Here is a 57,671-nt window from a genome sequence, read left to right as displayed (position 1 = left end):
AAAGTGTCAGCTAATTCCACATCAGTTTGCCCGTAACAAACCGATGAAGGAACGTTAACTTTTGTATGTCGAATTACAGAAACTTGCATAGAATTAAAACGCCAAGATAAAACAAAACTTCGGTAACTTGTTGCACTGTTCCCAAGCAATCGCCCGTATATCCACCAATATATTTCTTGAAATACCAGCCCAAATAAACTTTTCCTATGTAACAAAGTGGTAAAATCAACAAGAATTTCCATTCGCCAAAAACAATAAAAGGCACAAGACAGAAAAGAAAACTAATGACAAGATTTTTTATCGGAAGTGCTTTGTTTGCCATAGGTTTCGATTTACTTTTGTCGATATCTGTTACATATTCGTGCGTATAAATCGTCATTCCAGAAAAAAAACGACTAACCGAATGTGCTGAAATCAAGCTGAAAATCATCAACCAAAAATTATTTTCGGCAATGTGTTGAAGAGATGAGAATTTCAATAACAACAATAAGATAACGCCAATTACACCATAAGCTCCAATTCTACTATCTTTCATAATTGTCAAGATTTTTTCTTTGCCATAACCACCTCCAAAACTATCGCAAACATCGGTGAAACCGTCTTCGTGAAAGGCGCCAGTCAACAAAACACTTGTAATCATTGTGATAATAATGGCGATATCAACAGGTAAAATAAATTGACAAATCGTATAAATCAATGCATTGAAAGCGCCAACTAATAAACCAATTGCTGCATAATATTTCTGTGATTGATTCATAATTTCGTTACTATATGGAATTTTGAACGGAATTGGAATTCGTGTAAAAAACATCAAAGCTGTTAAAAAATAAGTGACTTCTTTTTTTAGCATTCTACTTCAGTTTCTTTGTTACTTACGCCTGCAGATTCGAAACTAGCCATGTCATTGTAAAAATTTACCGCACTTTTGATAATTGGATAAGCTAATGCACAACCCGTTCCTTCGCCAACGCGTAAATTGATGTTCAGAATTGGTTCTTCGTTGAAATAATTCAATAAATATTGATGCCCAGATTCATCACTTTGATGACAGAAAATAGCGTTGTTTAGAATTTCTGGTTTCAATTTAGACGCAACCAAAATCGCAGCCGAAGCAATATACCCATCAATCATCAACAACATATTGTGTTCGTAAGCAGATAACATTGCAGCTGTCATTTGAGCAACTTCAAAACCGCCAAAAGTGGCTAAAATTTGTTTTGGATCATTAATTTTCCCATGTGTATTCTTCGCTTCATTTAGAATATTGATTTTATTCTGTAATTGCTCATCATTCAAACCAGTTCCACGACCAATACATTGTTCAAGAGGTAAATCAGTCAAATAATGTACAAGCATCGACGCAGAAGAAGTGTTCCCAATTCCCATTTCGCCAAAACCAATAATATTTGTTCCGTTTTGAGCGATTTCGTCCACAATTTTCTTCGAGTAATCAAAACATTGTCCCAATTGATCTAAGGTCATGGCAGGTTCGTACAAGAAATTTTTGGTTGATTTGGCTACTTTACAATTTTTCAAAACCGAATAATCCTCGAAATCATAATTCACACCAGCGTCAACAATGGTTAAATAAATCTTATTTTGATTACAAAAAACATTAATCGCCGCTCCATTATTTAGGAAATTGAAAACCATTTGAGGTGTAACTTCCGCTGGATACGCGCTAACACCAGATTGTGCAATTCCGTGATCGCTCGCGAAAACAATCAGATGTGGATTGATTAATTCTAACTGTTTTTTTTGTTGAACCAAACCAATTTTAAGCGCGATTTTTTCTAATAAACCTAAGGCTCCAAGCGGTTTTGTTTTAAGATCAATAATGTGTTGAATTTCTTCTTTTTGCATTTTATACTAAACTAAATTTTAATAAAAAAATGCTTTCGAAATCAAGTGCAATCAATTCAACAAATAATAAAATACATGTAGTTTTGATTGAGCTTCAATCGCGAAAGCATCATCTAAAAAGTGGTCTGGCTTATAGTTTTTCTCTACTTACAGTTGCGCGACAGCTCAAGATTTGCACTCGATTCCCTTTTGTGTTAGCAAGGTAAGAAAATAATCATAAAAGCAAAAAAACTATTTTTTAATAGCAATTATTCCTTGTATTGTTGGTTCTATTGAAATATCTCCCATAATAATTTCTTCCGCTACGAAATCTGCTACATTCAATTTTAGTTTTTTTGGTAGATTTTTGCTTGTATAATTTTTATTAATTTATATGTTTTTTTCGTTTGAAGCTAATCGAATATCAATTGGTAAACCTTTTAGTACATCGCATTTTATGGTGTATTCCTCACCAACTTTTAAAGTTTGTTCTATCAATTCACCATTAATCAATAATCGGAAAGTAGAAAACTCTTGAATTCTTGTGTTAGAACTTTTAGTAATAATTATTTTAAATTCAATCGATTCATTTTCTATAGAATTATTGATCGGTAATGGATTGTCATGGCAAGCTGTATTATGTTTTTGAGCTTTTGATGAAGTACTCATTAATCCAAAAGCAGAAAAAATCATGACATTAGAAATCGTTTTTTTGAAAAGATTTTGACCTAATTGGCTTGGATGAAAAATACCACAATGAACGTTTTTTTTCTGAAATTTATTTGAAATTTCGTCATTTGTGAGGTTAGAAAAGTCAGTAATTTTATGTTGACATTTCGCACAAAAATTATCATCTCGTAATTTTTCTTTGCATGGGGTTGGAATTGTGATTTTCATATTTTTTAAAGTTTAGATTTATAATAGAGATGATTTTATGAATAAAAAGGTTGGTTTGATTTTTAGAAATAATTGATTTCGAATATTTGGATTTATGTAATATCTTTAACCACCTCTACTTTCCTTTAAAATAGCTATTATTTAAATGGAAAATTATCCCATCCCAACGAACGAAAAGCAAAGATTGCAAGCGGTTTACGATTATAATTTACAAGCGCATGATAAAGACGAAGAATTAGAAGTTTTTGCAAATGCTGCGAGTTTGATTTGTAATGCGCCAATTGCGTTAGTTTCTGTTTTTGATGAAAACTATCAAGTGATTAAAGCAAATTGTGGAATCGAGGTAGATATTGTTCCGCGACAACAAACGATATGTCAATTTTCTTTGGTAGAAAATGAAATTTTGGTGATTGATGATGTGACGAAATTTGAACCTGCAAAAAATATTGCTGGTGTAAAAGCCGCAAATATTCAGTTCTATGCTGGTGTTCCATTGATTGATGACAATGGAAATGCGTTGGGAACATTGTGTGTAAACGACCATTATCCAAGAACGTTGGACGAAAAACAACGTAATTTATTGATTCAACTTGGGAAAAATATTACCAAATTATTGGTTAGTAAAAAGCGAAAAAAAGACGCTTCTTACTTTCAAAATATCTATAAAATATCTAATAATCTTATTGGAGTTGCCGATATTAATGGTGTTCTAAAATCTATAAATCCTTCTTTTAAAGAGGTTTTAGGAATAAAAGATGAAAAGACAATTATTGCAGAAAACTTTTTAGATTTTGTTTCGGAAAAAGATAAGAAGAAAGTTAATACGTATTTATCAAATCTTAAAAATAATACAGATTCAATCAATTTTAAATGTTTGATGTGTTCCCCTGAATCTCAAGAAGAGAAGTTAGTGGAATGGTATACAAAATCTAACTTAAAAATTGATAACGAAATCTTTTTCTTTGGTCGAGATATTACGCTTGAAAATTCGAAAAAAGTAGAATTAGAAAATAGCGAACGTAAGTTTAGAAATTTCTTCAATTCTTCGCTTGGTTTAATGACAATTCATGATTTGGATGGAAATATTTTGTCGATAAATAAGACAGGATTAGAATCTATGGGCTATTCAGAAAATGAGGCAAAAGATTTGAATCTGAAAAAAATAATTCCAAAATCTAATCAAAAAGAATATCAAACCTATATAGAGACGATTTTGAATAAAAAGCAAGATTCTGGTTTGATGAGCTTGATTAAGAAAGATGGTTCGTTAACATATTGGTTATACAGTAATATTTTGGACAAAGATAACGAAGGAAATCCTGTTGTAATGAGTACTGCTGTGGATATGACACAAAGGACTTTATTGGAAAGAGATCTTAATCGTGTTCGTCAGTTGCTAGATCATACGTACGAAGTAGCGAATGTAGGAGGTTGGAAATATGATTTAGTGAAGCAAAAATTAATTTGGGCTGATATAACGAAAAAAATCCATGAAGTTGAACCAGATTATGAACCAAATGTAGAAACTGCACTCAATTTTTATGAAGCAAAAAGTAGTTATCCAAAAATAAAGAAAGCCTTTAAAGATGCGGTAGAAAAAGGAATCGAATATGATATGGAGTTGCAGATTGTTACCCAAAAAGGAAAAACAATTTGGGTAAGATGTAAAGGAATTCCAGAATTCGTAAACGGAGAATGTGTTAGCGTTTTTGGAATTTTTCAGGATATTAATGAGAGAAAACGTTATACGTTAGAGTTGACAAGACAAAAAGCTATTTTCGAAACGTTTATTAATCATGTACCAGCTTCTGTTGCAATGTTTGATAGTGAAATGAATTATTTAACATTAAGTAATCAATGGTGTGATGAATTTGCAATAAAAAAGAAAAATGTTATTGGAAAATCTCATTACGAAATGTACAATGTTCCAGCAGAAAGGAAAGCGATTTATGAAGCTTGTTTGCAAGGCGAAAATTATTCGAATGAAGATACTATTTATCGCACACCAAAATATGATACGGATCAACACTATTCGTGGGCAATTCATCCTTGGTATATCAATAAAAAACAGATTGGTGGTCTGATTATGTTTTCGCAAAATATAACAGAATCTGTCAAGAAAAATAAAGAACTTAAAAAAGCCAAAAAGAATGCTGATATCGCTAGTAAAGCAAAGTCTGAGTTTTTAGCCAATATGAGTCACGAGATTCGAACGCCGTTAAATGGTGTGATTGGTTTCTCTGATTTATTGTTGAAAACGCCGCTTAATCCAACTCAAAAACAATATTTGAATTTTATTAATGATTCTGCAAACTCATTATTGTCAATAATAAATGACATTTTAGATTTCTCTAAAATTGAATCGGGTCGAATGGATGTTTCGATAGAAAAAAATAATCTGTTCGAGTTAGGAAATCAAGTAATCAATGTGATTCTTTATCAAGCCGAAAACAAAAAAATTGAATTGTTGTTGAATATAGATAATAATTTACCTCAATTTATTTGGATTGATGAAGCTCGATTGAAACAAGTACTAATTAATCTACTTGGAAACGCTGTGAAATTTACGGATAGTGGAGAAATAGAACTAAAAATTAGTCCAGTTGAACCAATTGTGAAAGGAGAAAAAGCAAAACTGAGATTCTCTGTTCGTGATACAGGAATTGGGATAAAACCAGAAAAACAAGCCAAGATTTTTGATGCATTTACACAAGAGGATAGTACTGTTAGTAAGCGTTTCGGAGGAACAGGTTTAGGTTTAACAATTTCGAATAAATTATTAAATTATTTCGGAAGTCATCTAGAATTGCAAAGCGAAATAGATAAAGGTTCTACATTTTTCTTTGATTTAGAAGTTGATTACGAATATAATATTGAGCAACAATTTGATCATTTGGACGAAATAAATCATGTGTTGATTGTAGATGATAATCAGAGTAATCAAATGATTTTGCAACATATGTTGAAGTTCAAAAATATAACATCTGATATTGCGAATAATGGAATGGAAGCGCTTCAGAAAGTTTTGAATGGCGATGTTTACGATGTTATTTTGATGGATTATCACATGCCAGTTTTGAATGGTTTAGAAACAATACAGAAAATAAAAGAGTATTTTATAACAAAGAACACAAAAACTCCTTTAGTATTATTGCATAGTTCTTCTGAGGATGAATATCTAATTCAGAAAGCAAAAGAATTGGGAATAACTTCGCGTTTATTGAAACCAATTAAGTCTGAAGAATTGTTTGATACGCTGCGTAAAACGATTATTGATTCGAAAGAAATTCAAACCATAGAAATTGAAAATCAAGAAGAAATTTCGCAAGATTTTTCGAAACAATTTCACATTTTAATTGCTGATGATAATTTAGTGAATATGGCTTTAAATCAGCAGATTATAAAAAATATTGCGCCAAATTCTATTTTATATACAGCTGCAAATGGTGTGGAAGCAGTGTCGATTTGTCAAGAAAATAAAGTCGATTTAATCTTGATGGATATTCAAATGCCAGAAATGAATGGTATTGAAGCAACTAAGGTTATTCGTTTATTAAACAATTTTCAAGAAACTCCGATTATAGCAGTGACAGCTGGAAATGTAAAAGGAGAAAAGGAAAAATGTCTTGATGCTGGATTGAATGACTTCTTAGCAAAACCAATTCGAGAAAAAGATATTTTTGATGTCCTAGAAAAATGGTTAGACTTTTCTCAATATGAAAAGATTGAAACCAATGATTTTGGAAATCATCTTGATCTTTCGATGATAAATAATTATACGAAAGAAGACGAATCGTTTAGAAAAACATTTATAGAAATAATTATTAATGAGTTAGAAAAATCTATACTAGAATTTGAAACTTATTCCAACAAACAAAATTTAGAAGGATTAAATCAATTAGGTCATAAAGTAAAAGGAACAGCAAAAACTGCTGGACTTACAATTTTGGCTGATTTAACCGAACAAATAGAAAAATCAACTTCAATCAATTACCTACAAGAAAACCAGCTGATTATTAAAGTAAAAACCGAAATAGAATTAGTTATTAACTATTTAAAAAATATTTAAAAACCAATATTATGCAGATTTTAATTGCCGAAGACGATGAATTGATTTTAAAAACAATTGAACACAAACTGAAAAAAGAAGGTTACAAAGTTGTTTTAACACGAAATGGAAAAGAAGCAATCAGTAAGATTGAGACTGAAGATATTGATTTGATTATTACCGATATTATGATGCCTTTTGCGTCTGGTTTGGAGATTATTAGTGCTGTTAGAAAAAGTAAGAATTCCGAAACACCAATGATTATTTTGTCTTCTTTAGGGCAAGAAGATGTGGTAGTGGAAGCATTTAATTTGGGGGCAAATGATTTTATGGTGAAACCATTTAGTCCTATTGAATTGTCTGTTCGCGTGAAGAAATTACTAAAATAAAAGCATGATTATCCTACAAATTATAACCTATACCGAGTTAATCGTAGGAATCTACGTTCTACTTATTTTACTTTTTTTGATAATTATTTATACGTTATTGACAAGTATAATTGAATATAAAATCATTACAAAGAAAAATAAGTGGAATGCTATTATTGATCAAGAAATTTATGAAACAATTTTGGATGATCAATCCAATTCGAATACTGATTTTACGGATTATTTGAAATCAAGTTCATTCAAACATTATTTTATCAAAAAATTACTAAAAGCGGAACAAAATTTTTCTGGAAATTCAAAAGAAAGTATTCAAAATTTATTTGACCATTATCAATTAAAAAAAATATCCTTACAGAAATTAAATAGTCAAAAAAATCATGAAATTGCTGAAGCAATACAAGAAGTTACGGCGATGAATCATGTTGAAACTTTACCGAAAATCAAAAGTATGTTACAACATAAAAATGATTTAGTTCGATCTGAAGCGCAATATGGTTTAGCAAAATTTTCTGGTTTCGAAGGATTATTTTTTTTAGACAATTTACAGGAACAATTGACGGATTGGCAACAATTGAAGTTGTTGGATGCAATTACAATTTTACCGAATAATGATGAGGTTTATGTCATAATTTCAAATTGGTTAAAATCACCTAATCAAAGTGTGAAAATTCTTGCAATGAAATTAATTCGCAAGTTTCAATTGTTGCAAATGCACGATTTGGTTGCAGATAATTTGCACGATTCTGATGAAAAAGTTGTGGAAGAAACAATTAAAACATTAGTCAGAATCGAAGACAATTCAACTTCAAAGCTATTGATTGAACAATATCAAACGTGTAACGAAAAGTTTCAAATTCAAATTTTAAAAGCCTTAGATAAAATTTCTAATCCAGAAAATAACACATTCTTAGAAACTCAAGCAAAGGAAAATCCTTCATTTTCTGTCAAAAAAGCAAGTGTAAAAGCGTTAAATAATTGTTGTTCAAAAACCGATTTACAAAAACTTGCACATCAATCAAACTCTCCTGAATTAAAACAAATTATTAATCAAATTATCCAAGAAAACTAATCATGAATTGGCTAGAAACGGCTTTCGATTTTTTTATTTACGGCTTCCTTTTTTACTCAGTCCTATTAATTTTAGTGTATGGATGGATAGGTTTTTACGCAAAAGGAGCGATAAAATCTTATATCCGAAAAAACAGTTTTACAGATTATTCGCTTATTGCAACATCGCCCAATGCGCCAACTTTTAGTCTTATTGCGCCCGCTTATAACGAAGGTGCAACGATTGTGGAGAACGTGCGTTCGTTGTTGTCGTTGTATTACAATCAACTCGAAATTATTATTGTAAATGATGGTTCCAAAGATGATTCGTTGCAACGATTAATTGAAGCGTATGATTTGATTAAAATTGATTATTTCGTTGAAGGAAATATCGAAACGAAACCAATTAATGCGATTTATAAAAGTACAAATCCTGTTTTCAAGAAATTAATTATTGTTGACAAAGTAAATGGAGGAAAATCGGATGCGTTAAATGTCGGAATTAATATAGCAACAAATGGTTATATTGTTTGCATTGATGTCGATTGTATTTTGGAACAAGATGCGATTCTGAAGCTAGCAAAACCGTTTATGGATGAAGCAAAAGCAAAAATAATTGCATGTGGAGGCGTAATTCGTTTGGCGAATAATTGTACCATTGTTGACGGAAAAATTGTCGATGTTAATTTGCCAAAAACTCGTTTAGGAAGAGCGCAAGCGTTAGAATACATTCGAGCATTTCTTTTAGGAAGAATGGCGTGGTCGCGCGCCAATGGTTTGATGCTGATTTCGGGTGCTTTTGGTGCTTTTGATCGTGAAATTGTACTTCAATGTGGTGGTTACGATCACGATACAGTTGGTGAAGATATGGAGCTTGTTGTGCGAATGCGACGTTATATGCACGAGCAAAAATTAGCCTATAAAGTGGTTAATATTCCAGATCCGCTTTGTTGGACAGAAGTGCCAGAAAGTAAAGAAATTTTAACCAAACAACGCAATCGTTGGATGCGTGGAACGATAGAAACCTTGTGGAAACATCGTATTTTATTTTTCAATCCTAAATATGGAAAACTTGGAATGATGAGTTATCCGTATTGGTTTTTCTTCGAATTTTTAGGACCGATTATCGAATATATTGGTTGGATCATTTTCGTAGTTTTATTCTTTTTAGGATTTATTAATTGGCATATTTTCTTTCCTTTAATGGCTTTTGTATTGCTTTATGGAATATTATATTCGATTTATGCCATTCTGATTGATTTGATGACGTATAATGTTTATCACAAAAAAGGCGATATTCCGAAATTATTTTTTACGGCGTTTATAGAGCCGTTTACATTTCATCCGTTTGTTGTGATGGCAGGCGTGAAAGGGGTGAAGGATTTCTTTTTGAAAAATAATTCGTGGGGAGAAATGACTCGACAAGGTTTTGGAGGAAATCAAGTGAAAGAATTATCTATTTGGCAAAAACTGAAACTTGGATTCATTAATTTAGTTCAACAAACTACGTTTATTTCACTGATATATTTTTTAATTTTTGGATTGTCATCAATTTTCGAATTTTTTCTTTACAAAGAGAATTTAACACCAGAAACAAATCAAACACTATTTTTTGATTTGTTTGTGCATAATATCGTTTTTGCTTTAGATAGTATTTTTGTGGTGAGTTTTATTTATTTTTTGTTGCAATTTTATTCGATAAGTTGGGCAAAAAAATGGATCGTTTTTGCGTATTCTTTTTTAATTATTTCAAATGTTTTATTGATTAAATATTTTCAAACAACGCTCAATTTATTAGGTTCAGATTTGTTTTCTTATACGTTCGAAGAATTGAAATTAATTATTGGTGCATCAGGCGTTGTAAATAGTATAAACATTCTTTTATCAATCGCTGCAATAGCTATCTTAACAACGATATTTATTTACAGTTATAGATTAAAAATCAATCAAAAAATTCTTCAATTACCATTAATAATTTTGAGTTTTTTATCGTTTATTATTCCAATTAATTTGTATTTGAAAAGTACTCAAAATGATGAGTTTTCATCTAATCTAATTTTGAGTAAGTCGTCTTACTTTTTTTCAAATTCGATTGAACAATATGCAGAAGATAAACTTTCAGAAATTGATTTTTTAAACTCAAATTCGAGTTCAAATAATGAAGATAATCGACATTATTTTGATAAAACTAATTACCCATTTTTGTATCAAGATGAGAACAAAAATTTCTTCGCGGATCAATTTAATCTAACAACAGAAAAACCGAATGTTGTTTTTATTGTAATAGAAGGTTTGGGACGAGCTTTTAGTAACGAAGGTGCATATTTAGGTTCTTTTACACCATATATCGATCAGCTTTCAAAAAAGAGTTTGTATTGGGAAAATGGATTAAGTACTACGGGAAGAACGTATGGTGTTTTACCTGGATTGACGGGTTCTTTGCCATTTGCTGAGAATGGTTTTATGGAGCAGAAAAACTTACCTCAACATTTCAATTTGTATAATTTGTTGAAAAGTAATGGTTATAAAACTGGTTATTTTTATGGTGGTGATGCTGATTTTGATTTTATGTCGAAATACTTGAATTATTCGGGTGTTGAAACAATTATTGATGAAAATGATTATGAAAGTAATTATGCTAAAATTCCGTCAAATAATGGATTTTCTTGGGGATTTGACGATCATTCAGTGTTCAAAAAATATTTAGCAACGCAGAAAGAAAATAATCAACCGTATTTTAATGTTTTGATGACGTTAGCGACGCATAGTCCTTTCTTAATAAACAATGTTGAGAAATATAATAGGCAGTTTGAAACTTTGATTAAATCCCGAAATTATGATGCGATAACTTTGACGACAGTAAAAAAGTATAAACAACAATTGGTTACTTTTTTGAGTGTTGATGAAGCAGTAAAAAACTTTTTCGAAGCTTATCAAAAACGTTCAGATTTTAATCAAACTATTTTTGTGATTACTGGAGATCATCGAATGCCTGAAGTTCCGATGGAAACAAAGATTGATCGTTTTCATGTTCCGATTATTGTCTATTCTCCTTTGTTAAAGACACCGAAAAAGATGTCAAACATTGTAACGCATTTTGATGTTGCACCGACTTTTGTGACATATTTTAGAGATTCGTATCAAATGAAATTACCGAATTATGTGACTTGGATGGGACAGAATTTAGAAAACGGTAAAGCAAATTATAGAAAACAAGGCGTTCCATTAATGCAAAATAAAAATATTTTGGATGATTATGTTTTCCAGAATTATCATTTATCGGGAGGGAAATTATATCGAATCGAAAAGAATTTAACAGAAGATGTTGAACAAAATTCGAAAATGGAAACAGAGTTGAAAAATCGATTGAAAAGCTTTAAAACAAAAAACCATTCTTTGAAAAATACTCAAAAAATGGTTCCTGATTCTATATTTAATCGTTATATCAATTAGAATTTTCGGCTGTACGAGACACTTACATCAAATTGATTTCCTTTTTGATTTGGACGATATTCTTGATTGTAATAATTTGCACCAATTGAAATTAAATTTAAATCATTGATTGAAAAATTATAATCTGCTCCAATTTTGAAGGACTTCAATTTGTAAGTTGTATCCTCTAAAAGATTGTTGTTAAAATCTTCTGGCGAAATACCTGTACCAATCGCTAAGCTTAAATAATTGTTTGCATCGCCCGTATAATAACGCGTTGTGAATGTATACGAATGCGAAATGTTGTTGTTACTTGGTGTCACAAATGCACGTAAATTGAACCAATAATTTTTATAATATTTTCCAATTGATCCTGTAAACATCCAAACATCATCCGAAAAATGAAGTTGACGATAACCTAACTCGGCTTCAAAACTTTTAGGTAAATTAGCGTAAAGAGAGGCTCCTGTGCGATATTTAGGGAAAATTCCGTCACTATCCGAATATCCACCGCCAACGTACATGTAAAATGTATTAGAAAGTCTTGGATAAGCTTCTACTTCATATTGAACACCGTTATCTTTAAATTTGTTTGCGTAATTTACTTTAAATACCAATGAACCTATCGAAGTTTGTCTTTTATAACTAACCGAAACTTGATGCCAATCATCTGCAAATTGCTTGTCAAAATGTGAGTAATTATAATTTACACCAATTGCATTTTTAGTATTATTGATTTCGATTCGATTTGCTAATTCACGTGCTTCCGTATTTTTAGGATTAATCGCTAATAATTCTTTGATTGTTTTTGAAGCTTCTTCATAAGCATTATTAGAATTAAGAACTTTAGCTTTCAATAACAATAATTCTTCATTTTTAGGATATTTAATTAATCCACGATCAATAATAGAAACGGCTTCTGTATAATTATCATTCCAATATTCAAGTGATGTGTAAGCTAAATAGAAATCGGTAGAGGGATCCATGTTTTTTTCAATATTCTGAAAAACTTTTCTCGCTTCTTCGGTTTCATCATTCCACGTATATATTCGTCCCAAAAAAACAGCGATATCTGTATATTCTGGCGATTGATCTAAAGCTTGTAATGCAAGTTTCTTGGCAGTTGTATAATCTTTTTCTTCGAAAGCTTTGTGACGCGCTTCTTGAAATAAATCATCCGAACTTTTCGATTCTTGGCTATACGAAAATAATGGTAAAAAGGTAAGAGTAAAGAGTGTTTTTCTTAGAAATGATTTTTGAATCATGTGGTAAAAACGTGCTTTATTATGAGGATAAAGATATAATTATTTGGAGCATAAAAAAAGCTCAAGAAAATAAATTCTTGAGCTTTGTTGTACCTCAGGCGGGACTTGAACCCGCACGTCCTAATGGACACAGGATTTTAAGTCCTGCGTGTCTACCAATTCCACCACCAAGGCATCCACTTCTAGGAAAGAAGTTGAGCGGGAAACGAGACTCGAACTCGCAACATTCAGCTTGGAAGGCTGACGCTCTACCAATTGAGCTATTCCCGCGTGCAAATTGTAAAAATCAAATTAAAAAGTACCTCAGGCGGGACTTGAACCCGCACGTCCTAATGGACACAGGATTTTAAGTCCTGCGTGTCTACCAATTCCACCACCAAGGCAAAATTTGATTTTTATGAATTTTTATATTTCAAAGAGCGGGAAACGGGGCTCGAACCCGCGACCTCAACCTTGGCAAGGTTGCGCTCTACCAGCTGAGCTATTCTCGCGATTGGAGTGCAAATATATAAAATCAATTTCTAATAATCCAAATCAAATTTGAATAAAATTTTAAAAATATATTTGCACTTATTTTAATTAGTTGATAGGCATTAACATATCAGCTACTTCTTTTATTTTATCTTTCATCTTTTTACGGTGAACGATCATATCAACGAAGCCTTTTTCTAATAAAAACTCAGAAGTTTGGAATCCTTCAGGTAAATCTCTACCAATAGTTTCTTTGATAACACGTGGTCCAGCGAAACCAATTAATGCTCCTGGCTCTGCCATGATAACGTCACCAATTGATCCGAAAGATGCTGTAATTCCTCCGAAAGATGGATTTGTTAAGATTGTAATGTAAGGAATGTTGTTGTCTGCTAATTGAATTAATTTAGCTTCTACTTTTGCTAATTGCATCAACGAAATTGCAGCTTCCATCATACGCGCACCACCAGATTGTGTAATGATAATGTAAGGTGTTTTGTGTTTGATAGAATAATCAATTGCACGAGCAATTTTTTCTCCCATTACAGATCCTAAAGAACCTCCAATAAATTTGAAATCCATACAAGAAATTGTAATGTCACGTCCATGAATTTTTCCTGTCGCATTGCGAATAGAATCTGTCATTCCCGTTTTCTTTTTAATTTCTTTCAAACGATCTTTATAAGGTTTTGTATCTGTCCAATTTAATGGGTCTTTACTTTCTACTTTTGTATCTAATTCTGTGAATTTACTATCATCAAACAAGATATCAAAGTATTCTTGAGAACCAATTTGTACGTGATGATCATCCTCTGGACTTACATACGCATTTGCTTTCAGTTCTTCAGTTTCAATAATTTTTCCTGATGGTGTTTTATACCATAAGCCTTTCTTAACGTCTTTTTTAGACTCTGTAGGCGTTGTAATATTTTTCTTGCTTCTAATAAACCAAGGCATATTCTCTGTTTTTATTTGGGTAAGAATAATCTTAGTGAAAAGATTATCCTAAAGTATTAACATTATTTAAATCGTGGAAAGCTTGGATTAATCTATCTTTGAAAGTAACTTCTCCAGCTCTTAACCACACGCGTGGATCATAATATTTTTTGTTAGGAGATTCTGGACCTTCTGGGTTTCCAATTTGTCCTTGTAAATAAGCTGCATTTTCGTCAAAATATTTACGAATTCCTTCCATAAATGCATATTGTAAATCTGTATCAATATTCATTTTGATAACTCCGTAGCTAATTGCCTCTCTAATTTCTTCTAAAGTAGAACCAGAACCTCCGTGGAATACGAAGTTAACAGCGTTGTCTACACCATATTTTTCGTTGATGTATTTTTGCGAGTTATCTAAAATTTTAGGAGTCAAGACAACATTTCCTGGTTTGTAAACACCGTGTACATTACCAAATGCTGCAGCAATCCAGAAATTATCAGAAATAGATTTTAAGTTTTCGTAAACGTAAGCAACTTCTTCTGGTTGAGTGTATAATAATGAATTATCAACATTAGAATTGTCAACACCATCTTCTTCACCACCTGTGATACCTAATTCCATCTCCAAAGTCATACCAACTTTAGACATTCTTTCTAAGTATCTTTTGCACGTTTCTACGTTTTCTTCTAAAGGCTCTTCAGATAAATCTAACATGTGAGAACTAAATAAAGTCTTTCCGAATTTATTAAAATGTTCTTCGTTAGCGTCCATAATTCCATCAATCCAAGGCAATAATTTTTTTGCACAATGGTCTGTATGTAAAATTACAGTAGCTCCGTAAGATTCAGCTAAAGTGTGAATATGTTTTGCTCCCGCAATAGCACCTTTGATAGCAGAAAGTTGATTTTCTCCTTTTAATCCTTTTCCGGCATTAAAAGCAGCACCTCCGTTAGAAAATTGAATAATAACTGGAGAGTTTACTTCAACTGCAGCTTCCATTGCAGCGTTAATAGTATCTGAACCGATGACATTACACGCTGGTAAAGCGTATTGATTTGCTTTTGCATCATTGATAATGTCTTGAACTAATGAACCGGTAGCAACACCGGCAGGAAATTTTCTGCTCATTATGTTAGTATTTTGTGAAACAAATATAGATGTTTTTTTAGAAAGGATAATTAATTCCGAAGTGGATTCTTGGTTTAAGCAAGTTAAAATTGTCAAATTGCCAGCGATCACCTAATTCATAAGAAGGGTCATAAATTTTGTAACCCAAATCAAATCTTACAATTGCAAACGTACCAATGTGATAACGGAAACCTAATCCAGAACCAATTCCGAATTCTCTGTAAAAATCTTTGAACTTAAATAATGTTTCTGGACGATTTTTATTAACACCCCAAATATTACCAGCATCAAGAAAATATGCACCTTCCAAACTTCCAAAAAGATTGAAGCGATATTCAGCATTGAATAATAATTTCATGCTTTCGAATTCTAAACTTTGATTTTTAGAATCGATACGTGGTTTACTTCCAGGCCCCAATGTCAACGGTGCCCATCCACGAACATCATTTGCTCCTCCAGCCGAATAACTTCTTACAAAGGGTGCAACATCTGAGTTTCCATATGGTTGAATGATTCCGAATAAGAAACGTCCCGCTACGCTAGAATTTGAATTTAATTTGAATTTTCGTCTAACATCTACATCAAATTTTACGAATTGTGAATAAGGAATTCCAAAGATCAAACCTGCTTGATTTCCTTCTCGATCTGGTTCTGCTTTATTAAAACCAAAAGCCTTGTCTAAACCTCTTAATACATTTCCAGCTAATTCAATTCTCGCTTGAATAAACCAAGGATTACTTTTTGGTCGAAATGAATTTTCTTGATTAAATGTAAATTGATAGATAAAAGAGTTGATTAACACATTTTGAGAAATATTGGCTTTTCTATATAACATATTCTCAAAATCAACATACAACTTTGCATCTTCTCCTGTTAATGAACTTTGGAATCCTTTGTCAGCCTCGATTGCGTCTGTTAACTCATCGTCCGTTACATAAATTGGTGCATTAGGATTATATGCGTAGTATAAATCTTTTATTTCGTTTTTTGTATTATTATCTTTTGTAAATACTTCATAATAGCGATCTTTTTTTCGATTACTAATAAATTCCGTATTAAATAAAGAGACTTTGTGTTGAAACTCCGAACTCGAAATATCCATATCAAAACCAAAACCATAAGTTGTTTTGTCTAAACCTACATTTTTCTGCGTACTTGCATTCATTCTAATAGCAGATTCGGCTGTAAAACGTTTTGGTAAAATATTATCAAGATTAATTGGAGTCAATAAATAAGGAAATTTCAACTTTGTTTCGATTGCGATTTCATAAGCATTTAAGAATGCTTTATTCATTGAAAAATCTTTGTTGACAGAGCCTAAAGTTCCTTTCAAAGTTGTTTCTAAATTTTCTCCTCCTCCAAATAAATTTCTCGAAGTTAAAGTCATCCCGGGAGAAATTGCAAAGTTCATGTAGCGAGAAGCATAACTTTCGACAAAGAGATTCAAGTCATATTTCTTTTTTGGCGTAAAGAAAACGTCTACATTTAGGATAGAATCTTGTTTATTAATTCTGAATCCATGTAAGTTAATATTTTCTTTCTTGAAAATATTACGTTTTGTCTGAATTTCTTGTCGTTGACGATACAGTTGACCAGGACGAATTACAAATGCATCTGTAAAATATCTTGGTCGATATTCTGGCTCTTTTGTATATAAAACGTTATAATCTTTATATTCTTCTTTGATTAATTTACTTTCATCATCAACAAAACTGCGAGAATCTGCATAAATATTTATCTTTCCAAAACGATATTGTGTGAAAGGTGTAATACTATCCGTTTTCAACGAATCTTGAATATATTTATCAATAAACATCGTTACATCAAGACGTTTGTTACTTTTTAATGTATCGGCTTCAAAATATAAATCTTCGCCCGAATCATTGAAATCATAGTAGCCTCTATTCTTTAACAAATCGATAATACGATCGCGTTCTTCCTCAAATTTGTCAAAATTATATTGATCTCCAGCATGCAAAACAGTTTGTTTTCCAATAGGAGAATTAAGATATTCTTCTATTTTTTGATCAGATATTTTTTGATCATATGTTTCGATATATGAAGGTTCACCTAACTTAATATCATAAATCGTTTCTGCTTTTTTTGCAACAGAATCTTTATCATAGGAAACTGCTACTTTCGAATCGAAATAACCTTTATCATGAAATAATCGATTTAAGTTCTTTGCCGAAAATTCTGATTGTTGTTCATCCAACAAAACTGGCGCTTCACCTTGACTATAATAAAGACGTTCTTTCCATAAACTGTGCCCAACATATTCGCTCAGGTTATTCTTCGTTAACAAACTATCCAATAATTTTTGGTTACGAACCGAAGCATCTTGTCTATAATATTCCTGAAAAGTTTCATCAAATTTCGCAGGAGACCAATTGTAAACCCATTGCCAAAGAGGGAAAAAACCAAGAAACTTACCAGCTGGCTTTTGTTTCACATAATCACTTAAATCTTTGTTGATTATAGTTTTTTTCTTCTTAATATCGGGATCTTCTTTATCGTAGATAAATTTGTTCTTTACAAACAAATATTCTCCTTCAGGAACTTTCTTAGTTGTACTACAGCTATAAAAAAGTAATCCTAAACAAGAGATAATTGTTATATTTGTTGTAATTTTTTTTTGCATAAATATGTTATCAAATAACGTTATTAAGATAATAACTTCTCTGGGTTCTAAAAAATATAGACAAAAATATAATTTGTTTGTCGTAGAAGGTGTTAAAAATATTGGGGAAGTTATAAAAAGTTCTATAAATATTAAAGAATTATTTATAATTGAAGACTTTTGGCCAGAAGCTACACACATCAAAAAGACTTTTATTGAAGAAAAAGATTTGAAAAAGATCAGTTTCTTAACTACTCCAAATGTAGGCTTAGCACTTTGTGAATTACCAAATTATGATGAAAATATCAAGTTGAATGGTTTAAGCATTGCCTTAGATGATATTCGCGATCCAGGTAATTTAGGTACAATAATCCGCTTGGCTGATTGGTTTGGTGTAGAAGATATTTTGTGTACCAAAGAATCTGTGGATATGTACAACCCAAAAGTTGTGATGTCTACAATGGGGTCTTTTACACGAGTGAAGGTTCATTATATCGATTTGGAGAAATACTTATCTGACTATAAAGGAAATATTTTTGGAACTTTTATGGAAGGAGAATCTATTTATGAACAAACACTTCCACAAGAAGGTATCTTGGTTATGGGGAACGAAGCGAATGGAATTTCTCCAGAAATCGAGAAGTTAACGACAAATAAACTAAGCATTCCGTTCTTTGGTAAAAATGGTTCTACCGAAAGTCTTAACGTTGCCGTTGCAACAAGTGTCATCTTAGGCGAATTTAAGTCTCAACTTTCTCACAAATCATAAAAAAAACTTAATGTTTATAAACGGGTAACTATTCCACAAATAAATATATACTTTAGTAGAAACAAACAATTAGATTAAGAAAAAACACATGAAATATGTAGCGGTTGTTCTTGCTTCTGCAATGCTGTTTATGGGAAGCTGTAGCAAGAAAAACGAACAAAAAGAAGAACTTAGAAAGAAGGATCCTAAAGCTTTGCGCTATGATTCGTTGGATTGGAAAGCAGATTTCAAGCCAATGAAGTACACACAAGCAGAACTTAATGATTACCGAAATAAACTAAACACCTATTATAAGAACTTTTGGATTGATGGAAAAGTAAGCGGAGGTTTATTGGTTGTGAAAAATGGGCAAGTACTTTTAGAGCAATATCAAGGAATGGCAGACGAAAGACATAAGCGTCCTATTACTGCCGAAACGCCTATTCACATTGCATCTATCTCGAAAGTTTTTACATCTATGGCGATACTTAAGCTTGTAGAAAAAGGTAAAATCAAATTAGATCAAAAAGTAAATACAATATTAGAAGGTTTTCCTTACGATGATATCACGGTTCGTAATTTGCTAAATCACCGCAGTGGTTTGCCAAATTATGCCAACGTTTTATGGAATAACAAGAAGGTAATGATGGATCGCGAGAAACCAATTTCTAATCAAGATGTGTTAGATATCTTTAGAGAATTTGACGTTAAACAAATTCGTCCCGCAGACAAAGGGTTTTATTACTCGAATACCAACTTCGCTTTCCTTGCTTTAGTAATCGAAAAGATTATGAAAATGCCTTATCCGAAAGCAATGAAATACATGGTTTTTGATCCTCTTGAGATGAATCATACCTTTGTTTTTGACTATGATCGCGATAAAGATACAGTAGCACGTTCCTACAAATACAATGGTTACGAGTGGGCTTGGGATGATTTTGACCGCACGTATGGAGACAAAAATATCTACTCAACGCCAAGAGATTTGTACAAGTTAGATGTTGCCATGTATTCAGACGATTTCTTACCGAAGAACATCAAGAAAGAAGCTTTCCAAGGATATAGTTACGAGCAAAAAGGTTTCAAGAATTATGGGCTTGGAATGCGCTTGTTAGAATATGACAATGGTAAAAAACTATTGTATCACAATGGTTGGTGGCACGGGAATAACACCGTTTTTGTACACGATGTTAACAATCAATTTACGGTAATTGCATTAGGAAACAAGCAGAATAAGAATATATATAGTGCATTCAAATTGGCTGGACTTACAGGAACTTATCCGCTAAAAGCACCAAATAAAGACTCGATGAGGTTGCATCAACAACCAATTGTACCAAAAACAACAGCAAAACTTTCGACCAAAGTTTCAAGATAATAGCAAGGCTTCCTTATATAAGGAAGCCTTTTTTATTTTTATGATATAATGTATTTTATTGATAATCAATAGTTTTATTTTGTTAGTTAAATATAAAGTGTTAAATTAGAGTTGATTAACAATTTAATTAAAACACTTATTTTCTATGGCTGTAAAATACAACGTTATTCAGAAGGCTTACCCAGGAGATCCTACGGGGCCTAAAAAGTTCTATGCAAATTCTATTGCAGATGGTGAAGTATCACTTCGAAATTTGAGTAAAGAAATTGCGCAAACCTCATCTATTAGTGAGAGTGATGTGTATGCAACATTGATTGATTTGGCTAAAATGTTATCGAAGCATTTGTCAGATGGAAAGATTGTTCGCTTAGGAGATTTTGGTTCTTTTCAAATAAGTATAAGTAGCGAAGGAGTGGATACTGCGAACAAAGTAAATTCTGCTTCTATAAAAAGTGCTAAAATACTTTTTAGACCTGGTCTCGATTTACGAGATACTTTAGCTACTTTAAAGTATGAGAAAAAGAAATAGTTAAGATAATTTTTCTAACTTCTAATTGAAGTAAATAAAAAACGTCAAGTGGTTTTCATTAAAATCACTTGACGTTTTGTTTAAAACCTCCTTAGGTTTTATATAAAAGGTAGGGAGGTTTTTATTTATATGTCAAGCTGAATTCATTTCAGCTTCGCATATTTTTTGTAAATACTTCTAAAGAAACTTTATATTATTAAGGATGTGTTTCTGAAACAAGTTCAGAATGACTCTGTATGTTTATTTAATAATCATCTTAAAAAATAAGTTTCTTACTGCTTAATATCCATAATATCTCGCAATACATTTCCAAAGATATTAAACCCAAGAACCAATAACATAATCGCTAATCCCGGTAGGATAGCCAAATGTTGTTTCCCTAAAATAATATGATTATAATGTTCTTTGATGATGTTTCCCCAAGACGGAGTAGGAGGTTGTGCGCCAATTCCAAGGAAACTAAGACCACTTTCTACTAAAATTGCCGAAGCAAAATTGGCAGCAGATATAACGATAATAGGAGCAATAACATTAGGTAATATTTGGTTAAAGATAATTCTTGTGTCCGAAAAACCTAAAGCTTTTGCTGCTTCTACAAATTCTTTTTCTCTGTACGATAGGAATTGTCCACGAACTACACGTGCAACTTCTACCCACATGGTTAGTCCAACTGCGATAAATATCTGCCAAAATCCTTTTCCAATAGCTAAGGTAATCGCAATAACCAATAGTAATGTTGGGATAGACCACACAACGTTTATCAACCACATTATTATGTTATCTGTTCGTCCCTTGTAATAACCTGCAAGAGCGCCCAAAGAGATTCCGACAACTAATGAAATGAAAACAGCGATAAACCCGATAAGAAAAGAAATTCTTGTCCCGATAATTAACCTTGAATAAAAGTCTCTTCCGTACGAATCTGTTCCAAGTAAATAGGTTTTTGTGTAGATAAAATCCTTCTCTATATCTTTCGTTTTGATGTTATGCTTTGTCCAAGTTGACAAATCTATCTTTACCGCTTCACCACTTAGTCCGTTCCCTATATATGGAACATAAGTAATGCTTTGTCCATCTCTTTTGTAAGATGTGATACTTATTTGTTCGGTATCGATCTCTTTCCCGAATATAAAATCAGAAAAATTCGTTTTTCCTGAATAATTAGGTAAAGGTATTTCGATTGTTTTTTGCTGATAACCTATAGGTGAATATGCAATGGTTAGGTCTTGTCTGTTTGCATTTTCCGTTTTGTCGGACGCAAAGACATAAGCAAAAATAGAAATGATTGCAGCTAATACTATTACACTAAAAGAAAGAACACCAAGGGTGTTCTTTCTTAATTTATTGAATACGATATGAGAAAATGAACCGTTTTCTTGTTCCATTATTTAATGTCTCTTAAAACGTTAACAGCTTCGTTTAAATAAAAGTCTTTTTGCATTCCTTTGAACCAATTGTTACGTTTAGCTTTTAGTACAGTATCTGTTTTTGTAGTTGCCAAATCGTTTTGATTCATTGTAAATTTGAAATTGTTTTTATACTTGTCTAAAGCTTCGAATTTCTTGATTTTATCTTCGCGTGTTTTACGGTACGTTTTGTAATCTTCTAAGTTCAAAGGAATCTCTTTTACATCTTCCATTGATTTGATGAACTTGAAACTTTCGTTCATTAAAGCTAAGTGAGCATTGTTTGCCAAACGAGTTTTACTGTTCGCTTTAATCTTCGCTAAATCGAAAGCAGAAGGCCATTTTGCAATAACCAATGGTTTGATTTGATCCCAATTCAAGGCTTCTGGACGAGAAGCTTCGCTGATATCTTCGTAAGTGAATTGATCAACTAATGCAATGTCCGACTGAACTCCTTTCAATTGTGTAGAACCTCCGTTTACTCGGTAGAATTTTTGTATTGTTAACTTAATAGCTCCTAACTCATCACTTCCCGACTGACGATCTAAAGGCAAGATTGTTTGTACAGTACCTTTACCAAAGGTTTGCGGTGAACCCACGATAACAGCGCGACCATAGTCTTGCATTGCTGCTGCAAAAATCTCTGACGCAGATGCAGAAAGCTCGTTAACCATTACTACTAAAGGCCCGTCGTATGCGATAGAATTATCTTTGTCTTCGTGAATTTTAAGCATTCCGTCCGAACGTCTCACCTGAACAATTGGTCCTTGATTGATGAACAATCCAGAGATTTTAACTACCTCTTCAAGAGAACCTCCTCCATTATTGCGAACATCGAAAACAAGACCTTTGATGTTTTCTTTCTTCAAGATTTCAATTTCTTTCTTGATATCATCTGAAGGATAACGTCCGCCTTCTTTTCCCATCGGCGTGTAGAACTCAGGTAAATAGATGATTCCGTATTTATCTCCTTTCTCGTCTGTAATAACAGATGAGCGAGCAAAGACTTCTTCCGATTCAATCACCTCACGAATCAAAGAGATTGTTTGTTGAGAACCGTCTTTTTTCTGAATAGTCAAGACAACTTCTGTTCCTTTCTTCCCTTTAATCAAGCGAATAGCATCGCTCAAAATCATTCCAACGATGTTTTTAGCTTCACCATTTTTCCCTTGTGCAACTTTAATGATCTTGTCGCCAACTTCTAATTTATTGCTCTTCCAAGCTGGTCCGCCTACAATTAATTCAGCAATTGTAGCGTAACCTCTTTTGTCTTGTATTTTTGCTCCAATTCCTTCCATTTGTCCAGACATTTCGAACTCGAAATCTTCTTTACTTGTTGGAGAAAAGTATGTTGTGTGCGGATCGTATTGTTCTGTGAACGAGTTCATGTAAATAGAAAAATAGTTCTCGCGTTTTGTCTGTTTTATACGACGGAAATAGTCAGAAATTAAGTCTTTAACTTCTTCACGTGCCATCTTTTCTACTTCTGTAAAAGGAGTGTCTTTTGTGATTTTCTTTTTCTCATCTGCCAAAGGATCTTTTACAGGTTTTATAGAAGAAGAGTTGTCTAAAGTATCTTTCTTTTGACCTTTTAATTCGTCTTGCATTGAAATGATTTCTAACATCACGTTATATTTCAAATATTTGCGCCACAAATCTTTTGCTTCGTTCTTGTCTTTCGCGAATTTTGATGTTTTATAATCGATGTTGAAATTCTCTTTTTGATTAAAATCAAAAGGTTTTGACAAGGCATCCATCGAATATTTTTCAGCTTCAGCAATACGTTTGTAGATTGTATCAACAGTTGAATTGTAGAAACCTAAGTTTTCTGATTTGTAATAATCATCTAAATTGTGATAATCTTTTTTGAATAGATCATAATCAGATTGCAATAAAAAACGTTTGCTTGGATCAATGTATTCTAAATATTTGTTGAAAACATTTTCCGAAAATTTATCATCTACAGTAGCAGGTTTGTAATGTAGGTAAGTTAGGGTGTTTCGTGTATTTTTTACGATTAACTTTTCTCTTTCTTCATCTGTGTCTAACATGGGTTTGCAAAAGCAAAAAGCAAGCAAACTCATTGATAAAAACGATAGTAATACATACGTTTTTTTAATTAACATATTGCGTTGGTATTATATAAATTAATAATTTAAGACTCCTTCAAATATAAAACAAAAAAGAAATTAGAAGGAAGTTTTTTACATTTGTAAAAATGATGAATAAAAGTAAGAATAAAATATGGAAAGACCGCTAATTTTAGTTACAAATGATGATGGAGTAACTGCGCCTGGAATAAGAGCGTTGATAGAGATTGCAAAAGGATTTGGAGAAGTTTATGTTGTTGCGCCAGATAGTCCGCAAAGTGGAATGGGGCATGCGGTGACAATAAACTCGACATTGTTTTGTGATGAAATAGAAGTTGATGAAGATGTAAAAGAGTACGCGTGTTCTGGAACGCCAGTGGATTGTGTGAAATTGGCTGTTTCGCAAATTTTGCCTCGTAAACCAGACTTGTGTATTTCGGGAATTAATCACGGATCAAATTCGTCGGTGAATGTGATTTATTCGGGAACAATGTCTGCTGCTGTAGAAGCTGGAATAGAAGGAATTCCTGCGATTGGTTTTTCGTTGTGTGATTTTGCTTATAATGCAGATTTTAAAGCTGGAGAAGAATTTATTAAAACAATTATTGATCAAGTTTTAAAACATAAATTACCAAAAGGTGTGGTGTTGAACGTGAACATTCCGAAGTTGAAAGAACATGAAATAAAAGGAATAAAAGTTTGTCGTCAAGCTGATGCTAAATGGGAAGAAAAATTTGATAAACGTGAAGATCCTCGTGGAAGAACGTATTATTGGATGAGTGGAGAGTTTAAAAATCTTGATAAAGGTGAAGATACAGACGAACGTGCTTTAGAGGAAGGTTATGTTTCGGTTGTGCCAGTTCGTTATGATTTGACAGCGCATCATTTTTTACCAGATTTAAGAAATTGGGATTTGTAGATAAGTTCTAAGTTCTAAGTTCTAAGTTCGCTAAAGTTAGATTTAGAATGACAGCAATAAGAAAAGGACTTCAATTGAAGTCCTTTTTTTTGTGTTATATTGAAATAATTATTTTACTAATTTTTTCTCAGCATCACGATAAAAATTTTCTTTTTGATCGTTTCCTAACGTTTTGTAAGCTTGAATTAAGTTACGAATAACTTGACGATTTTCTGGTTGAATTTCGTACATTTTTTCAAGATAAGGAGCTGCCTCTGTAAACAAAGCTTTACGTTTTGCTTCGTTTGCGTTGTAAACTTCTTTCTCTTTTTTAGATGTTCCTAAATTGTTGTTCATTGTTTCAACAATTTCTTTGTCTGGTTGCAAAATAGCTAAAACTAAATTGTTGTAAGACTCAAAATGTTTAGGGTTTAATTCAATCGCTTTTTTGAACAAGTTTTTAGATTCTCCAGCTTTAGAAGCGTCATCTAAATATAAAACACCTAAGTTGTAATAATTTTGCGCATCGTTTGGATTGATTTTAATCGCTTCTTCGATACGTTTTGTCATTTTATCAGCATTTCCAGAAACTTGGTAAATTCCAGTTGCGATATTGTTGATGTCAGCATCTTTTGGATATTTTGTAGTTGCTTCTTCTACGATTGCATCGTATTTTTTTGCATTATACAATCCATTAAGAGCTAAAACATACATATCACGGTTGTAATCTTTTGTTTGATTAGCTGATTTCCCAGTGAATCCTTTTGCTGCTAATTCTTTCAAAATCGTTAACGATTTGTCATAATCAGCTGCGTTGTAAAAACAGATTGCTGCTTGATATTTGTAGATATCTTCTTTTGTACCTAAAGCTTCAACTAAGTTGAAAACATTTAAGAATTTTGTTCCAGCTTCAGCAAATTGTTTTGCGTCCATTGCTTTGTTTGCAGCGTCTAATTCTTTGTTTGCTAAATTAGAAACTTCAGATTGCAACAAAAAACCATATTTTGGTTGTAAAGCAACTTCTTTTGCTTTTGCGTAATTACCACCAGCTGTAGCTTTATCTAAATCAGCTTGAGAATAGTAAAATTCGTCTTTTTTAGAGTCTTTATTTTTGACTTGCCAAACTTTACCATTTTCGTATTTAGATAATTTTGCTAAATCTTGACTTGCTTTTGTAACGTCGCCTTTTGCTAAGTTTTCTTTTGCTGATTTATTGTATTTTTCAGCTAAAACTGTAGGTTCTGTCGTTAATTCTTCTGTGTTAGTTTGAGCGAATGATGTTGACATTGCTAAAACTAATCCTAAACTAAATAATAATTTTTTCATTGATTATTCATTATTTGGATCCTCAGCAGGCGTTTCTTCTGCTTGAGTTTCGTTGTTTTCGTTTGTGTTTTCTACAACAATTGGATTTCCTTCTTCATCAAGTTCTACTTCGTCCTCCAACTCTTCTTCAACTTGTACTTTTGCAATTGCTGCAATTTCGTCGTTCTTTTTCAAGTTAATCAATCGAACACCTTGCGTTGCACGACCCATTACACGAATTTCATCTAAACCAGTTCTAATTGCAACTCCAGATTTATTAATAATCATTAAATCATCTTCGTCTGTAACAGCTTCAATCGCGATTAATTTTCCAGTTTTATCAGTAATATTAAGAGTTGTTACACCTTTACCGCCACGATTCGTTTCGCGATAATCTTCGATAGAAGAACGTTTTCCGTAACCTTGTTCAGAAACAACTAATACAGTTTCTTTTTCTACATCAGTCACAACAATCATCCCGATAACCTCATTATCTGGTTGATCTCCTAAATTGATACCACGAACTCCAGAAGCAGTACGACCCATTGGACGAACTTTTTCGTCTTCGAAACGAATAGCTTTACCATATTTAGAAGCGATCATGATTTGAGATTTACCATCTGTTAATAATGCTTCTAATAATGTATCGCCTTCACGAACTGTAATTGCGTTAATACCATTTACACGTGGACGAGAATAAGCTTCTAAAGATGTTTTCTTGATGATACCATTTTTAGTTACCATAATTACGTAATTATTATTTACGTATTCTTCGTTCATTAAATCGTGTGTAAGGATATATGCTTTTACTTTATCATCTGGTTCGATGTTGATCAAATTCTGAATTGCACGACCTTTTGATGTTTTAGAACCTTCTGGAATTTCGTATACACGCATCCAATAACATTTTCCTTTTTCTGTAAAGAATAACATGTATTGATGGTTAGATGCCGAAACCATATATTCTAAGAAGTCTTCGTCACGTGTTGTAGCAGCTCTATTACCAACTCCTCCACGAGATTGTTTGCGATATTCAGAAAGTGGCGTACGTTTAATGTAACCCATGTGAGAAATTGTTAAAACAACTTGTTCATCAGGAATTAAATCTTCGATATTTAAGTCTCCACCTGCGTAATCGATATCTGTACGACGTTCGTCACCATATTTTTTACGAACTTCTAATAACTCATCTTTGATAATTTGCATACGTAAATCTTCGTTTGCTAAAATATCTTTCAAATGATTAATCATTTTCATGATTTCTTCGTACTCTTCACGAATTTTATCAATCTCAAGACCAGTTAATGTACGTAAACGTAGATCTAAGATTGCACGTGCTTGAATTTCTGATAACTCGAAAGCTTCCATTAATCCTGTACGCGCTTCGTCTGGAGTTGCAGATTCGCGAATTATTTTAATTGCACGATCAAGGTCATCTTGTGTTCCGATTACTTTCATGTAACCTTCTAAGATATGAGCTCTTTCTTGTGCTTTTCTCAATTCGTATTCCGTACGACGAACAATCACTTCGTGACGGTGTTCTACGAAATGATAAATCATATCTTTCAAGTTCAATTGCTCTGGTCTACCTTTTACCAAGGCAATATTATTTACACTGAAAGATGATTGTAATTGAGTAAATTTATATAGTTTATTTAAAACAACGTTAGGAACCGCATCCATTTTAAGGACATAAACGATACGCATACCTTTACGGTCAGATTCGTCACGAATCTCAGAAATACCATCTAATTTACCATCTTTTACTAACTCAGCAGTTTTTGCAATCATGTCTGCTTTGTTAACTTGGTAAGGAATTTCTGTAGCAATAATACAATCGCGACCATGTACTTCTTCGAAATTAGTTTTTGCACGTAAAACAACACGTCCACGTCCAGTTTCGAAAGCTTGTTTTACACCATCGTAACCATAGATTGTACCTCCTGTTGGGAAGTCTGGTGCTTTGATGTATTGTGTTAATTCGTCAATTGTAATCTCACGATTGTCGATGTAAGCAATTGTTCCGTCAATAACTTCTGTTAAGTTATGTGGCGCCATATTTGTTGCCATACCAACCGCAATACCAGATGCTCCATTTACTAATAAGTTTGGAACACGAGTAGGTAATACAGTAGGTTCTTGGATAGTATCGTCAAAGTTTAGTTGAAAGTCAACTGTCTCTTTATCTAAATCAGCTAATAATTCGTCTGAAATTTTTTGAAGTCTTGCTTCAGTATAACGCATTGCAGCAGGTGGATCACCATCTACAGAACCGTAGTTACCTTGTCCGTCAACCAATAAGTAACGCAAAGACCAAGGTTGCGCCATACGTACCATTGTGTCGTAAACAGAACTGTCGCCGTGTGGGTGAAATTTACCTAAAACTTCCCCTACAATACGTGCCGACTTTTTGTAAGAACGATTAGAAAAAACACCTAATTCATACATTCCGAATAATACTCTACGGTGTACAGGTTTTAAACCATCACGCACATCCGGAAGCGCACGAGATACGATTACCGACATCGAATAATCGATGTAAGCGGATTTCATTTCATCCTCAATGTTAATTGGGATTAGTCTTTCTCCTTCAGTCATATTGTTTTGTTATATAAGGTGGCTAATATACGAAATTTAAGCTAAAAAAAGACTGATAAAAACAAGATATTTGATGTTTTATGAAAGTTTTAAGGAAACTTTTCTAATCCTTCTAAAAATAGCTTCGTTTGATCTTCGTAAATGATATTGTTGATAAGTTTTAATTGTTATTGTTTTAATTTTCTCTTGCTTAACAAAAAAATGTTTTTATATTTGCACTTCGAAAATTACAAAGTGTAGAACGGAACGCGGTTTACTATTAATTCAGCTTTTTTGTAATTTTCTATCAATTTGATTTTTGAATTAATAATAATAACTGTATATTTGCAACCCATTCGAGTAATGGATTAGAAACTTAGTAAAGATGAGTAAGAGAACATTTCAACCAAGTAACAGAAAAAAAAGAAACAAACACGGATTCCGTGAGCGTATGGCTTCTAAAAACGGGCGCAAAGTATTAGCTGCTCGTAGAAAGAAAGGAAGAAAAGCATTAACTGTTAGTGAAGTAAGAGCTAAAAGATAATCGCTACAATTCATAAAAAATAAGCTTGAAGGTCGTTCTTTCAAGCTTTTTTTTTACATTTGTTTTAAAGACTGTAGAAAGTATGGAAGCTAAAAATGTAATTGAGTTAAGTCAATCATCTATATATCAAAGAAATCATTTAGTATTATCTGACGTTAATTTTACTCTTAACGAAGGAGAATTTGTTTATCTAATCGGGAAAACAGGAAGTGGAAAAAGTAGTTTATTGAAAGTGCTTTATGGTGATTTGCCGCTTCAATCAGGACAAGGTTCTGTGGTTGGAATGGATTTAAAATCACTAAAAACAAGTAAAATTCCTGATCTTAGAAGACATTTAGGAATCGTTTTTCAAGATTTCCAATTGTTAACAGATCGTACGGTAGAGCAAAATTTGACGTTCGTGTTGAAAGCAACAGGATGGAAAGATAAGGCTACAATTGATAAACGTATTGATGAGGTTTTAGATTCGGTAGGGATGTTGTCTAAAAAGAAAATGATGCCGTTCCGTCTTTCTGGAGGTGAGCAACAGCGTGTTTCTATAGCTCGTGCATTGTTAAATCATCCTGAATTAATTTTAGCCGATGAGCCAACAGGAAATTTAGATCCAGAAACATCAAATGATATTATGGATTTGTTGCTGTCAGTATCGAAAGAAAATAATTGTGCAGTTTTGATGGCTACACACGATTACGAAATTATTCGTCGTTATCCTGCGCGTAAGGTACGTTGTGAAGACGGAAGATTATTTGAAGTTGCAGAAGCGATATCAGAATAAGATAAATTACACAATATAATTTTAAAGAAAGAGTTTACTTAGTTGTAGACTCTTTTTTTATACGAATAAATTCGCCAAGTTTATATAAATTAAAATAAGTCAGATTCGGATTTTGACTAAGTAAATTAGAATAAATATATTGTTTGAAAACAGAATAAAACTTTGAATAAATACTTGTTAATCGATATTTTTCTAATCGAAGATAAAAGTTTAAAAGTTTGATGTACTGAAAATCCTCAACTTTAATTTTATTCGATTTAATTAATAAATTTAAGTTTTTTAGACTCGAAATATTTTTCTCTAAATACGTTTTGTTGTTTTCTAAATGTGCGTTAAAAACTGAATTGTCAATAATGGTAATTTGAATATTATTTTTAGCTAATTCAATTCCGAAAAGAGTATCTTCATGTCCGTAATTTCGAATAGTCTCATCAAATAAAATAGATTCGAAAACAGAACGTTTAATTAGAAAATTATTTGACATAAAACTTCTAATAATAGCAGGGCTTTCTACTTTTTTGCCATATTTCCAATTCAGAGAAACGTTTTTATTAGGGCATTTATCAGGATAAATTCTTCCGCCACAAACGACATCTAAATTTTGTTTTACTGTTTTTAAATAAATCGAAATAAAATGAGGGTTATGGTGAACTAAACCATCACAATCTAAAAAAAGTAAATAAGGTTGGGTTGTATATTTTAAAAATAAGTTTCTGATTTTAGAGCGACCAATATTTTCTTCTAGCTGTATAAATTTGAAGGAATCTTTTAAATCAAAATTTAATTCTTGAAAAAATAAATCTGATGCATCATCAATGAGAATGATTTCTATATTATTTTGCGTAGAAATTTGTTTCGAAAGTTCGTTAACTAACGGTTTTATATCAAAGTTATATATCGGAATACAAATACTAATCATCTATTTTACACGATCAAATATTTTTTTTAATTTATTCTCTTCATTTTCCCAACAAAGTTCATTTGCAGCATTTGCAAGGTTTTCTTGGTAACTTCTTTTTCCTTCGTTTAAGATTTCTTGTAGTTTTTCAGCCAAATGTTTTGGTTCGTGATTGTCAATCACTTTTCCAACTTTATATTCTTCGACCATTTTTTTGATTTCGGGTAAATTTGTTGCTAAAATTGGTACTCTAGCTTGAATAAAGTCAAATAATTTATTCGGTAGAGCGTAGCGATAGCTTAATCCTAAATCTTCTTCCATACTCATTCCTACATCAGCTAAAGGTGTTATAGTTTTTAAAGTTTTTGGGGGAATATTTCCTAGAAAATGAATGCGATTAGTTAAATTTAGATCTCTTACCAATTGTTCGTATTCAGTTTTTTTAGGCCCTTCGCCAGCAATCCAAAATTGACAATTATCAATGTGTTTAAACGCTTCAATCATTTTGTCAATTCCTCGACTCATGTTAATTGCGCCTTGATACAATAATATTTTATCGTTTGTTGGATTTTCGGGTAAGCGAAAGAAAATTAAATCTTGTTTATCGTTAAGTTTTGTTCGGTTGGGAACATTTCTAATCACAGCCGGATTAGCACCATATTCTTTGCGAAACCAATTGGCATATCCATCACTTACTGTATAAAAATATTTGATTTTTGGAACAAGAGAACGTTCTAAAGTTTTCCAAACTTTTTTTGTTTTAGGACGATTGTGTAATGATGGTAATTCTGAATAAATTTCGTGACTATCAAAAACTAAAGGAATTTTTTTGATTTTACTAATCAAATAAAAAGGAAGTAAACTATCCAAATCATTCGCTAATAAAATAGTTTGTTTATCCGCTTTTTTAAGCAAAGTGAAAAACAATTTGTAATTGAATTCTGCATACTTTTTCATTGTTGATTGATTCTTTTGTTCCATCAAAAATGTCTTGTACGGTTTATTCAATTCTGGTCTTCCGTTTATAGTCGCGCCAATCAATTCTACATCGTACCCAAATTTTAACAAAGAATGGCAAACTTTATCTAATCTTTGATCCGTTTCAATATTATTTAGTACAGCAGATAGGATTTTCAATTTTATGGTTTTTTAAGATTATTTTCCAGGTTTGAAGACGATATAATACGCCTGAACTAAAAATAAAATCGCATTTGGAATAAGGACTGGCCAAGCCTCAATCATAGCAGCATAAATTACAAAACATACACAACCAATTGCATTGATAATGCGGATAATTGTAATCTTCGAAAAAAAGAATGCTAGTACAATAAAGACTGAAGCAAGATAGCCAAAAATATCAGCTATACCAATGTTAGATAAAAAATCCATAAAACGATAAATAAGAATGATAAAGTATAGGCAAAATTATGAAAAATAAGTCGATAACTTTGTGTAAATTTGCACAATGATAGAAACTTTATCAAAGATAAAACACAAAGATTCGCCAAACTTCTTTTTACTTGCTGGTCCATGTGCCATCGAAAGTGAGGATATGGCTTTGAGAATTGCTGAAAAAGTAGTAACAATTACTGATAAATTAGAGATTCCTTATGTTTTTAAAGGATCTTTCAAAAAAGCAAATCGTTCTCGTATTGATAGTTTTACAGGAATTGGAGATGAAAAAGCATTGAAAATTATTCAAAAAGTTGGAGAAACTTTTGATGTTCCAACAACTACAGATATCCATGAACCTTTTCATGCAGAAATGGCGGCGGCTTATGTAGATGTGTTACAAATTCCTGCTTTCTTGGTTCGTCAAACCGATTTAGTGGTTGCAGCTGCACAAACAGGGAAACATGTTACATTGAAAAAAGGTCAATTTCTTTCGCCAGAAGCAATGAAATTTCCTGTAGAAAAAGTAACAGATTCTGGTAATAGTAATGTTGCAATTATCGAGCGTGGAACTATGTTAGGTTACGGAGATTTAGTGGTAGATTATCGTGGAATTCCTGTGATGCAGAATTATGCGCCAGTTATTTTAGATATTACGCATTCTTTGCAACAACCAAATCAAGCTTCGGGTGTAACAGGAGGAAAACCAGAATTAATCGAAACAATTGCTAAAGCTGGAATTGCTGTTGGTGCTGATGGTATTTTTATCGAAACGCATCCAGATCCTAAAAACGCAAAAAGTGACGGAGCAAACATGTTACAATTAGATTTGTTAGAAGACTTATTAACTAAATTGGTTAGAGTTCGTCAGGCAATTCTATAAAAATAATTTTTAAAGAAAATTTATTAAATAATACTTAGTCAAGTTGATTAAGTATTTTTAATTTTTTAGATAATGAATAATTTAATTCAGAAATATAATATTCCAGGACCTCGTTACACAAGTTATCCAACTGTTCCGTTTTGGGACAATGATGATTTTACTAAACAAGGTTGGATTGAAACTTTTCAACGATCTTTCGATGAAAGTAATGCTGAAGAAGGGATATCAATTTACATTCATTTACCTTATTGCGAGTCGTTATGTACGTTTTGTGCATGTAACAAACGAATTACGAAACAGCATTCGGTAGAAGTTCCGTATATTGATACAGTTTTGAAAGAATGGAAATTATATGTGGATTTATTTTCATCTCGACCAAAAATTAAAGAAATTCATTTAGGAGGAGGAACACCAACGTTTTTCTCTCCAGAAAATTTGAAGAAATTAATTGATGGTATTTTTGAATATGCGGATGTTGCCGAAGGACACGAATTTAGTTTAGAAGGTCATCCAAATAACACAACAAGAGAACATTTACAGGCTTTATACGATTTAGGTTTTAGACGTATTTCGTATGGTGTACAAGATTATGATCTAAAAGTTCAGGAAGCGATTAATCGTGTTCAACCTTTCGAGAATGTGAAAAGAGCAACCGAAGAAGCGCGTGAAATTGGTTTTACATCGATTTCTCACGATTTGATTTTTGGTCTTCCACATCAAACAATGGAAGGAATGATGGAAACGATTAATTTGACAAAAGAATTAAATCCAGATCGTATTTCGTTTTACAGTTATGCGCATGTTCCGTGGATAAAAGGTGTTGGACAACGTGGTTTTCATGATGATGATTTGCCTTCACCAGAATTGAAACGCGCATTATATGAAGAAGGAAAGAAAATGTTCGAAGAAATGAACTATTTCGAAGTTGGAATGGATCATTTTGCTTTAGAACAAGATTCGATGTATCAATCGATGAAAAACCATACATTACATCGTAATTTTATGGGATATTCTTCTTCGAAAACACAATTAATGGTTGGTTTGGGAGTTTCTTCTATCAGCGATTCTTGGTACAGTTTTGCACAAAACGAGAAGACGGTAGAAGAGTACGAAAAATCAATTAATAACGGAGAATTATCCGTTTTCAAAGGTCATATTTTATCAGAAGAAGATTTGATTATGCGTCGTCATATTCTAAATTTAATGTGTAATTTAGAAACTTCTTGGGCTGATGATAAGATGAAATTTGATGATGTAGATCGTATTAAAACTATGTTGCAAGATATGGTTGACGATAATTTGATTGAATTTGTAGAAAATGGTTTGATCGTAAAAGAAGAAGGACGTCCATACGTGAGAAATGTGTGTATGACATTCGATAAGAGAATGATAGATAACGAGCCAGAAACACGTATTTTCTCAATGACAATCTAATAAAATAGATAAATGTTTTAAACTTTATCAAAAAAAGTATATATTTGAATATCTCAAACAATGAAAGAAATAGAAATTCACGGTAAAAAATTTATTCCGTACATCGCTTTTGAAGAAATAGAACACGCCATCAAAAATATGGCAAACGAAGTTTACGAAGAATACAAAGACGAAAGACCGATTTTTGTTGGTGTATTAAACGGAGTTGTAATGTTCTTCAGCGATTTCTTAAAACAATATCAAGGAGAATGTGAAATTTCATTCTTGAAATTAAAATCTTACGAAGGAACAGAATCAACAGGGAAAATTACTATTGAGATGGATATTCCGATGAATGTTGAAGGACGTCACGTAATTATTTTAGAAGATATTGTAGATACAGGTAATACGTTAGTAGAGTTGCACCGAATCTTGAAAGAGAAAAAGGTAAAATCATTAAAAGTAGCAACTTTATTATTTAAGCCAGACGCTTACAAAAAAGATTTAAAAGTAGATTTAGTAGGAATCTCTATTCCTGATAAATTTGTAGTAGGTTATGGATTAGATTTTGACGGATTAGGAAGAAATTTACCAGATATTTATCAAATAAAACATTAAAACAAAATGCTAAACATTGTATTGTTCGGACCTCCTGGCAGTGGTAAAGGAACACAAGCTAAATTTTTAGAAGAAAAGTACCAAACTCCTCAAATTTCTACTGGAGACTTATTTCGTTTCAACCTTAAAAATGAAACAGAATTAGGCGCTCTTGTGAAATCTTACATGGACAAGGGACAATTAGTTCCAGATGAGGTAACAACAAATATGTTGGTTGATCATTTAGATAACAATCCAAATTCGTATGGATATATTTTTGATGGATATCCACGTACAACATCTCAAGCAGAAGCTTTAGATAAAATCTTAGCAGATAAATACGAAAGCGAAGTTTCGATTACATTAGCATTAGTTGTGGATGACGAAATTTTGGTTCAACGTTTATTAGAGCGAGGAAAAACTTCTGGTCGTGCTGATGATGTGGACGAAAAAATTATCCGTGATCGTATTACAGAATATTACGAGAAAACTGCAATTGTAGCAGAACACTACAAAGCGCAAGGAAAATGGGTTGAGATTGATGGAGTAGGTTCTATTGAAGATATTACTGAAAAATTGAACGCCGCAATTAAAGAAGTTTTATAAGAACAACTTTTACATTATATAGGAAAAGGATTCTCATTGAGAATCCTTTTTTATTTTTCTTCAATCAAGCCTTTACAAATGTTTTTTACAACAGCAGGACCTTCATAAATAAAACCGGTATAAACTTGTAACAAACTTGCACCAGCCTCCAGTTTTTCTTTCGCATCTTCGGTGGTATGAATTCCACCAACTCCGATAATTGGAAATGCTTTGTTCGATTTTTCAGAAAGATAACGAATCACTTCTGTTGAACGATTTTTAAGTGGTTTTCCCGAAACGCCTCCCGTTTCTTTTACAATTTCAGGATTAGATTTTAATCCTTCTCTCGAAATAGTTGTATTTGTCGCAATCACTCCAGCAATTTTAGATTCTAATACAATATCTATAATATCGTCTAATTGAGAATCTGTTAAATCTGGTGCGATTTTTAGTAAAATTGGTTTCGGTTTTTCGTTTTGATTATTGTATTGTTGCAAATAATTCAGAATGTACAATAAAGGTTCTTTTTCTTGCAAATCACGTAATCCAGGCGTGTTTGGAGAACTCACGTTAACTACAAAATAATCTACATAATCAAACAACGCATTGAAACATTTGATATAATCATCAACAGCATCTTCGTTTGGTGTTAATTTATTTTTACCAATATTTCCGCCAATAATATAGTTTTCACGATTTTTTAATTCTCTAATTTTCGAAACAGCAAAATCAACACCTTTGTTATTAAATCCCATTCGGTTGATAATCGCCTCATCTTCTACCAAACGAAACATACGTGGCGTATCATTCCCTGGTTGAGGTTTTGGTGTAACGGTTCCAATTTCGATAAAACCAAATCCGAAGTGGTTCAATTCTTCAATATATTCAGCATTTTTATCAAAACCAGCAGCTAAACCAATTGGATTTTTGAATTTAATTCCAAAAACTTCTCGTTCTAAACTTGGATGATTGTATTGATAAAATTTATCTAATAGTTTTCCAACTCCAGGAAATGCAGCATAATTTTTTAGATTTCGCGTAACAAAATGATGCGCATCTTCGGGCTGTAATTGGAATAAAATGTTTTTGAATTGTTTGTACATGCTGCAAAATTAATCAATCCTATTCATTATAAAAATATGTTTTGATTACTTATTTTTTGCGATTGATTGTATTGTACCAATTGGCGAAATTTCAACAGTTTTTTGACCTTTTACAACATAAAAATAATAGAGACTATTTGTATTGATAAGATAAATTTCTTTTTTCTCACCAGAATTGAAAGTTAAGGTCTGTCCATATTTTTCGAATTTTAAATCTCCATTTTTTATTCGTTTTGATAGAAAATTACCACCACCAATTCCAAATCCTAAAAAGAAACAAATTAATAATGCAAAGAAATAATTGATTAGAGTTTTATCAATTATCTTTTCGAATTCTGTATGTGTTAATACTTTACTTTCATCAATTTTGAAATATTTTTTTAAAAATTTTTTAATGAATTTTTTCTCTGGATGTTTCAATGAATATTGTTTGAAACCATAAAGTAGAAAAATGAGAAGAATAAAAAAGATTAGTAAGAAAGGATGTGCGGTGATTTCGGCTATTGGACTAATTAAAATATCCATAATGCTCGAAAATTTCAGAATATTAATATCCAATTGATAGTAAAAAATAGATTCTTTAATAATCCCCATGATGACTAAATAAATATAACCAAAAGGAAGTAAACGTTGTAAATGTTCGTTATTCATAAATCTCCAATCTATTTTTTGCGTAGTTTAATCTCTTTATTAATCACAGAAAGTTTGGCGATTAGAGGCATTAATGAAACAGAAGTTCCACATCCAATAGCTATGAAGGCATAATTACTGGTTTTTATTGCGGTGTAGATAAAGAATATAAACGCAAGAAACATAAAAGATCCAAATATAATTACAATATTTTTTGTTTGTTTTTGAGTTATTAGAAGTTCTTCATCAGTATATTCGGACAGATTTTTTTTAGTATTCATATTAGTGTGTTAATTAATTGAATAAATATAAATAAAAATCTGGGTCATTATAAATTATTCATTCAAAATAGATAATACAAGATTTTAATAAACAAATTAGAAATCGTACTTTTGCAGACTAATTAAAAGAAAAAAATTATGCAATCAAATTTTGTTGACTACGTAAAAATAAATTGTAGAGCCGGACATGGAGGTGCGGGTTCAGCAAGTTTGCATCGCGAAAAATATATTGACAAAGGTGGACCAGACGGTGGAGATGGTGGACGTGGAGGGAACATCACGCTTCTAGGAAACTCAAATCTTTGGACCTTGTTAGAATTTCGATTCAAAAGACATTTCCGTGCGCAAAACGGTGGACGTGGAGGTAAATCTCGTTCTACTGGAGCTGACGGTGAAGATATTATTTTGGAAGTTCCGATTGGAACAATTGCTAAAGATGAAGAAGGAAATATTATTGGCGAAGTAACAGAAAATGGGCAAGAATTAATTATTGCACAAGGAGGAAAAGGAGGTTTAGGAAACTGGCATTTCCGTTCTGCAACGCGTCAAACGCCGCGTTATGCACAACCAGGTTTGGATGGTGACGAGCGTCAAGTTACATTGGAATTGAAAATTTTGGCAGATGTTGGTCTAGTTGGTTTTCCAAATGCAGGAAAATCTACTTTATTATCAGCTGTTTCTGCGGCGAAACCAAAAATTGCAGATTATGCATTTACAACGTTAACGCCTAACTTAGGAATTGTAGAATACCGTAATCATCAGTCATTTATTATGGCAGACATTCCTGGAATTATCGAAGGTGCGGCAGAAGGAAAAGGTCTTGGACATCGTTTCTTGCGTCATATTGAGCGTAATTCGAACTTATTATTTTTAATTCCTGCGGATACAGAAGATTATAAAAAAGAATATGAAATTCTGTTGAATGAATTGAAAAAATTCAATCCTGAATTGTTAGATAAAGAACGAATTTTAGCAATTTCTAAGTCAGATATGTTAGATGATGAATTGGAAGCTGAGATTAAAGCGCAATTACCAACTGATATTGATACGATATTTATTTCGTCTGTTTCTGGAAAAGGAATCACAGAATTGAAAGATTTATTGTGGAAAAAACTACACGAATAACTAATTATTAAAGATAAAGACAAATGTTTGGAAATTTTGGAGACATCATGGGAATGATGGGAAAAATCAATTCATTTAAAGATAAATTTTCTGATTTGAAAAATGAATTAGATGGAGAAATTTTTACAACGACTTCTAACGATGGAAAAGTAAAAATTACAATGTCTAAATTGGCAACAGTAAAAGATATTGAACTTGCCGAAGGAATGGAAAAAGAAGAAATTGAAGATTTGTTAGTAATGACGTTAAACAAAGCGTTGGAACAAGTAAAAACAGAAGCAATTGACAGAGCGAAAAAAACTGCTCAAGAAAACTTACCAAACATTCCTGGAATGCCTTTCTAAGAAGAATTTGAAAAAAAATAAAACCCCTGAAAATTAATTTTCAGGGGTTTTTGTTTGATAATTTGGTTCAATATTTTCATCATCTTCCTCATCTAACGATTCCAAATATTCTGCTTTCAAACGTTCCTGTTCTTGGTAAATATCCCATAAACGTTCAGCTTGCGGGTCATAATAATTTTCTTGATCCCATTTCGGAATTTCTTTTTGTGGACCAATATTTCTGAACAGATAAGCAAAAAATGCACCCGAAATAAATCCACTCAAATGTCCTTCCCAAGAAATAGAATTGCTACTTGTGTCTGTTTTTAATTGTGGTAAAATTTCTTGTGGAACCATTCCCCAAATCATTCCGCCGTATAATAAAATAATGATTAATGAAATCGCCATTAAACCTCGTTCTTTTCTAATGATACCACTGAAAAATATGAACGAAGCCAATAAGTAAACGATAGAACTTGCCCCAATATGACAACTTACATTATCATCTAAAAAAGGTGGATTTCCGATGATCCAAAGAATAATTCCTGATAAAATCCAACCAAAGAATATCACGTAATAAGCCAATCTATCGTACATCAATAGCGCAATAAAGCTAAGGAAAGCTAACGGAAAAGTATTACTGATGATGTGTTTCCAACCTGAGTGAAATAAAGGCGAGAACAGGATTCCTTTTAACCCTACGAAAGTTCTCGGAATAACGCCGTAACAACTGTCTAAATTGTATCCGTTTTGTTGAAACAAAAAGATAATCCACATTGGGATAAGTAGTAAGAGAGGAATTATAATAGTTTTCTTTGGAAAAGGATAACTCATAAAATTGGTTTCGAAAACATCTTTCAATCTTTATTCCTTTCCATAAAATCTGCCAATTTTGGTCAAATTAAGCTTGATAGCGTTTTATTAATTCTTTTGCGAGTAATTTCCAATCGGTCCATTTTACACCAAGTTGATGATTTTGAGTAGCAATTTTATGTTGATAATTTAAATGCTTAATCACTTCTTTATAAGCTTTTATCAAATTAAAATTCGGATCGTAAATATGAGTAGCTTCAGAATTTGCACCATTAATTTCGAGTATGACAAAATTTCCGTTCTGAAAATCCTCTAAGCTTTTTGCTTTCAAATCGATTCGTCCATAATAAAAACCATCAATTTTTTTTGCAATTTGATCTATAGTTTCTTCTAATTTAGATGTCTTTAGAGAGGATCCGTCTAAAAAAGTTGTACCTCGACTATGATTTCCAATTGGTTCAACCAATAATTTTTCATCTTTTTGAAGAACTGAATTTAGTTCGTTTTGAAAACGTTTAAACAAATACTCTTTTCGATAAAAAGCTCTTAAATTTTGTTCGATTAATTCTTTCAATGTTGATTTTCCATCACCTGTAAACGTCAAAAAATCTTTAGCTGTTATCGAAAGTATTTTACCATTTTTTTCTTTTGGTAATCGAACATAGAAAACACCAAACTCAAAATTAGATTGAATATATTCTTGTAAAATTAAATCGCGATTATTTTGTTCTAAATAATTTTTCCAATCAATTTTATTTCTGATTAATTCAACACCAATTCCACGTTCACCAAGATTTGGTTTCGCAATAAAAGGAAAATCAAACGGAATTTCTTGCGTTGTAAATTCTTCAAAAAAAATGGTTTTTGGCTTATAATTTTTATCAATTTGATTGAGCAAATCAATTTTAGAATAATCAATAAATCCGCCCCATTTCATTGTAGGATTTGCCGAACAAAAGTAAGCTGGAGCGCCAGCTTGAAATATTTTATAAATGTACCAAGGTGTCAATGGCGCATAAAATAACCAGAATGGCCAAAATTCGTATCGTGTCCATTTCGTTATTTTCGGATTCATTTCTCTTGGTTTTGAAAAGCAATTGTTGAAGAAGCAATTCCAAAATTTTGAGGAATTTTAATTGATGGAAAATGAGTTTCGATTGCGATTTTAATCAATGCAAAATGATGAACGCTGTGATCAAAACAATACATTAATTCGCGATAATTTGTGGTGTTAATTGTGAAATCTTCTCCGTAGTAATTCTGTTTTAGCTCAATTGTTTTTTCTAAATCTAAACGTTCTATTTGAGATTTTAGCTGATTCAATGTATTCAAACTTTCGACAACCGAATTTTCTAAAGCACGATTTCGTTCTCTATCATCATAACAAATGCAATTGTTTTTTTGTGCGTGTAAAAAGCACGAATAAAATTCGATAATATGGCGAAAATGTTGACCAACAGAAGCATCAGAAATGATTTCTAATTCCTTTTGAAAAGACAGATCGTCAAATTGCAAAAGAATGGATTTCATTTCATCAAAAGAATGCGCTATAGTTTTCTGAATACTCATAATTCTTTGCAAAGATAAATTTTTACATTTGAACTAAATTGAAAAATGAGATGTGTATAATCAGTTTTTACAGAAATGAAGATGAATTTGTGTTGACGCACAACCGAGATGAGGAAATTAATCGTTCTTCTTCTAAAGAAATTGTGGAGCAAAAGCGTTTTGATAAAACCTATTTTTCGCCTGTAGATGAACGTGCCAATGGAACTTGGATTTTTTATTCGGAGCAATATGTTGCGTGTATTTTAAATGGAGGAATCGAAAAACCAACGCATTTCAAAGAGAAATACAGAGAAAGTAGAGGAATTATCTTGTTAGATTTATTGAAATATAATTCTGTAAATGAGTTTATTAATTCGGAAAATTTGTCAGAAATCGCACCTTTTACAATTTTTGTTTTTGAAAGAACAACTAAAAATGCTTACCTTTTGTTTTGGAATGAAAATAAACTGAGTGTAAAAGATGTTTCGCAAGAAAAAATTGTGACATGGTGTTCGTCGACATTGTACAGTCCTGAAAGAAGAAATGAAATTGATGAAATTTTTAACCAAAATAATGAGTTAAATTCCGAAGAAATTTTAGAACTTCACGATGATTTGAAAATGAATAAAGGCGATTTGTACGATTTTTTAGCAACGACATCTATCTCTCAAATTATTATGAATTCTTTAAGAATTGATATGAAATATTGTCAGCTATTTTGAAATTAATAGACAATAATTCGTTATTTTAAGGAATCATCAAATCATTTCGGACATAGGCATAATTTATGCTATAGTCTATCAGAATAATTATATTTGTTAAAGACAGCTTAAATAATAAAATGAACGATAATTTCTCACAACAAGTAAAAGACGTTATTTCTTACAGTAAGGAAGAAGCGTTGAGATTAGGCCACGACCAAATAGGAACGGAACACCTTCTGTTGGGGATTATTCGCGACGGTGAAGGGAAAGCCATTTCTGTCTTAGAAGCATTGAATGTCGATTTAGACGAAATGCGTCAAAAAATAGAAAACCTAAACCCAGCAAAAGAAACTCCAGGTAATAATATAAAAAATTTGAGTTTGACAAAACAAGCTGAAAGAGCGTTGAAAACAACATTCTTAGAGGCGAAATTGTTTAAAAGTCCGACTGTAAATACAATTCACTTATTATTGTGTATTCTTCGTAATGAAAACGATCCGATTACAAAATTGATGAATAAGTTGGATATTGATTACAATACAGTAAAGGAAGAATTCAAATTTCAATTTCAAGATGAGGAAATTCAATCTCCTCGTGCAGAAAATCCATCTTTTGATGGAGGTGATTCTGATAACGATTTTGAGCGTGCGTCAACAAGTAAATCAACTTCGAAAAGTAAAACTCCGGTTTTAGATAATTTTGGACGAGATTTAACAGCAATTGCGCAAGAAGGAAAATTGGATCCTGTAGTTGGACGTGAAAAAGAAATAGAGCGTGTTTCTCAAATTCTTTCTCGTCGTAAAAAGAACAATCCATTGTTAATTGGAGAACCAGGTGTTGGTAAATCTGCTATTGCAGAAGGTTTAGCCTTAAGAATAGTACAACGTAAAGTTTCGCGCGTTTTGTTTAACAAACGTGTGGTAACATTAGATTTAGCGTCATTAGTTGCTGGAACTAAATACCGTGGACAATTTGAAGAACGTATGAAAGCTATTATGAATGAGTTAGAGAAAAATGATGATATTATTCTTTTCATTGATGAGTTACATACAATTGTTGGAGCAGGAGGAGCAACAGGTTCTTTAGACGCTTCTAATATGTTCAAACCTGCTTTGGCGCGTGGAGAATTACAATGTATTGGTGCAACAACGTTGGACGAATATCGTCAATATATTGAAAAAGATGGCGCATTAGTTCGTCGTTTTCAAAATGTGATGGTTGAGCCAACAACTCCAGAAGAAACATTACAGATTTTACATAACATCAAAGATAAGTATGAAGCGCATCACAATGTAAATTATACAGATGAAGCGTTACAAGCTTGTGTTAATTTGACAACACGTTATATTACAGATCGTTTCTTGCCAGATAAAGCAATTGATGCTTTAGATGAAGCGGGTTCTCGTGTGCATATCAAGAATATAAAAGTTCCTCAAGAAATTTTAGACCTTGAAGCAAAATTAGAAGAAGTTCGTGAAGAGAAAACGAAAGTTGTAAAATCTCAAAAATACGAAGAAGCAGCTCGTTTACGTGATTCAGAGAAACAAATAGAAAGTGATTTGAAGCGTGAGCAAGCGAAATGGGTGCAAGAATCGAAAGAGAATCGTGAAACAGTTACAGAAGAAAATGTAGCGGAAGTTGTTTCGTTGATGTCTGGCGTTCCTGTACATCGTGTAGCTGAAAAAGAATTGAAAAAATTAGCTCAGATGAATGAGTTAATGAAAGGAAAAGTAATTGGTCAAGATGAAGCGGTAACGAAAGTTGTGAAAGCAATTCAACGTAATCGTGCAGGATTGAAAGATCCAAACAAACCAATTGGTTCATTCATTTTCTTAGGAACTACAGGTGTTGGTAAAACACAATTAGCGAAAGTTTTGGCGAAAGAAATCTTTGATTCTAACGATGCATTAATTCGTATCGATATGTCTGAATACATGGAGAAATTTGCCGTTTCTCGCTTAGTTGGGGCACCTCCGGGCTACGTTGGTTACGAAGAAGGTGGACAATTAACAGAAGCAGTTCGTCGTAAACCATATGCAGTAATTTTATTAGATGAGATTGAGAAAGCGCATCCAGATGTCTTCAATATTTTATTACAAATTTTGGATGATGGTCATGTAACTGATAGTTTAGGTCGTAAAGTTGATTTCCGTAATACGATTATCATTTTAACCTCTAACATTGGTACAAGACAATTGAAAGAGTTTGGAGATGGTGTTGGATTTGGAACTTCATCTAAGAAAGATTCTGCTGATGAACGCGCAAAATCAACAATTGAAACTGCTTTAAAACGTGCTTTCGCGCCAGAATTTTTGAATCGTATTGATGATATTATCTTCTTTAATTCATTGACAAAAGAAGATATCATGAAAATCATCGATATTGAATTGGCAAGTTTAATAGAGCGTTTAACAGCTTTAAATTATCATATCGAATTAACTGAGGAAGCGAAGAATTTTATCGCTGATAAAGGATTTGATAAAGATTATGGAGCTCGTCCGTTGAAACGTGCGATTCAGAAATACATCGAAGATCCGATGGCAGAAGAAATCATCAATGCTGTAATTAGTGAAGGGGATGAATTGATCCTTGACTTAAATGAAGCAAAAGATGGCGTTAAAATTTCTGTAAAAGGAAAAACGAAAGAAGAAAAATCAGAATAATTTCTAAGTTTCTATAATAGAAAGGCTTGAACATTTTTGTTCAAGCCTTTTTTATTTCGGTAACTTTTGCCGTACATTTGCGCTCAGCAAGCCACTTTGTCGCTTCATGTATGTGAAGAGGAAAGTCCGGGCTCCAAAGAGTAAGCATAGCGGGTAACGCCCGTCCGTCGAGAGGCGAGGACAAGTGCAACAGAAAGTATGTACAGTTCGGCTGTAGTGAAACCAGGTAAACTCTATGCGGAGCAATGCCATGTATACCAGCAGTTAAGAGCTACTCGTTCGTTGCTGGGGGGTAGGCAGATTGATGTTTTAGGTAACTAAAATACTAGATAAATGACAAAGCGTCTTAATTTATTAAGATGACAGAACCCGGCTTATCGGCTTGCTTTTTTTCTATTTTTTGAAGTAAAGACTAAATAATTCTGAAGTATTAGAACAATCATTTTTCTTCAAAATATTTCTACGATGTGTATCAATAGTATGTTTACTTAAGCCAATTGCATCAGCAATATCCTGACTTGTGTAACCTTTCATCAGAAACTCGATAATCTCCGTTTCTTTTTTTGTAAGTTGTAAAGATGAATTTGTTTTTGAATTAAGAAGATTATTCAATCCATCTTTGATGTTGTAAATATGCATGGTCGGTTTTCCTCCAACCTTTATTTGTGTGATGTCAGTCGCTAAACAAAAAACTCGATTTGGTAAAAAATTCTTACTTAATTCGTAAAAGAAATGTTGCAAATGAATTTGATGAATTTCACCTTTTTTATCCATCACGCGAAAATCATAAGTAAATTTATAATTCATTCTTTCTTCTGGAACAATTTCCATACTAAAATTTGCAATTCGTTGCTGAATATCAATTACATGTTGCAAATCATTAGGATGTACTATTTGAACACATAATTCAGCAGTGTATTCATTAGGAAGATAACCCAAAATATCTTCGCATTGAGGAGAAACATACTCAAATGTAGCAGAATTAGGATTGATGAAATACATAAAAGATTCACCAAGAGCAAGACTTCCTAAAGTTTGTAAATAATCATTAATCGATTGAAAACTCTCATCTTTTTCGTTAAAGGTTCTACTATCTGTATTTTCACTCCACAATTTTTTTACAATACTTGCATATTCAGTTATAGATTTTTGATTTGCTTTTTTCATATGCTTACAAGTAAAAGATTAATAAAATACCATTAAATGAGTATTTTTTGAATTAGCAATATAAACTAATTTTGCAAAATATCTATAGGATTAAAGCAGTTTTGCTTTTTCAACCAACCTATTTTATATTTAACCTATAAAAAAAAGGAGCTAAATTTTTTAGCTCCTTTTTAATATTATAATGGAATTAAAGTAAAGATTTTACTTTCTCGATTACAGCAGTAGAATCGATTCCATATTTTTTCATTAAATCTGAAGGTGTTCCAGATTCACCAAATTTATCATTAACCGCAACAAAAGCTTGTTTTGTTGGTAATTTTTGTGCTAAAACTCTTGCAACAGATTCTCCTAAACCACCTAAAATATTGTGTTCTTCAGCTGTTACAATTTTTCCTGTTTTCTTTACAGAGTTTAAGATAATTTCTTCATCCAATGGTTTGATTGTATGAATATTGATTACCTCACAAGAAATTCCTTCTTTTTCTAACTCAGCAGCAGCAACCAAAGATTCCCAAACTAAGTGACCTGTCGCAACAATTGTTACATCAGAACCTTCGTTCATTAAGATACCTTTACCAATTTCAAATTTTTGGTCAGCTGGTGTGAAAACTGGAACAGCAGGACGTCCGAAACGTAGGTAAACAGGACCTTCGTATTCAGCTGCAGCAATTGTAGCCGCTTTAGTTTGATTGTAATCACAAGGATTGATAACCACCATTCCTGGTAACATTTTCATCAAACCAATATCTTCTAATGTTTGGTGAGTTGCACCATCTTCTCCTAATGTTAAACCAGCGTGCGATGCAGCGATTTTTACATTTTTGTTAGAGTAAGCGATAGATTGACGAATTTGATCGTACACACGAGCTGTAGAAAACTCAGCGAAAGTTCCTGTGAAAGGAATTTTACCTCCAATTGTCAAACCTGCAGCAATTCCCATCATGTTTGCTTCTGCAATACCAATTTGGAAAAAACGCTCTGGATTTTCTTTGATAAATTGATCCATTTTTAATGAACCAATCAAGTCAGCACACAATGCAACAACGTTAGGATTTGTTCTTCCTAACTCTGTCAATCCGTCTCCGAATCCACTACGTGTATCTTTTTTTTCTGTGTATGTTAAGTCTATCATTGTTTTTGTTTTTTGTATTCGTTTTTGTATTTTTCTACTTCTGTTTTTTCATCAAATTGATAAATAAAATCATTTGGCGAAACATTAATTTCTTCTTCCTCTTCAGCGCTCTTTTTGATCCATTTTTCTAAGGTTTCAACATTTTCTAACACAATGTTTTGCCCAACTCGATAAATCAAGCCTTTCAAATTTAGTTCAGAATTGATAAACGGAACGGTGTTGATGTTAGAATTTGTATCGATACAAATTTCTGTACCATTGTCGTTGTCATTATCTTTTCTGAAAATGTTATACACTTCACATTGTTTATTCAGAATTGTTTCTTTTTGACCAGTTCTATTCGCAACATAACTATTTCCGATTGCGGAATTCGTTAAACTTGGATTATCAGTTGCTAAAAAAGAATTCCCTAATAAATCTTTAGTGCCTTCGAAATCTATTTTAAAAACCTTTGGATTTTTTTCTTCGCTGTAAACAGAATACATATTGTTGTTTACTTTTAATGAAGCGAAATTTCCCATCGGTGTTCGCGTAATCATTAAATGCGCTTTGTAATCTTTGGTTGATAAAATATCCAGAAAATCTGAATAGAAATCACTTTTGATACGATATTGAATAACGTTTTCAAATTTATACGATTGCATTTGAGCAAAAGTTAAACTTGTAAAAAGCGTTAATATAAAACTGATTGATTTTTTCATTATCGATGTGTTTTTATCAATATTAATCCAAAGAATTCAAGAAAGTAGTTAACTTATCTTTGTCTTCTTTTTTCAGTTTATCATATTTATTATTGATTTCTAAAATACTTTTTCTCATTGCATCAATTGTTCCCGAAAGAGCAACACTTCCACTTTGATAAATGTATAAATCGCACACTTGTCCTGCGTAATTGTAAACCAAATTTCCTAAATTTTTATCTGTAAAAGTTGGAATTTTAGCTTTCAAGTTTTTGCAATGTTCTGGTGCAACTTTCATGAAATCTTGAACGTCTGGATTGTCGATTGCTAAATCGATTTTGCTAATATCTGTCGTTTTGTAAGTAGACGTGTACGGATCGTAATAATCTGCAAGATTATAAGACTCAGCAACAGCAGAATCTACTGCTACAGCCGCTTCATCATAATCTGTTGAAACTTCTGTTAATTTAAACTTTTTAGCATCATCGAAATACGTTTTGAAAAGGTTATTTAATTCTTTTACTTCGCTTTTGTTTGCTAATTTATTCTTTTTGAATTGTTTTACCAATTGATTTGTAGAGCCTTGCGCAGCTGCTAAAGCTTTAGAACGCTCGATATCAGGATTTCCATCATAATCGCTATCATTATAAATCAAACTATAATTTAATGAAGCAACAGTCCCAAAAAGACTATTTACGTTATCACTTTCTGATGTTTGATAATTGTAATAATTAATAATAGGATCCTCGTAACGATTGTCTGGTGAATAAACTTCCGCCGCATAAGCCGTATCTACAGACGACATCATGTTCTCGTATTCTTGTTTCTTTTTTGCCAATTCGTTGGTAAAACTTTCGATTTCTTTTTTCTCATCAAAAGTTACTTTTACGTTAGAATTTGCAATATTTTGAATTGTTAATCCATTAAAATCTCCTGCGTCATATCGTATCAAAAGCCCTTTCAGTTTTGTTTGAGGAAACATAATCGCAACGTTATTAATTGCATTTTTTTCATCAACACATAATGTAGAAGATTTTGTTTCGAAATCTGTTTTAGATGTTAATTCGTATTCATTACACTTGTATCCATTGATCGTTGTAGATGAATTTAGATTTTTAACTGAAATAAATTTCTCAAACAAATTATCCGAATAAGGTTTTAAATTATCATCCGACATGCCTTCATAATAATAAGGTGCTTTTATCGATAATTGATTTTCTAATGAATTGGCATAGACTTCGAAAAACTTGCTGTTGTTGATAAAGAAAGCATCTTTACTGAAGCTTCCAGAAGTGTAAGGACCTCCTTCCGAAGTTCCTAAAACAGCGTCTTTAGAAATATAGGTTACAAAAGATAAATCTTTTTGACCTTCCAAATAAGTTTGATATTCTTCAGGTAAATTGATTTTATACGATACTTTTTTGTCAAAAGAATATGTTTTTTCTTGCCCAAAGGCTGTCAAAGAACAAAGCGTAAGTATAGAATAAAATAACGTTTTCATAGTATTTTGGTTGTATTGAAATTATTAATAATCTGTCAATTCAGTTTCAGGATTTTGCTCTAATGCAGATGCTAATTGCTCGTCGTTAGGTGCTTTTCCGTGCCAAGAGTGGCTTCCCATCATATAATCAACACCATTACCCATTTCTGTATGTAATAAAATTGAAACTGGTTTTCCGTTTCCTGTTAATGTTTTAGCTTCTTCTAAAATAGCAATTACTTTTTCTAAGTCATTTCCATCTTTTTCTTCTAAAACAATCCATCCAAAAGCTTCTAATTTAGCTTTCAAATCTCCTAAAGGTAAAACGTGGTCTGTGTCACCATCAATTTGACGACCATTGTAGTCAATCGTTGCAATTACATTATCTACTTTTTTACCAGCAGCATACATAAAAGCTTCCCAAACTTGACCTTCTTGTAATTCACCATCACCGTGTAATGTGTAAACTAATTTATCGTCGTTGTTTAATTTTTTTGCTTGCGCAGCACCTAAAGCAACAGATAAACCTTGTCCTAAAGATCCAGAAGCGATACGAATTCCAGGTAAACCTTCGTGTGTTGTTGGGTGACCTTGTAAACGAGAATCTAATTTTCTGAATGTGGCTAATTCGCTAACAGGGAAGAATCCTGAACGAGCTAATGTACTGTAGAAAACTGGTGAAATGTGACCGTTCGATAAGAAGAATAAATCTTCTCCTTTTCCGTCCATAGAGAAGTCTGTAGAGTAAGTCATGATTTTACCGTATAATGCAGCAAAATATTCTGCACAACCTAATGATCCACCTGGGTGTCCACTATTTACGGCATGTACCATTCTCAAAATATCTCTCCTTGTTTGTTGTACTTGTGTTTGAAGTTCTTGAAGTGTCATTGTTTGTTTATAAAAATTTGAACAAAAATAATCCTTTTTTGTAGGGCAAAAAAATCGTAGAACATAAATCACTACAATTGGGGAGGAGATTTATGCGATTTTTAAAACAATAAAAAAGACGAAGCTAAACTTCGTCTTTTTTATTTATTCTTCTTCCATATGCCATTCGCCACGATGAGGGATCAAAGCGTCACGAACTTGTATCATTTCAGATTCTACCACCACCAAATAAGCAACTGCATATTCTGGCTCAACCTCTACAAATTCAGAAAATGTACTTTGTAACTTTTCTTTTTCTGCGTATTGTTTCAGGTGAATTGCATGATGTTTTGCAGTTGGTATAGCATCGGGACCATAAAAATCCCAGATTAATTTTAATTTCTTTTCCATATTTATATTTTATCAAAAGAAGTTTTAATTCCTTTTATTAAAGCTGAACTAAATCCTTGATGTTCCATTTCATTTAATCCAGCAATCGTACAACCTTTTGGTGTTGTCACTTTATCAATTTCTTGTTCTGGGTGCAAACCGTTTTCTATTAATAATTCAGCAGCTCCTTTTACAGTTTGCGTCACAATTTTTGTTGCAGTTTGCGTATCAAATCCAATTTCAATACCACCTTGAATCATTGCTCTTATAAATCGTAAAACATAAGCAATTCCGCAAGCCCCAATTACAGTTGCAGCGTTCATCAATTCTTCATTTATAACAACTGTTTCGCCAATTGGATTGAAAATCGTTTTGATTTCATCTAAAATGTTTTCATCTTTCGAATTTCCACAAATACATGTAATCGATTCTTCCACAGAAGCAGCTGTATTAGGCATTGCACGAAAAATTGACATTCCTTGCGGTAAAATGTTTTGATACGTTTGCAATGAAATTCCTGTTGCAACTGAAATTAATATTTTGTTGGTCGTAAAATCGTCTTTTAACTGCGTCAAAACTTCTTCCACTTTGTACGGTTTTACGCACAACAGAATATAATCAGCTTCTTTTACAGCAAAATGATTATCATTTGTAATCGTTACACCAAGTTTTTTAAGATGTTCAATTTGATTCAAATTATTTCTTGTAGCGATAATTTGATTTGGATCGAATGCTTTATTCTTAATTAAACCCTCTGTTATAGAAATTCCTAAATTTCCTGCTCCAATAATGGCAATTTTTTTCATAGTTGTAGAGTGTTAATTGTATTGATTATGAATGAATAATTGTTTCTCTTTGACGATTAGAGCTTACCAACCATAAACCGATGAAGGTTAATAAACCATTTAAAATGATTAATTCAACACCAATTTTGTAATCGGTAAAATTAATCACTAATTCGTTGATGATATAGGTGAAAATAGGCGCTAAAATCGCAACTGTAATAATTGAATATTTTTTGTAAATGTTACGTTTCGTTAAAATACCGAAAGCAAACAATCCTAATAACGGTCCGTATGTATAACCTGCAATTTCCATCACAAGATAAACAATGGATTTGTTGTTAATCGCTTTGAAAACCATAATTAAGATAAAGAAAACTACTGTGAAAATTAAGTGAACACGAATACGAATCTTTTTCTTTTCTTTTTCTGATTTTTCTTTGTCTTCGTTGATGTTTAATAAATCGACGCAATATGAACTTGTAACCGCTGTTAAAGCTCCGTCGGCAGAAGGAAATAAAGCAGAAATTAATCCGATGATAAAAATTACAGAAATAATCATTGGGAAATGATGTCCTAAAAGTGAAAGTGCAGGAAACATATCATCACCCATAATATTTTGTCCACCTTGTTCCATAAAGAAACCGTCAGCAGTATAAAAACCACCTTCACTCATTGCGTATAAATAAAGCAATCCACCCAAAAATAGGAACGCTAAATTCACAATCAATAATGTTCCAGCGAACGTCAACATATTCTTTTTTGAGTTTTGAAGATTATCAACCGAAATATTTTTTTGCATCATTTCTTGGTCAAGACCAGTCATCGCAATTGTGATAAACATTCCGCCCAAAATTGTTTTTAAGAAATAAGTTTTCGAATTTGGATCAAGATTAATGAAATGTGTATAATTCTTCGCTTGCATCATATCGTAAGCTTCACCAACAGATAAATTAAGATGCGAAAGGATAAACCAAATACAAGCAATCAAACTAATGATCATAAACGATGTTTGCAAGGTATCTGTTACTACAATTGTTTTTACTCCACCTTCAAACGTATACAATAATATCATCAATAATAAGACAAATGTTGTAGCCCAAAATGGCACGCCTAAATTGTCTAATAAAAATATTTGTAACACATTTACAACTAAATATAAACGTGCTGTTGCGCCAATTCCACGGGAAATAATAAAGAAAATCGATCCCATTTTATGCGCTTCAACATTGAAACGCTTTCCTAAATAGGTGTAAATCGAGGTCAGATTCATACGGTAATAGAGCGGAAGTAATACGCCAGCGACGATAAAATAACCAAGAAAAAATCCGATTACCATCATATAATACTCGAATCCTCCGTAAATATATTCGGAACCAGTTAATTTTCCGACTGTTCCCGGTACCGAAATAAAAGTAACGCCACTAAGACTTGTTCCAATCATTCCGAAAGCCACTAACCACCATTTACTTTTTTTGTTTCCGTTAAAAAAAGATTGATTGTCAGAATTTCGACTGGTGAAGTAAGAGATCACTAAAAGTCCTACAAAGTATACGATAACACAAAGTAGTAAAATTGTTGAGTTCATAATTTATTTAGTAAATAAGCCCAAATTTAATATTTTTGAGTGAATGATGATAGATTAATTTTCCGAAGATAAAATTGTAAATTTGTTGTCTATAATTTTTTGAACGAATGAATTACCCAAGCAAGGTTTTAGAGCGAGCTGTAGAAGAAATGTCAAATTTACCAGGAATAGGAAAGAGAACAGCTCTGCGACTTGTTTTACATATGCTAAATCGTCCCAAATCTCAAACGACGGCTTTGTCCGAAGCGCTTTCTCATTTGGTGAATGATGTTAAATATTGTCAACATTGTCATACGATTTCTGATGATGAGGTTTGTGATATTTGCAACAATCCATTGCGAGAAGAAACGATAATTTGTGTGGTAGAAGATGTGCGCGATGTGATGGCAATTGAAAATACAGGACAATTTAAAGGACAATATCACGTTTTAGGAGGAAAGATTTCTCCAATGGAAGGTATTGGACCTGGTCAATTGAATATTCAAACATTGGTTGATCGTGTTCAAAATGAAAATGTGAAGGAAATAATTTTTGCTTTAAGTTCGACAATGGAAGGAGATACAACTGTTTTCTATTTGTACCGACAATTAAAGAATTCCGAAATTATTTTTTCTACCATTGCGCGAGGTCTTGGTGTAGGAGATGAGTTAGAATATGCGGACGAAGCAACGCTAGTTCGTTCTATACAACATCGAATACCATATTCAGAAAATAAATTTTAGATGAAAGTTGTTAATTTTAATCAAAAAATATTTGAAAGTTTTTTACATGAAGAACTTAAAGATTTTTTGATTGAAAATTCTTCAGTTTTAATAATTGGAATAAAAGAAGGTGGTATTCCTATAGCTGAAATGGTAAAAGTGAGTTTAGAAAAGATAACTTCTACTCAATTAGATTTCATTACGATAAAATGTCAACGACCTTCTACAAAATCTAAGAAAAAAAGCTTCATTGTAAAATATTTGTTGAAGAATTTGTTTAAAGTTTTGCCGCAGTTTTTTCTGAATCAAGTTCGAATTTATGAACACAAATTTTTGATGAATAATGGTAATCAAGATAGAGAATTGTACTTACCAGAAAATTTACAACTTGATAATTACCATAAAATTTTGATTGTAGATGATGCAGTTGATTCTGGATATACATTGAAAAATGTAGTTGACAAATTAGAAAAAAATAATTCTTCTGCGAAAATTTATTCCTTAGCTGTTGTTGTCACAGATAAAAATGCTGTCAAAATTCCAGATTATTATTTATATTCAGATGTATTAATTAGATTTCCTTGGTCTCTAGATGGATAAAAAAGCTGTTTTTGATTTTGATCAAACATTAATTAATGTAAACTCTTTTACAAAATGGGTGGCTTTTTTGTTGTCTAAATCTTTTGAAAGTGGCGATTATAAATTATTTTATAAAGTATCTATTTTCTTCTTTAGAAGAAAGATAATTAAAACACTTTCTCATCAAAATTTCAAAAAAGCATTGATAGAGCTTGATGTGAAACAAGATTATTATGAATTATTTGCTATTGAATTAAGTGAATATATAAATCAAGAAGTTTTAAATCATTTAATCGAATTAAATCAAAATAATTATAAAATTGCTATTTCATCTGCAGCTCCAGAAAACTATTTGAAAGAATTTGTAAAAAAAAATATTCCAACTAAAGAAATTCTTGTGATAGGAACAATTGTCGAGAATAATGTTTTGAATGATAATTTTGGAGAAAGGAAAGTAGTGAACTTAGTAAAGAAAGGTTTTTTAAACCCAAAAAAAGAATTTGATATTTTGTTTACAGATTCTTATGACGATTTTCATTTAGCTGAGCTAGCAAAGGAAATTTATTTAATCTTTCCTGATGAGGTTTCGAAAAATAAATATGAACAAATTTTTCCAGAAAAGTTAACCCTATAAAAAACAAAAAAAGCTGAATCTTAATGACCAGCTTTTACAGTATCTTTTTTCTCAACTTTCGGAGTTTCTGCCGTTTTTGTAGAATCTTTCACTTCTTCGTGTTTTTCTTCAACAGCTTCCTCATGTTTTCCGTGACCTTCGTGAGCAGCTTCAGATTTGTGGTGCATTTCTTCTGCAGTAGCTGGTTCGTGAACAACTGGAAGAACTCCGTGATTTACACTTGCTTTAGAGTTACAAGAAGTAGCGAATGCTGCAACAGCTACTAAAAGAATTAATTTTTTCATGTCTTACAAATTTATTGTATGGGTATATTATTATAATTGTTTTGACAAAATTAGTTAAAAACATTGAGTTCAACTAACTGATTTATTTCAATTGTGCAATTTTCTGAATTCCACCTTTTGTTTTATCTCCAACTTTTACATTAATTTCTGTATCAAGTGGTAAAAAGATATCAACTCGCGATCCGAATTTGATAAAACCATATTCTTTACCTGCAACAGCGCTGTCGTTCTCTTTACTGTAACAAACAATTCTTCGTGCAACTGCTCCTGCAATTTGTCTGAAAAGAACTTTTGTATGATCTGCATTTTCTACAACAACAGTTGTTCTCTCGTTCAATTCTGATGATTTTGGATGAAATGCAACCAAAAATTTTCCTGGATGATATTTTGAATAAATCACTTTTCCATTCACCGGATAACGTGTTACATGTACATTAAGAGGTGTCATGAAAATTGATAATTGAATACATTTTTGATTCAAAAATTCGCTTTCAAATACTTCTTCTAATACAACAACTTTTCCATCAACTGGTGCGATTACGCAGTTTTCTGACGAATCTGATTCACGAATTGGGTTTCTGAAAAACCAAACGATAAATCCGTAAAGTATCCATAATGGTAAGGCAAAGTAAAAACCATATACAGGAAAAAAGTAATGTAATACTCCTGTAGCGATTGCAAATAAAATTAAGCAACCTATCAAAATTGCTGTTCCTTCTCTGTGAAGTTTCATAAAGTATATACTAATAAATAATATAAATAAACAAATGGTACGACAAATATAAAACTATCTAATCGATCTAAAAAACCACCATGTCCTGGAATAAGGTTAGAGCTGTCTTTTACATTAAAAAATCTTTTTAATTTAGATTCTGTCAAATCTCCTAATGGACCTAATGCTGCAACGATCAAACCAATAATCATCCAGTTTCCGTGTAAGTTTTCTCCAAAATATTTCTGAATTAAGAATCCAGCGATAATGGTGAAAATAATTCCTCCCAAAAAACCTTCCCACGTTTTTGCTCCCGAAATTTTAGGTGCTAATTTGTGTTTTCCAATTAAGTTTCCTGTTAAATATGCAAATGTATCACTACACCAAAGTAATAAGAAAACGAAAAATACTTCGTAATGCATCACTTTTTCGCCTAAATTATAATCAAAACTAGGTAAAGTTAAGGCTAAGGCAAATGGTGCGATAACGTATGTTAAACCTAAAGTAGCTTTTCCAAAATCGTTCAACAATTCGTTGGTTGATTTGAAAATAATATAAATACTAAAAACAAATAAAACTGGAATGATGAAGTACAAACTTCTTAAATGAAAATAGTAATGATTTGAAGTTTCAAAAGCTTCTAAAAATTCTTTTCCATAATATCCAAAAACAACTAATGCGACTAAAAGTGCGCCTAATTGATAAAGTTTATTGGTAAGATTAGTAATTTTAAAAAATTCGTACAAACAAAAAAGTCCAAAAACCATCATCAAAACAATCAAACCTTTTGGGTTTATCGTTGTCCCGAAAAATATAATAAGTGCGTAAATAAGTCCAGAGAAAGCTCTAATTGCTAAATTTTTCATAGCTAATCTTCAACCAATAACAAATAAATATTCTTCGCATTGTCTACGTTCGGAAATTTGTGCATATTTTTTCCACGAATCGAAGTTATTTTAGATGGAAGGTTGTCTTTTTTTAATGTTCGTAATTTCTGTAATGCCACGCTCACATTTTCCACTAATTGTGACGGGCGTGCATAGATAATAAAATTTGACGGAAAATCAGCAATATTTCTACCATAAGTTTGATGTGCCGATAACATAATACTTCCATCAAAAGCAATCAGAAATTCGCAACTAAGAAAACTAAGTGTATAACGAGAATCGCATGGATTTTCGACAAAAGGAATATTGACTGAATTAAGAACCTGTTGTAAATTCGGATCAGGACAAATTAATTCGGTCACATTTTCGTAATTGACAATTTCTTTAAGGTTTTTAGAAGCCTCTTCTATATTATCACAAAATAAAAAATGTCCACCACCTACATTAAAGTTTGTAGCAAAGACTTCGTCCATAGAAATCTTTTGGTCAGCATAATTC

Annotated in this window: 53 protein-coding genes, 4 tRNA genes and 1 other RNA gene (2 of these 58 cut by a window edge); 22 read left to right on the top strand and 36 right to left on the bottom strand. The window is 32.1% G+C overall.

The window, feature by feature from the left end:
- The 4 genes from cobC to B4A23_RS08715 all read right to left on the bottom strand — a co-directional run.
- Window positions 1–89: the start of an alpha-ribazole phosphatase gene (cobC, locus tag B4A23_RS08730; RefSeq protein WP_291119035.1), read on the bottom strand. The gene continues 472 nt to the left of window position 1, outside the view; only the first 89 of its 561 coding nucleotides appear in the window; it begins with the start codon at window positions 87–89; its stop codon lies beyond the left edge, outside the window.
- Window positions 74–850, bottom strand: a complete 777-nt coding sequence (locus tag B4A23_RS08725; RefSeq protein WP_291119032.1) for an adenosylcobinamide-GDP ribazoletransferase — start codon at window positions 848–850, stop codon at window positions 74–76. The genes cobC and B4A23_RS08725 overlap by 16 nt, the downstream gene beginning before the upstream one ends.
- A complete protein-coding gene (gene cobT / locus B4A23_RS08720) occupies window positions 844–1,863 on the bottom strand; it encodes a nicotinate-nucleotide--dimethylbenzimidazole phosphoribosyltransferase (RefSeq protein ID WP_291119029.1) in 1,020 nt (339 codons plus the stop codon). Before cobT ends, B4A23_RS08725 begins: the two co-directional genes overlap by 7 nt.
- Window positions 1,864–2,232: 369 nt before the next feature.
- A complete protein-coding gene (locus tag B4A23_RS08715; RefSeq protein ID WP_291118994.1) occupies window positions 2,233–2,739 on the bottom strand; it encodes a hypothetical protein in 507 nt (168 codons plus the stop codon).
- Window positions 2,740–2,884: 145 nt separating this feature from the next.
- Between B4A23_RS08715 and B4A23_RS08710 the strand changes: the two genes are divergently transcribed.
- The 4 genes from B4A23_RS08710 to B4A23_RS08695 are packed head-to-tail and all read left to right on the top strand — an operon-like array spanning window position 2,885 to window position 11,676.
- Window positions 2,885–6,808, top strand: a complete 3,924-nt coding sequence (locus B4A23_RS08710; protein ID WP_291118991.1) for a response regulator — start codon at window positions 2,885–2,887, stop codon at window positions 6,806–6,808.
- Window positions 6,809–6,819: 11 nt separating this feature from the next.
- Window positions 6,820–7,176: a response regulator transcription factor gene (locus tag B4A23_RS08705; RefSeq protein WP_180905097.1), complete on the top strand. Its 357-nt coding sequence runs from the start codon at window positions 6,820–6,822 to the stop codon at window positions 7,174–7,176.
- Window positions 7,177–7,180: 4 nt separating this feature from the next.
- Complete coding sequence (locus B4A23_RS08700; protein ID WP_291118988.1) at window positions 7,181–8,245, top strand: HEAT repeat domain-containing protein; 1,065 nt, start codon at window positions 7,181–7,183, stop codon at window positions 8,243–8,245.
- Between the two features lie 2 nt (window positions 8,246–8,247).
- The gene (locus B4A23_RS08695; RefSeq protein ID WP_291118984.1) at window positions 8,248–11,676 is read left to right on the top strand and encodes a sulfatase-like hydrolase/transferase; all 3,429 of its coding nucleotides are present in this window, start codon (window positions 8,248–8,250) and stop codon (window positions 11,674–11,676) included.
- Here B4A23_RS08695 and B4A23_RS08690 read toward each other — a convergent pair.
- The 8 genes from B4A23_RS08690 to B4A23_RS08655 form a co-directional block, all read right to left on the bottom strand.
- Window positions 11,673–12,920 carry a YaiO family outer membrane beta-barrel protein gene (locus B4A23_RS08690; protein WP_291118979.1) on the bottom strand — a complete coding sequence of 416 codons (1,248 nt, stop codon included), beginning with the start codon at window positions 12,918–12,920 and terminating at the stop codon, window positions 11,673–11,675. The genes B4A23_RS08695 and B4A23_RS08690 overlap by 4 nt on opposite strands.
- Before the next feature lie 90 nt (window positions 12,921–13,010).
- Window positions 13,011–13,094, bottom strand: a tRNA-Leu gene (locus B4A23_RS08685).
- A 23-nt stretch (window positions 13,095–13,117) separates the two neighbouring features.
- Window positions 13,118–13,190 (bottom strand) — tRNA-Gly (locus B4A23_RS08680).
- A 29-nt stretch (window positions 13,191–13,219) separates the two neighbouring features.
- A tRNA-Leu gene (locus tag B4A23_RS08675) sits at window positions 13,220–13,303 on the bottom strand.
- Between the two features lie 35 nt (window positions 13,304–13,338).
- Window positions 13,339–13,411 (bottom strand) — tRNA-Gly (locus B4A23_RS08670).
- An 88-nt stretch (window positions 13,412–13,499) separates the two neighbouring features.
- Window positions 13,500–14,348 carry an acetyl-CoA carboxylase, carboxyltransferase subunit beta gene (gene accD, locus B4A23_RS08665; RefSeq protein WP_180905093.1) on the bottom strand — a complete coding sequence of 283 codons (849 nt, stop codon included), beginning with the start codon at window positions 14,346–14,348 and terminating at the stop codon, window positions 13,500–13,502.
- Between the two features lie 43 nt (window positions 14,349–14,391).
- Window positions 14,392–15,459: a class II fructose-bisphosphate aldolase gene (gene fbaA, locus B4A23_RS08660; RefSeq protein WP_115001650.1), complete on the bottom strand. Its 1,068-nt coding sequence runs from the start codon at window positions 15,457–15,459 to the stop codon at window positions 14,392–14,394.
- A 37-nt stretch (window positions 15,460–15,496) separates the two neighbouring features.
- A complete protein-coding gene (locus B4A23_RS08655; RefSeq protein WP_291118976.1) occupies window positions 15,497–18,100 on the bottom strand; it encodes a BamA/TamA family outer membrane protein in 2,604 nt (867 codons plus the stop codon).
- A 4-nt stretch (window positions 18,101–18,104) separates the two neighbouring features.
- On the opposite strand from B4A23_RS08655, the gene B4A23_RS08650 reads away from it, so the two are divergent.
- The 3 genes from B4A23_RS08650 to B4A23_RS08640 all read left to right on the top strand — a co-directional run bounded on the left by B4A23_RS08650 (window position 18,105) and on the right by B4A23_RS08640 (window position 20,734).
- Window positions 18,105–18,848, top strand: a complete 744-nt coding sequence (locus B4A23_RS08650) for a TrmH family RNA methyltransferase (protein ID WP_291118973.1) — start codon at window positions 18,105–18,107, stop codon at window positions 18,846–18,848.
- An 88-nt stretch (window positions 18,849–18,936) separates the two neighbouring features.
- Window positions 18,937–20,205 carry a serine hydrolase domain-containing protein gene (locus tag B4A23_RS08645; RefSeq protein WP_291118970.1) on the top strand — a complete coding sequence of 423 codons (1,269 nt, stop codon included), beginning with the start codon at window positions 18,937–18,939 and terminating at the stop codon, window positions 20,203–20,205.
- 145 nt (window positions 20,206–20,350) lie between these two features.
- On the top strand, window positions 20,351–20,734 hold the full coding sequence (locus B4A23_RS08640) for an HU family DNA-binding protein (protein ID WP_286474187.1): 384 nt from the start codon (window positions 20,351–20,353) through the stop codon (window positions 20,732–20,734).
- Window positions 20,735–21,006: 272 nt separating this feature from the next.
- On the opposite strand, the gene B4A23_RS08635 is transcribed toward B4A23_RS08640, so the two are convergent.
- Complete coding sequence (locus B4A23_RS08635) at window positions 21,007–22,119, bottom strand: ABC transporter permease (RefSeq protein ID WP_291118965.1); 1,113 nt, start codon at window positions 22,117–22,119, stop codon at window positions 21,007–21,009.
- Window positions 22,119–24,191: a carboxy terminal-processing peptidase gene (locus B4A23_RS08630; protein WP_291118962.1), complete on the bottom strand. Its 2,073-nt coding sequence runs from the start codon at window positions 24,189–24,191 to the stop codon at window positions 22,119–22,121. The genes B4A23_RS08635 and B4A23_RS08630 overlap by 1 nt, the downstream gene beginning before the upstream one ends.
- Window positions 24,192–24,384: 193 nt before the next feature.
- Here B4A23_RS08630 and surE point away from each other — a divergent pair, with 193 nt between their 5' ends.
- Window positions 24,385–25,149 carry a 5'/3'-nucleotidase SurE gene (surE, locus tag B4A23_RS08625; RefSeq protein WP_038333074.1) on the top strand — a complete coding sequence of 255 codons (765 nt, stop codon included), beginning with the start codon at window positions 24,385–24,387 and terminating at the stop codon, window positions 25,147–25,149.
- Between the two features lie 108 nt (window positions 25,150–25,257).
- On the opposite strand, the gene B4A23_RS08620 is transcribed toward surE, so the two are convergent.
- Both B4A23_RS08620 and gyrA read right to left on the bottom strand, forming a co-directional pair.
- Window positions 25,258–26,454 carry a tetratricopeptide repeat protein gene (locus B4A23_RS08620; RefSeq protein WP_291118959.1) on the bottom strand — a complete coding sequence of 399 codons (1,197 nt, stop codon included), beginning with the start codon at window positions 26,452–26,454 and terminating at the stop codon, window positions 25,258–25,260.
- Window positions 26,455–26,457: 3 nt separating this feature from the next.
- A complete protein-coding gene (gyrA, locus tag B4A23_RS08615; protein ID WP_280045254.1) occupies window positions 26,458–29,031 on the bottom strand; it encodes a DNA gyrase subunit A in 2,574 nt (857 codons plus the stop codon).
- A 364-nt stretch (window positions 29,032–29,395) separates the two neighbouring features.
- Between gyrA and rpmH the strand changes: the two genes are divergently transcribed.
- Complete coding sequence (gene rpmH, locus B4A23_RS08610; RefSeq protein WP_019974979.1) at window positions 29,396–29,554, top strand: 50S ribosomal protein L34; 159 nt, start codon at window positions 29,396–29,398, stop codon at window positions 29,552–29,554.
- Between the two features lie 82 nt (window positions 29,555–29,636).
- The gene (locus tag B4A23_RS08605) at window positions 29,637–30,329 is read left to right on the top strand and encodes a cell division ATP-binding protein FtsE (RefSeq protein WP_038333079.1); all 693 of its coding nucleotides are present in this window, start codon (window positions 29,637–29,639) and stop codon (window positions 30,327–30,329) included.
- Window positions 30,330–30,363: 34 nt separating this feature from the next.
- Here B4A23_RS08605 and B4A23_RS08600 read toward each other — a convergent pair whose 3' ends face one another.
- Genes B4A23_RS08600 through B4A23_RS08590 form a run of 3 tightly spaced genes read right to left on the bottom strand, consistent with a single transcriptional unit; the run spans window position 30,364 to window position 32,616 of the window.
- Window positions 30,364–31,248 carry a glycosyltransferase family 2 protein gene (locus B4A23_RS08600; protein ID WP_291118956.1) on the bottom strand — a complete coding sequence of 295 codons (885 nt, stop codon included), beginning with the start codon at window positions 31,246–31,248 and terminating at the stop codon, window positions 30,364–30,366.
- On the bottom strand, window positions 31,249–32,364 hold the full coding sequence (locus B4A23_RS08595) for a glycosyltransferase (RefSeq protein ID WP_291118953.1): 1,116 nt from the start codon (window positions 32,362–32,364) through the stop codon (window positions 31,249–31,251).
- Between the two features lie 18 nt (window positions 32,365–32,382).
- Entirely contained in the window at window positions 32,383–32,616 is a 234-nt protein-coding gene (locus B4A23_RS08590) for a hypothetical protein (protein WP_052217635.1), read from the bottom strand.
- 76 nt (window positions 32,617–32,692) lie between these two features.
- Here B4A23_RS08590 and kdsA point away from each other — a divergent pair, with 76 nt between their 5' ends.
- From kdsA to B4A23_RS08570, 4 genes are all read left to right on the top strand, one after another.
- A complete protein-coding gene (gene kdsA / locus B4A23_RS08585) occupies window positions 32,693–33,502 on the top strand; it encodes a 3-deoxy-8-phosphooctulonate synthase (protein WP_038333085.1) in 810 nt (269 codons plus the stop codon).
- Window positions 33,503–33,574: 72 nt separating this feature from the next.
- On the top strand, window positions 33,575–34,936 hold the full coding sequence (hemN, locus tag B4A23_RS08580) for an oxygen-independent coproporphyrinogen III oxidase (RefSeq protein ID WP_291118950.1): 1,362 nt from the start codon (window positions 33,575–33,577) through the stop codon (window positions 34,934–34,936).
- A gap of 60 nt (window positions 34,937–34,996) precedes the next feature.
- Entirely contained in the window at window positions 34,997–35,533 is a 537-nt protein-coding gene (gene hpt / locus B4A23_RS08575) for a hypoxanthine phosphoribosyltransferase (protein WP_038333090.1), read from the top strand.
- Window positions 35,534–35,539: 6 nt separating this feature from the next.
- Window positions 35,540–36,118 carry an adenylate kinase gene (locus B4A23_RS08570; RefSeq protein WP_286484873.1) on the top strand — a complete coding sequence of 193 codons (579 nt, stop codon included), beginning with the start codon at window positions 35,540–35,542 and terminating at the stop codon, window positions 36,116–36,118.
- 50 nt (window positions 36,119–36,168) lie between these two features.
- Here B4A23_RS08570 and B4A23_RS08565 read toward each other — a convergent pair whose 3' ends face one another.
- Window positions 36,169–37,200 (bottom strand): quinone-dependent dihydroorotate dehydrogenase, encoded by a 1,032-nt coding sequence (locus B4A23_RS08565; protein ID WP_291118946.1) that lies wholly within the window; start codon window positions 37,198–37,200, stop codon window positions 36,169–36,171.
- 45 nt (window positions 37,201–37,245) lie between these two features.
- A complete protein-coding gene (locus tag B4A23_RS08560) occupies window positions 37,246–37,851 on the bottom strand; it encodes a hypothetical protein (RefSeq protein WP_180905080.1) in 606 nt (201 codons plus the stop codon).
- Window positions 37,852–38,249: 398 nt separating this feature from the next.
- Here B4A23_RS08560 and obgE point away from each other — a divergent pair, with 398 nt between their 5' ends.
- On the top strand, window positions 38,250–39,236 hold the full coding sequence (gene obgE / locus B4A23_RS08555; protein ID WP_038333097.1) for a GTPase ObgE: 987 nt from the start codon (window positions 38,250–38,252) through the stop codon (window positions 39,234–39,236).
- Between the two features lie 23 nt (window positions 39,237–39,259).
- The gene (locus tag B4A23_RS08550) at window positions 39,260–39,580 is read left to right on the top strand and encodes a YbaB/EbfC family nucleoid-associated protein (protein ID WP_038333099.1); all 321 of its coding nucleotides are present in this window, start codon (window positions 39,260–39,262) and stop codon (window positions 39,578–39,580) included.
- Between the two features lie 33 nt (window positions 39,581–39,613).
- Here B4A23_RS08550 and B4A23_RS08545 read toward each other — a convergent pair whose 3' ends face one another.
- From B4A23_RS08545 to B4A23_RS08535, 3 genes are all read right to left on the bottom strand, one after another.
- Window positions 39,614–40,393: a rhomboid family intramembrane serine protease gene (locus B4A23_RS08545; RefSeq protein ID WP_291118942.1), complete on the bottom strand. Its 780-nt coding sequence runs from the start codon at window positions 40,391–40,393 to the stop codon at window positions 39,614–39,616.
- A 67-nt stretch (window positions 40,394–40,460) separates the two neighbouring features.
- Window positions 40,461–41,447: a D-alanine--D-alanine ligase gene (locus B4A23_RS08540; RefSeq protein ID WP_291118938.1), complete on the bottom strand. Its 987-nt coding sequence runs from the start codon at window positions 41,445–41,447 to the stop codon at window positions 40,461–40,463.
- Window positions 41,444–41,941 carry a hypothetical protein gene (locus B4A23_RS08535; RefSeq protein WP_291118935.1) on the bottom strand — a complete coding sequence of 166 codons (498 nt, stop codon included), beginning with the start codon at window positions 41,939–41,941 and terminating at the stop codon, window positions 41,444–41,446. The genes B4A23_RS08540 and B4A23_RS08535 overlap by 4 nt, the downstream gene beginning before the upstream one ends.
- Window positions 41,942–41,991: 50 nt before the next feature.
- On the opposite strand from B4A23_RS08535, the gene B4A23_RS08530 reads away from it, so the two are divergent.
- From B4A23_RS08530 to rnpB, 3 genes are all read left to right on the top strand, one after another.
- The gene (locus B4A23_RS08530; protein ID WP_152606108.1) at window positions 41,992–42,642 is read left to right on the top strand and encodes an NRDE family protein; all 651 of its coding nucleotides are present in this window, start codon (window positions 41,992–41,994) and stop codon (window positions 42,640–42,642) included.
- A 119-nt stretch (window positions 42,643–42,761) separates the two neighbouring features.
- On the top strand, window positions 42,762–45,287 hold the full coding sequence (locus B4A23_RS08525; protein WP_280049848.1) for an ATP-dependent Clp protease ATP-binding subunit: 2,526 nt from the start codon (window positions 42,762–42,764) through the stop codon (window positions 45,285–45,287).
- Window positions 45,288–45,370: 83 nt separating this feature from the next.
- Window positions 45,371–45,680: RNase P RNA component class A (rnpB, locus tag B4A23_RS08520), an RNA gene on the top strand.
- On the opposite strand, the gene B4A23_RS08515 is transcribed toward rnpB, so the two are convergent.
- The 8 genes from B4A23_RS08515 to B4A23_RS08480 all read right to left on the bottom strand — a co-directional run bounded on the left by B4A23_RS08515 (window position 45,681) and on the right by B4A23_RS08480 (window position 53,376).
- Window positions 45,681–46,454 (bottom strand): LuxR C-terminal-related transcriptional regulator, encoded by a 774-nt coding sequence (locus B4A23_RS08515; RefSeq protein ID WP_291118932.1) that lies wholly within the window; start codon window positions 46,452–46,454, stop codon window positions 45,681–45,683. It abuts the RNA gene before it with no gap.
- Between the two features lie 187 nt (window positions 46,455–46,641).
- Complete coding sequence (locus tag B4A23_RS08510; RefSeq protein ID WP_180906861.1) at window positions 46,642–47,583, bottom strand: transketolase family protein; 942 nt, start codon at window positions 47,581–47,583, stop codon at window positions 46,642–46,644.
- Window positions 47,583–48,287: a hypothetical protein gene (locus B4A23_RS08505; protein WP_291118929.1), complete on the bottom strand. Its 705-nt coding sequence runs from the start codon at window positions 48,285–48,287 to the stop codon at window positions 47,583–47,585. The genes B4A23_RS08510 and B4A23_RS08505 overlap by 1 nt, the downstream gene beginning before the upstream one ends.
- Before the next feature lie 22 nt (window positions 48,288–48,309).
- Complete coding sequence (locus B4A23_RS08500; RefSeq protein ID WP_291118926.1) at window positions 48,310–49,767, bottom strand: hypothetical protein; 1,458 nt, start codon at window positions 49,765–49,767, stop codon at window positions 48,310–48,312.
- Between the two features lie 24 nt (window positions 49,768–49,791).
- A complete protein-coding gene (locus tag B4A23_RS08495; RefSeq protein ID WP_286477478.1) occupies window positions 49,792–50,637 on the bottom strand; it encodes a transketolase in 846 nt (281 codons plus the stop codon).
- A 144-nt stretch (window positions 50,638–50,781) separates the two neighbouring features.
- On the bottom strand, window positions 50,782–51,027 hold the full coding sequence (locus B4A23_RS08490) for a hypothetical protein (RefSeq protein WP_280049853.1): 246 nt from the start codon (window positions 51,025–51,027) through the stop codon (window positions 50,782–50,784).
- 2 nt (window positions 51,028–51,029) lie between these two features.
- Window positions 51,030–51,812, bottom strand: coding sequence for a pyrroline-5-carboxylate reductase (proC, locus tag B4A23_RS08485; protein ID WP_286484862.1), 783 nt, complete (start codon window positions 51,810–51,812; stop codon window positions 51,030–51,032).
- A gap of 25 nt (window positions 51,813–51,837) precedes the next feature.
- Window positions 51,838–53,376 (bottom strand): sodium:solute symporter, encoded by a 1,539-nt coding sequence (locus B4A23_RS08480; RefSeq protein WP_291118921.1) that lies wholly within the window; start codon window positions 53,374–53,376, stop codon window positions 51,838–51,840.
- A gap of 107 nt (window positions 53,377–53,483) precedes the next feature.
- Here B4A23_RS08480 and recR point away from each other — a divergent pair, with 107 nt between their 5' ends.
- The 3 genes from recR to B4A23_RS08465 are packed head-to-tail and all read left to right on the top strand — an operon-like array spanning window position 53,484 to window position 55,290.
- Entirely contained in the window at window positions 53,484–54,098 is a 615-nt protein-coding gene (recR, locus tag B4A23_RS08475) for a recombination mediator RecR (protein ID WP_291066840.1), read from the top strand.
- Window positions 54,099–54,677: a phosphoribosyltransferase family protein gene (locus tag B4A23_RS08470; protein ID WP_291118918.1), complete on the top strand. Its 579-nt coding sequence runs from the start codon at window positions 54,099–54,101 to the stop codon at window positions 54,675–54,677.
- A complete protein-coding gene (locus B4A23_RS08465; protein ID WP_291118915.1) occupies window positions 54,670–55,290 on the top strand; it encodes a haloacid dehalogenase-like hydrolase in 621 nt (206 codons plus the stop codon). The genes B4A23_RS08470 and B4A23_RS08465 overlap by 8 nt, the downstream gene beginning before the upstream one ends.
- 20 nt (window positions 55,291–55,310) lie before the next feature.
- Here B4A23_RS08465 and B4A23_RS08460 read toward each other — a convergent pair whose 3' ends face one another.
- The 4 genes from B4A23_RS08460 to B4A23_RS08445 all read right to left on the bottom strand — a co-directional run.
- Window positions 55,311–55,574, bottom strand: coding sequence for a hypothetical protein (locus B4A23_RS08460; RefSeq protein ID WP_180905069.1), 264 nt, complete (start codon window positions 55,572–55,574; stop codon window positions 55,311–55,313).
- 82 nt (window positions 55,575–55,656) lie between these two features.
- A complete protein-coding gene (locus B4A23_RS08455; RefSeq protein WP_291066845.1) occupies window positions 55,657–56,307 on the bottom strand; it encodes a phosphatidylserine decarboxylase family protein in 651 nt (216 codons plus the stop codon).
- Window positions 56,304–57,152 carry a phosphatidate cytidylyltransferase gene (locus B4A23_RS08450; protein WP_291118912.1) on the bottom strand — a complete coding sequence of 283 codons (849 nt, stop codon included), beginning with the start codon at window positions 57,150–57,152 and terminating at the stop codon, window positions 56,304–56,306. The genes B4A23_RS08455 and B4A23_RS08450 overlap by 4 nt, the downstream gene beginning before the upstream one ends.
- Before the next feature lie 2 nt (window positions 57,153–57,154).
- Window positions 57,155–57,671, bottom strand: partial view of a hypothetical protein gene (locus B4A23_RS08445; protein WP_221854182.1) — the 3' portion only. It continues 89 nt past the right edge of the window; 517 of the gene's 606 nt are visible here — the last part of the coding sequence; the start codon falls outside the window, past its right edge — the gene reads right to left on this strand; the stop codon is at window positions 57,155–57,157.

Source organism: Empedobacter sp. UBA7248 (assembly GCF_002472945.1).
Lineage (GTDB): Bacteria > Bacteroidota > Bacteroidia > Flavobacteriales > Weeksellaceae > Empedobacter > Empedobacter falsenii_C.
This window is presented reverse-complemented; position numbering and strand designations above follow the sequence as displayed.

What these genes read in the sequence shown, in the direction of transcription:
- B4A23_RS08725 (WP_291119032.1), bottom strand. Translation starts at nt 850, where the DNA reads ATGCTAAAAAAAGAAGTCACTTATTTTTTAACAGCTTTGATGTTTTTT.
- cobT (WP_291119029.1), bottom strand. Translation starts at nt 1,863, where the DNA reads ATGCAAAAAGAAGAAATTCAACACATTATTGATCTTAAAACAAAACCG.
- B4A23_RS08715 (WP_291118994.1), bottom strand. Translation starts at nt 2,739, where the DNA reads ATGAAAATCACAATTCCAACCCCATGCAAAGAAAAATTACGAGATGAT.
- B4A23_RS08710 (WP_291118991.1), top strand. Translation starts at nt 2,885, where the DNA reads ATGGAAAATTATCCCATCCCAACGAACGAAAAGCAAAGATTGCAAGCG.
- B4A23_RS08705 (WP_180905097.1), top strand. Translation starts at nt 6,820, where the DNA reads ATGCAGATTTTAATTGCCGAAGACGATGAATTGATTTTAAAAACAATT.
- B4A23_RS08700 (WP_291118988.1), top strand. Translation starts at nt 7,181, where the DNA reads ATGATTATCCTACAAATTATAACCTATACCGAGTTAATCGTAGGAATC.
- B4A23_RS08695 (WP_291118984.1), top strand. Translation starts at nt 8,248, where the DNA reads ATGAATTGGCTAGAAACGGCTTTCGATTTTTTTATTTACGGCTTCCTT.
- B4A23_RS08690 (WP_291118979.1), bottom strand. Translation starts at nt 12,920, where the DNA reads ATGATTCAAAAATCATTTCTAAGAAAAACACTCTTTACTCTTACCTTT.
- accD (WP_180905093.1), bottom strand. Translation starts at nt 14,348, where the DNA reads ATGCCTTGGTTTATTAGAAGCAAGAAAAATATTACAACGCCTACAGAG.
- fbaA (WP_115001650.1), bottom strand. Translation starts at nt 15,459, where the DNA reads ATGAGCAGAAAATTTCCTGCCGGTGTTGCTACCGGTTCATTAGTTCAA.
- B4A23_RS08655 (WP_291118976.1), bottom strand. Translation starts at nt 18,100, where the DNA reads ATGCAAAAAAAAATTACAACAAATATAACAATTATCTCTTGTTTAGGA.
- B4A23_RS08650 (WP_291118973.1), top strand. Translation starts at nt 18,105, where the DNA reads ATGTTATCAAATAACGTTATTAAGATAATAACTTCTCTGGGTTCTAAA.
- B4A23_RS08645 (WP_291118970.1), top strand. Translation starts at nt 18,937, where the DNA reads ATGAAATATGTAGCGGTTGTTCTTGCTTCTGCAATGCTGTTTATGGGA.
- B4A23_RS08640 (WP_286474187.1), top strand. Translation starts at nt 20,351, where the DNA reads ATGGCTGTAAAATACAACGTTATTCAGAAGGCTTACCCAGGAGATCCT.
- B4A23_RS08635 (WP_291118965.1), bottom strand. Translation starts at nt 22,119, where the DNA reads ATGGAACAAGAAAACGGTTCATTTTCTCATATCGTATTCAATAAATTA.
- B4A23_RS08630 (WP_291118962.1), bottom strand. Translation starts at nt 24,191, where the DNA reads ATGTTAGACACAGATGAAGAAAGAGAAAAGTTAATCGTAAAAAATACA.
- surE (WP_038333074.1), top strand. Translation starts at nt 24,385, where the DNA reads ATGGAAAGACCGCTAATTTTAGTTACAAATGATGATGGAGTAACTGCG.
- B4A23_RS08620 (WP_291118959.1), bottom strand. Translation starts at nt 26,454, where the DNA reads ATGAAAAAATTATTATTTAGTTTAGGATTAGTTTTAGCAATGTCAACA.
- gyrA (WP_280045254.1), bottom strand. Translation starts at nt 29,031, where the DNA reads ATGACTGAAGGAGAAAGACTAATCCCAATTAACATTGAGGATGAAATG.
- rpmH (WP_019974979.1), top strand. Translation starts at nt 29,396, where the DNA reads ATGAGTAAGAGAACATTTCAACCAAGTAACAGAAAAAAAAGAAACAAA.
- B4A23_RS08605 (WP_038333079.1), top strand. Translation starts at nt 29,637, where the DNA reads ATGGAAGCTAAAAATGTAATTGAGTTAAGTCAATCATCTATATATCAA.
- B4A23_RS08600 (WP_291118956.1), bottom strand. Translation starts at nt 31,248, where the DNA reads ATGATTAGTATTTGTATTCCGATATATAACTTTGATATAAAACCGTTA.
- B4A23_RS08590 (WP_052217635.1), bottom strand. Translation starts at nt 32,616, where the DNA reads ATGGATTTTTTATCTAACATTGGTATAGCTGATATTTTTGGCTATCTT.
- kdsA (WP_038333085.1), top strand. Translation starts at nt 32,693, where the DNA reads ATGATAGAAACTTTATCAAAGATAAAACACAAAGATTCGCCAAACTTC.
- hemN (WP_291118950.1), top strand. Translation starts at nt 33,575, where the DNA reads ATGAATAATTTAATTCAGAAATATAATATTCCAGGACCTCGTTACACA.
- hpt (WP_038333090.1), top strand. Translation starts at nt 34,997, where the DNA reads ATGAAAGAAATAGAAATTCACGGTAAAAAATTTATTCCGTACATCGCT.
- B4A23_RS08570 (WP_286484873.1), top strand. Translation starts at nt 35,540, where the DNA reads ATGCTAAACATTGTATTGTTCGGACCTCCTGGCAGTGGTAAAGGAACA.
- B4A23_RS08565 (WP_291118946.1), bottom strand. Translation starts at nt 37,200, where the DNA reads ATGTACAAACAATTCAAAAACATTTTATTCCAATTACAGCCCGAAGAT.
- B4A23_RS08560 (WP_180905080.1), bottom strand. Translation starts at nt 37,851, where the DNA reads ATGAATAACGAACATTTACAACGTTTACTTCCTTTTGGTTATATTTAT.
- obgE (WP_038333097.1), top strand. Translation starts at nt 38,250, where the DNA reads ATGCAATCAAATTTTGTTGACTACGTAAAAATAAATTGTAGAGCCGGA.
- B4A23_RS08550 (WP_038333099.1), top strand. Translation starts at nt 39,260, where the DNA reads ATGTTTGGAAATTTTGGAGACATCATGGGAATGATGGGAAAAATCAAT.
- B4A23_RS08545 (WP_291118942.1), bottom strand. Translation starts at nt 40,393, where the DNA reads ATGAGTTATCCTTTTCCAAAGAAAACTATTATAATTCCTCTCTTACTA.
- B4A23_RS08540 (WP_291118938.1), bottom strand. Translation starts at nt 41,447, where the DNA reads ATGAATCCGAAAATAACGAAATGGACACGATACGAATTTTGGCCATTC.
- B4A23_RS08535 (WP_291118935.1), bottom strand. Translation starts at nt 41,941, where the DNA reads ATGAGTATTCAGAAAACTATAGCGCATTCTTTTGATGAAATGAAATCC.
- B4A23_RS08530 (WP_152606108.1), top strand. Translation starts at nt 41,992, where the DNA reads ATGTGTATAATCAGTTTTTACAGAAATGAAGATGAATTTGTGTTGACG.
- B4A23_RS08525 (WP_280049848.1), top strand. Translation starts at nt 42,762, where the DNA reads ATGAACGATAATTTCTCACAACAAGTAAAAGACGTTATTTCTTACAGT.
- B4A23_RS08515 (WP_291118932.1), bottom strand. Translation starts at nt 46,454, where the DNA reads ATGAAAAAAGCAAATCAAAAATCTATAACTGAATATGCAAGTATTGTA.
- B4A23_RS08505 (WP_291118929.1), bottom strand. Translation starts at nt 48,287, where the DNA reads ATGAAAAAATCAATCAGTTTTATATTAACGCTTTTTACAAGTTTAACT.
- B4A23_RS08500 (WP_291118926.1), bottom strand. Translation starts at nt 49,767, where the DNA reads ATGAAAACGTTATTTTATTCTATACTTACGCTTTGTTCTTTGACAGCC.
- B4A23_RS08495 (WP_286477478.1), bottom strand. Translation starts at nt 50,637, where the DNA reads ATGACACTTCAAGAACTTCAAACACAAGTACAACAAACAAGGAGAGAT.
- B4A23_RS08490 (WP_280049853.1), bottom strand. Translation starts at nt 51,027, where the DNA reads ATGGAAAAGAAATTAAAATTAATCTGGGATTTTTATGGTCCCGATGCT.
- proC (WP_286484862.1), bottom strand. Translation starts at nt 51,812, where the DNA reads ATGAAAAAAATTGCCATTATTGGAGCAGGAAATTTAGGAATTTCTATA.
- B4A23_RS08480 (WP_291118921.1), bottom strand. Translation starts at nt 53,376, where the DNA reads ATGAACTCAACAATTTTACTACTTTGTGTTATCGTATACTTTGTAGGA.
- recR (WP_291066840.1), top strand. Translation starts at nt 53,484, where the DNA reads ATGAATTACCCAAGCAAGGTTTTAGAGCGAGCTGTAGAAGAAATGTCA.
- B4A23_RS08470 (WP_291118918.1), top strand. Translation starts at nt 54,099, where the DNA reads ATGAAAGTTGTTAATTTTAATCAAAAAATATTTGAAAGTTTTTTACAT.
- B4A23_RS08465 (WP_291118915.1), top strand. Translation starts at nt 54,670, where the DNA reads ATGGATAAAAAAGCTGTTTTTGATTTTGATCAAACATTAATTAATGTA.
- B4A23_RS08460 (WP_180905069.1), bottom strand. Translation starts at nt 55,574, where the DNA reads ATGAAAAAATTAATTCTTTTAGTAGCTGTTGCAGCATTCGCTACTTCT.
- B4A23_RS08455 (WP_291066845.1), bottom strand. Translation starts at nt 56,307, where the DNA reads ATGAAACTTCACAGAGAAGGAACAGCAATTTTGATAGGTTGCTTAATT.
- B4A23_RS08450 (WP_291118912.1), bottom strand. Translation starts at nt 57,152, where the DNA reads ATGAAAAATTTAGCAATTAGAGCTTTCTCTGGACTTATTTACGCACTT.